At 59.7% G+C, this 56,729-nt stretch carries 55 protein-coding genes (2 of these 55 running past the window's edge); 21 read left to right on the plus strand and 34 right to left on the minus strand.

Annotated features, from left to right (window positions below; all coding sequences use genetic code 11):
* From QA646_RS11575 to QA646_RS11595, 5 genes are all read left to right on the plus strand, one after another.
* On the plus strand, window positions 1-139 hold the final stretch of the coding sequence (locus tag QA646_RS11575; protein ID WP_283055601.1) for an ABC transporter permease. 749 nt of this gene lie to the left of the window's left edge; only the last 139 of its 888 coding nucleotides appear in the window; its start codon lies off the left edge, out of view; the stop codon is at window positions 137-139.
* A complete protein-coding gene (locus tag QA646_RS11580; RefSeq protein ID WP_283055602.1) occupies window positions 136-1,269 on the plus strand; it encodes an ABC transporter permease in 1,134 nt (377 codons plus the stop codon). The genes QA646_RS11575 and QA646_RS11580 overlap by 4 nt, the downstream gene beginning before the upstream one ends.
* Window positions 1,270-1,325: 56 nt before the next feature.
* Window positions 1,326-2,294, plus strand: a complete 969-nt coding sequence (locus QA646_RS11585; RefSeq protein ID WP_283055603.1) for an ABC transporter substrate-binding protein — start codon at window positions 1,326-1,328, stop codon at window positions 2,292-2,294.
* Window positions 2,295-2,734: 440 nt separating this feature from the next.
* Window positions 2,735-3,886 carry an efflux RND transporter periplasmic adaptor subunit gene (locus QA646_RS11590; RefSeq protein WP_283055604.1) on the plus strand — a complete coding sequence of 384 codons (1,152 nt, stop codon included), beginning with the start codon at window positions 2,735-2,737 and terminating at the stop codon, window positions 3,884-3,886.
* 14 nt (window positions 3,887-3,900) lie between these two features.
* Complete coding sequence (locus QA646_RS11595; RefSeq protein WP_283055605.1) at window positions 3,901-7,227, plus strand: efflux RND transporter permease subunit; 3,327 nt, start codon at window positions 3,901-3,903, stop codon at window positions 7,225-7,227.
* A 164-nt stretch (window positions 7,228-7,391) separates the two neighbouring features.
* Here QA646_RS11595 and ureG read toward each other — a convergent pair whose 3' ends face one another.
* From ureG to QA646_RS11650, 11 genes are all read right to left on the minus strand, one after another.
* Window positions 7,392-8,003 carry an urease accessory protein UreG gene (ureG, locus tag QA646_RS11600; protein ID WP_283055606.1) on the minus strand — a complete coding sequence of 204 codons (612 nt, stop codon included), beginning with the start codon at window positions 8,001-8,003 and terminating at the stop codon, window positions 7,392-7,394.
* Window positions 8,004-8,109: 106 nt separating this feature from the next.
* The gene (locus QA646_RS11605) at window positions 8,110-8,796 is read right to left on the minus strand and encodes an urease accessory protein UreF (RefSeq protein ID WP_283055607.1); all 687 of its coding nucleotides are present in this window, start codon (window positions 8,794-8,796) and stop codon (window positions 8,110-8,112) included.
* 5 nt (window positions 8,797-8,801) lie between these two features.
* Window positions 8,802-9,335, minus strand: coding sequence for an urease accessory protein UreE (gene ureE / locus QA646_RS11610; protein WP_283055608.1), 534 nt, complete (start codon window positions 9,333-9,335; stop codon window positions 8,802-8,804).
* 175 nt (window positions 9,336-9,510) lie between these two features.
* Window positions 9,511-10,371, minus strand: coding sequence for a GGDEF domain-containing protein (locus QA646_RS11615; protein ID WP_283055609.1), 861 nt, complete (start codon window positions 10,369-10,371; stop codon window positions 9,511-9,513).
* Window positions 10,372-10,689: 318 nt separating this feature from the next.
* A complete protein-coding gene (locus QA646_RS11620; RefSeq protein WP_283055610.1) occupies window positions 10,690-11,460 on the minus strand; it encodes a hypothetical protein in 771 nt (256 codons plus the stop codon).
* Between the two features lie 2 nt (window positions 11,461-11,462).
* On the minus strand, window positions 11,463-13,175 hold the full coding sequence (gene ureC, locus QA646_RS11625) for an urease subunit alpha (RefSeq protein WP_283055611.1): 1,713 nt from the start codon (window positions 13,173-13,175) through the stop codon (window positions 11,463-11,465).
* 3 nt (window positions 13,176-13,178) lie between these two features.
* On the minus strand, window positions 13,179-13,802 hold the full coding sequence (locus tag QA646_RS11630; protein WP_283058851.1) for a glycosyltransferase family 29 protein: 624 nt from the start codon (window positions 13,800-13,802) through the stop codon (window positions 13,179-13,181).
* 17 nt (window positions 13,803-13,819) lie between these two features.
* Window positions 13,820-14,209, minus strand: coding sequence for a lysozyme inhibitor LprI family protein (locus tag QA646_RS11635; protein ID WP_283058852.1), 390 nt, complete (start codon window positions 14,207-14,209; stop codon window positions 13,820-13,822).
* Between the two features lie 68 nt (window positions 14,210-14,277).
* Window positions 14,278-14,583: an urease subunit beta gene (locus tag QA646_RS11640; RefSeq protein ID WP_283055612.1), complete on the minus strand. Its 306-nt coding sequence runs from the start codon at window positions 14,581-14,583 to the stop codon at window positions 14,278-14,280.
* A gap of 22 nt (window positions 14,584-14,605) precedes the next feature.
* On the minus strand, window positions 14,606-14,908 hold the full coding sequence (locus tag QA646_RS11645; protein ID WP_283055613.1) for an urease subunit gamma: 303 nt from the start codon (window positions 14,906-14,908) through the stop codon (window positions 14,606-14,608).
* Window positions 14,909-14,938: 30 nt separating this feature from the next.
* Window positions 14,939-15,760 (minus strand): urease accessory protein UreD, encoded by an 822-nt coding sequence (locus QA646_RS11650; protein ID WP_283055614.1) that lies wholly within the window; start codon window positions 15,758-15,760, stop codon window positions 14,939-14,941.
* Window positions 15,761-15,783: 23 nt separating this feature from the next.
* Between QA646_RS11650 and QA646_RS11655 the strand changes: the two genes are divergently transcribed.
* Window positions 15,784-16,038 carry a hypothetical protein gene (locus QA646_RS11655; protein ID WP_283055615.1) on the plus strand — a complete coding sequence of 85 codons (255 nt, stop codon included), beginning with the start codon at window positions 15,784-15,786 and terminating at the stop codon, window positions 16,036-16,038.
* Window positions 16,039-16,110: 72 nt separating this feature from the next.
* Here the strand turns inward: QA646_RS11655 and QA646_RS11660 are convergent, their stop codons facing one another.
* The 11 genes from QA646_RS11660 to QA646_RS11710 all read right to left on the minus strand — a co-directional run bounded on the left by QA646_RS11660 (window position 16,111) and on the right by QA646_RS11710 (window position 29,697).
* Window positions 16,111-17,232 (minus strand): branched-chain amino acid ABC transporter substrate-binding protein, encoded by a 1,122-nt coding sequence (locus tag QA646_RS11660; RefSeq protein ID WP_283055616.1) that lies wholly within the window; start codon window positions 17,230-17,232, stop codon window positions 16,111-16,113.
* Window positions 17,233-17,415: 183 nt separating this feature from the next.
* Window positions 17,416-17,769, minus strand: coding sequence for a DUF6867 family protein (locus QA646_RS11665; protein WP_283055617.1), 354 nt, complete (start codon window positions 17,767-17,769; stop codon window positions 17,416-17,418).
* 24 nt (window positions 17,770-17,793) lie between these two features.
* Window positions 17,794-18,522, minus strand: a complete 729-nt coding sequence (locus QA646_RS11670; RefSeq protein WP_283055618.1) for an ABC transporter ATP-binding protein — start codon at window positions 18,520-18,522, stop codon at window positions 17,794-17,796.
* The gene (locus QA646_RS11675; RefSeq protein ID WP_283055619.1) at window positions 18,519-19,394 is read right to left on the minus strand and encodes an ABC transporter ATP-binding protein; all 876 of its coding nucleotides are present in this window, start codon (window positions 19,392-19,394) and stop codon (window positions 18,519-18,521) included. Before QA646_RS11675 ends, QA646_RS11670 begins: the two co-directional genes overlap by 4 nt.
* Window positions 19,394-20,785: a high-affinity branched-chain amino acid ABC transporter permease LivM gene (gene livM / locus QA646_RS11680; protein WP_283055620.1), complete on the minus strand. Its 1,392-nt coding sequence runs from the start codon at window positions 20,783-20,785 to the stop codon at window positions 19,394-19,396. The genes QA646_RS11675 and livM overlap by 1 nt, the downstream gene beginning before the upstream one ends.
* Before the next feature lie 4 nt (window positions 20,786-20,789).
* Window positions 20,790-21,692 carry a branched-chain amino acid ABC transporter permease gene (locus tag QA646_RS11685; RefSeq protein WP_283055621.1) on the minus strand — a complete coding sequence of 301 codons (903 nt, stop codon included), beginning with the start codon at window positions 21,690-21,692 and terminating at the stop codon, window positions 20,790-20,792.
* A gap of 304 nt (window positions 21,693-21,996) precedes the next feature.
* The gene (locus QA646_RS11690) at window positions 21,997-24,423 is read right to left on the minus strand and encodes an FAD-dependent oxidoreductase (protein WP_283055622.1); all 2,427 of its coding nucleotides are present in this window, start codon (window positions 24,421-24,423) and stop codon (window positions 21,997-21,999) included.
* A 215-nt stretch (window positions 24,424-24,638) separates the two neighbouring features.
* Window positions 24,639-25,193, minus strand: a complete 555-nt coding sequence (locus tag QA646_RS11695) for a sarcosine oxidase subunit gamma family protein (RefSeq protein ID WP_283055623.1) — start codon at window positions 25,191-25,193, stop codon at window positions 24,639-24,641.
* 7 nt (window positions 25,194-25,200) lie between these two features.
* Window positions 25,201-28,158: a sarcosine oxidase subunit alpha family protein gene (locus tag QA646_RS11700; RefSeq protein ID WP_283055624.1), complete on the minus strand. Its 2,958-nt coding sequence runs from the start codon at window positions 28,156-28,158 to the stop codon at window positions 25,201-25,203.
* On the minus strand, window positions 28,155-28,433 hold the full coding sequence (locus QA646_RS11705; protein WP_283055625.1) for a sarcosine oxidase subunit delta: 279 nt from the start codon (window positions 28,431-28,433) through the stop codon (window positions 28,155-28,157). Before QA646_RS11705 ends, QA646_RS11700 begins: the two co-directional genes overlap by 4 nt.
* A gap of 13 nt (window positions 28,434-28,446) precedes the next feature.
* Window positions 28,447-29,697 carry a sarcosine oxidase subunit beta family protein gene (locus QA646_RS11710; RefSeq protein ID WP_283055626.1) on the minus strand — a complete coding sequence of 417 codons (1,251 nt, stop codon included), beginning with the start codon at window positions 29,695-29,697 and terminating at the stop codon, window positions 28,447-28,449.
* A 328-nt stretch (window positions 29,698-30,025) separates the two neighbouring features.
* Between QA646_RS11710 and cysQ the strand changes: the two genes are divergently transcribed.
* A complete protein-coding gene (gene cysQ, locus QA646_RS11715; protein WP_283055627.1) occupies window positions 30,026-30,820 on the plus strand; it encodes a 3'(2'),5'-bisphosphate nucleotidase CysQ in 795 nt (264 codons plus the stop codon).
* A 230-nt stretch (window positions 30,821-31,050) separates the two neighbouring features.
* On the plus strand, window positions 31,051-31,326 hold the full coding sequence (locus QA646_RS11720) for a DUF1153 domain-containing protein (RefSeq protein WP_004107124.1): 276 nt from the start codon (window positions 31,051-31,053) through the stop codon (window positions 31,324-31,326).
* A gap of 34 nt (window positions 31,327-31,360) precedes the next feature.
* Here QA646_RS11720 and QA646_RS11725 read toward each other — a convergent pair whose 3' ends face one another.
* A complete protein-coding gene (locus QA646_RS11725; protein ID WP_283055628.1) occupies window positions 31,361-31,822 on the minus strand; it encodes a paraquat-inducible protein A in 462 nt (153 codons plus the stop codon).
* A 198-nt stretch (window positions 31,823-32,020) separates the two neighbouring features.
* On the opposite strand from QA646_RS11725, the gene QA646_RS11730 reads away from it, so the two are divergent.
* Window positions 32,021-32,302: a GNAT family N-acetyltransferase gene (locus QA646_RS11730; protein WP_283055629.1), complete on the plus strand. Its 282-nt coding sequence runs from the start codon at window positions 32,021-32,023 to the stop codon at window positions 32,300-32,302.
* Window positions 32,303-32,487: 185 nt separating this feature from the next.
* Here QA646_RS11730 and QA646_RS11735 read toward each other — a convergent pair whose 3' ends face one another.
* A complete protein-coding gene (locus tag QA646_RS11735; protein WP_283055630.1) occupies window positions 32,488-32,844 on the minus strand; it encodes a flagellar export protein FliJ in 357 nt (118 codons plus the stop codon).
* A 441-nt stretch (window positions 32,845-33,285) separates the two neighbouring features.
* Between QA646_RS11735 and ctrA the strand changes: the two genes are divergently transcribed.
* Window positions 33,286-33,987, plus strand: coding sequence for a response regulator transcription factor CtrA (ctrA, locus tag QA646_RS11740; protein WP_283055631.1), 702 nt, complete (start codon window positions 33,286-33,288; stop codon window positions 33,985-33,987).
* A 141-nt stretch (window positions 33,988-34,128) separates the two neighbouring features.
* Here ctrA and QA646_RS11745 read toward each other — a convergent pair whose 3' ends face one another.
* Window positions 34,129-34,491, minus strand: coding sequence for a response regulator (locus QA646_RS11745; RefSeq protein WP_283055632.1), 363 nt, complete (start codon window positions 34,489-34,491; stop codon window positions 34,129-34,131).
* Window positions 34,492-34,700: 209 nt separating this feature from the next.
* Window positions 34,701-35,348: a histidine phosphotransferase ChpT gene (locus QA646_RS11750; RefSeq protein ID WP_283055633.1), complete on the minus strand. Its 648-nt coding sequence runs from the start codon at window positions 35,346-35,348 to the stop codon at window positions 34,701-34,703.
* Between the two features lie 305 nt (window positions 35,349-35,653).
* Between QA646_RS11750 and QA646_RS11755 the strand changes: the two genes are divergently transcribed.
* Together QA646_RS11755 and QA646_RS11760 are read left to right on the plus strand one after the other, a co-directional pair.
* Window positions 35,654-36,265, plus strand: a complete 612-nt coding sequence (locus QA646_RS11755; RefSeq protein ID WP_283055634.1) for an EipA family protein — start codon at window positions 35,654-35,656, stop codon at window positions 36,263-36,265.
* Window positions 36,266-36,457: 192 nt separating this feature from the next.
* Complete coding sequence (locus QA646_RS11760) at window positions 36,458-37,648, plus strand: hypothetical protein (RefSeq protein WP_283055635.1); 1,191 nt, start codon at window positions 36,458-36,460, stop codon at window positions 37,646-37,648.
* A 26-nt stretch (window positions 37,649-37,674) separates the two neighbouring features.
* On the opposite strand, the gene QA646_RS11765 is transcribed toward QA646_RS11760, so the two are convergent.
* Both QA646_RS11765 and QA646_RS11770 read right to left on the minus strand, forming a co-directional pair.
* Window positions 37,675-38,505 carry an RNA methyltransferase gene (locus QA646_RS11765; protein WP_283055636.1) on the minus strand — a complete coding sequence of 277 codons (831 nt, stop codon included), beginning with the start codon at window positions 38,503-38,505 and terminating at the stop codon, window positions 37,675-37,677.
* 10 nt (window positions 38,506-38,515) lie between these two features.
* Window positions 38,516-38,893 carry a hypothetical protein gene (locus tag QA646_RS11770; protein ID WP_283055637.1) on the minus strand — a complete coding sequence of 126 codons (378 nt, stop codon included), beginning with the start codon at window positions 38,891-38,893 and terminating at the stop codon, window positions 38,516-38,518.
* 50 nt (window positions 38,894-38,943) lie between these two features.
* Here QA646_RS11770 and QA646_RS11775 point away from each other — a divergent pair, with 50 nt between their 5' ends.
* The 3 genes from QA646_RS11775 to rpoH all read left to right on the plus strand — a co-directional run bounded on the left by QA646_RS11775 (window position 38,944) and on the right by rpoH (window position 42,382).
* Window positions 38,944-39,969 (plus strand): RluA family pseudouridine synthase, encoded by a 1,026-nt coding sequence (locus QA646_RS11775; RefSeq protein WP_283055638.1) that lies wholly within the window; start codon window positions 38,944-38,946, stop codon window positions 39,967-39,969.
* Window positions 39,970-40,116: 147 nt separating this feature from the next.
* A complete protein-coding gene (locus QA646_RS11780; protein WP_283055639.1) occupies window positions 40,117-41,157 on the plus strand; it encodes a hypothetical protein in 1,041 nt (346 codons plus the stop codon).
* A gap of 316 nt (window positions 41,158-41,473) precedes the next feature.
* Window positions 41,474-42,382, plus strand: a complete 909-nt coding sequence (rpoH, locus tag QA646_RS11785; RefSeq protein WP_283055640.1) for an RNA polymerase sigma factor RpoH — start codon at window positions 41,474-41,476, stop codon at window positions 42,380-42,382.
* Between the two features lie 83 nt (window positions 42,383-42,465).
* Here rpoH and QA646_RS11790 read toward each other — a convergent pair whose 3' ends face one another.
* The 4 genes from QA646_RS11790 to QA646_RS11805 form a co-directional block, all read right to left on the minus strand.
* Window positions 42,466-44,811 carry a hypothetical protein gene (locus QA646_RS11790; RefSeq protein ID WP_283055641.1) on the minus strand — a complete coding sequence of 782 codons (2,346 nt, stop codon included), beginning with the start codon at window positions 44,809-44,811 and terminating at the stop codon, window positions 42,466-42,468.
* Between the two features lie 61 nt (window positions 44,812-44,872).
* The gene (locus QA646_RS11795) at window positions 44,873-46,168 is read right to left on the minus strand and encodes an adenylosuccinate synthase (RefSeq protein WP_283055642.1); all 1,296 of its coding nucleotides are present in this window, start codon (window positions 46,166-46,168) and stop codon (window positions 44,873-44,875) included.
* Window positions 46,169-46,400: 232 nt separating this feature from the next.
* A complete protein-coding gene (locus QA646_RS11800; RefSeq protein ID WP_283055643.1) occupies window positions 46,401-47,255 on the minus strand; it encodes a GNAT family N-acetyltransferase in 855 nt (284 codons plus the stop codon).
* Window positions 47,256-47,370: 115 nt separating this feature from the next.
* On the minus strand, window positions 47,371-48,669 hold the full coding sequence (locus QA646_RS11805) for an amidohydrolase family protein (protein WP_283055644.1): 1,299 nt from the start codon (window positions 48,667-48,669) through the stop codon (window positions 47,371-47,373).
* Between the two features lie 249 nt (window positions 48,670-48,918).
* On the opposite strand from QA646_RS11805, the gene QA646_RS11810 reads away from it, so the two are divergent.
* Together QA646_RS11810 and QA646_RS11815 are read left to right on the plus strand one after the other, a co-directional pair.
* Window positions 48,919-50,241, plus strand: a complete 1,323-nt coding sequence (locus tag QA646_RS11810) for a UDP-glucose/GDP-mannose dehydrogenase family protein (RefSeq protein WP_283055645.1) — start codon at window positions 48,919-48,921, stop codon at window positions 50,239-50,241.
* A 14-nt stretch (window positions 50,242-50,255) separates the two neighbouring features.
* A complete protein-coding gene (locus QA646_RS11815; RefSeq protein WP_283055646.1) occupies window positions 50,256-51,260 on the plus strand; it encodes an NAD-dependent epimerase in 1,005 nt (334 codons plus the stop codon).
* An 8-nt stretch (window positions 51,261-51,268) separates the two neighbouring features.
* Here the strand turns inward: QA646_RS11815 and QA646_RS11820 are convergent, their stop codons facing one another.
* Entirely contained in the window at window positions 51,269-51,784 is a 516-nt protein-coding gene (locus QA646_RS11820) for a flavin reductase (RefSeq protein ID WP_283058853.1), read from the minus strand.
* Between the two features lie 348 nt (window positions 51,785-52,132).
* Between QA646_RS11820 and QA646_RS11825 the strand changes: the two genes are divergently transcribed.
* The gene (locus tag QA646_RS11825) at window positions 52,133-52,930 is read left to right on the plus strand and encodes a creatininase family protein (protein ID WP_283055647.1); all 798 of its coding nucleotides are present in this window, start codon (window positions 52,133-52,135) and stop codon (window positions 52,928-52,930) included.
* On the opposite strand, the gene QA646_RS11830 is transcribed toward QA646_RS11825, so the two are convergent.
* Window positions 52,918-53,886, minus strand: a complete 969-nt coding sequence (locus QA646_RS11830) for a LysR substrate-binding domain-containing protein (protein ID WP_283055648.1) — start codon at window positions 53,884-53,886, stop codon at window positions 52,918-52,920. The genes QA646_RS11825 and QA646_RS11830 overlap by 13 nt on opposite strands.
* 184 nt (window positions 53,887-54,070) lie before the next feature.
* On the opposite strand from QA646_RS11830, the gene QA646_RS11835 reads away from it, so the two are divergent.
* The 3 genes from QA646_RS11835 to QA646_RS11845 all read left to right on the plus strand — a co-directional run.
* Entirely contained in the window at window positions 54,071-55,087 is a 1,017-nt protein-coding gene (locus tag QA646_RS11835) for an ABC transporter substrate-binding protein (RefSeq protein WP_283055649.1), read from the plus strand.
* 199 nt (window positions 55,088-55,286) lie between these two features.
* Window positions 55,287-56,111, plus strand: a complete 825-nt coding sequence (locus QA646_RS11840; protein WP_283055650.1) for an ABC transporter ATP-binding protein — start codon at window positions 55,287-55,289, stop codon at window positions 56,109-56,111.
* Window positions 56,111-56,729, plus strand: partial view of an ABC transporter permease gene (locus tag QA646_RS11845; protein ID WP_283055651.1) — the 5' portion only. It continues 248 nt past the right edge of the window; only the first 619 of its 867 coding nucleotides appear in the window; the start codon lies at window positions 56,111-56,113; the stop codon falls past the right edge of the window. The genes QA646_RS11840 and QA646_RS11845 overlap by 1 nt, the downstream gene beginning before the upstream one ends.

A 56,729-nucleotide genomic window follows, 5' to 3' on the forward strand; every position in this document is an offset into this window, starting at 1 on the left:
CGCCGGGTCCTATCAAAGCCTGACGATCGATATATGGGCAGCCCTCGTCGCCGGCTCGATACTGGCCGCGGCACTGATTGCTGTTGTCAGCATCGCAGCACGTATCGTCGACCGTGCAATGGGAGGTCGGGCGGCATGAAGAATTCTCATGTGTCGTGGCAAGGCACCCTCTCCTTTCTTCTCTGTCTTGCGGCGCTCCCGGCGCTGCCGCTACTCGCCGCTGATGCCGCCACCCCCATCAGCAGCGGGACCACGTTCGTCATTTTCATCCTTATTGGTGCCGCGGCCCTTGCTTCCTTCATGAACCTGTCCGCAATCCTCTGTGCGTCGATCCTCTTCTTTGCCGCACATGCAGCCGCTTTGCTTCTGCTTGCTGGAATCTCGGGCAACGAAGGCAACGCGCTCGCGTCGTTTTTTATCCTGCTTGCCGCGGCGTGGCTGCTGGCCTGGCGCTGCGTCGCCATCCTGTCGGTCACCCCGGCGAATTCGACCGCCGGCGGCTATACGTTGCGGTTGCTCATTCCCGCGATTTTCGGCGTCTGGATCATCATCATCTGGGAAGCCGTAACGCGCGGGTTCGGCATCCCTTTCATCCTGCTGCCGCCACCAAGCGCCATTGGCGCCCGGATTGCCGGCTCCGCCTCGATTCTTTGGATGGATGTTCAGCAGACGATCTTCCGATCGGTTCTCATCGGCTACATTATCGGTTGCACCAGCGGCTTCATCGTCGCCATCCTCGCCGACCGCTTTGCCTTCTTGCGCCGCGGCCTGCTGCCGATCGGCAATCTGGTCTCCGCTCTGCCGATCATCGGTGTGGCGCCGATCATGGTCATGTGGTTCGGCTTCGATTGGGAATCCAAAGCGGGCGTCGTCGTCATAATGACCTTCTTCCCGATGCTGGTGAACACGGTCGCCGGTCTCGCCGCCGCCGGCAATATGGAGCGCGACCTGATGCGCACCTATGCGTCGAGCTATTGGCAGACTTTGTTCAAGCTTCGCCTACCGGCCGCAGCTCCGTTTATTTTCAATGCACTAAAGATCAACTCGACCTTGGCTCTAATCGGTGCCATCGTGGCAGAGTTCTTTGGCACACCCATGTCGGGCATGGGCTTCCGCATTTCAACCGAGAACGGTCGGTTGAATCTCGATATGGTCTGGGCTGAGATCGCGGTCGCCGCGGTCGCCGGCTCCGTCTTCTACGGTATCGTCGCCGTTCTCGAGCGGATGACGACGTTCTGGCATCCGTCTATCCGTGGTGGACAGACGTAATACAGGATCCTGCCAAAGGATCAGGGCATAACTTCAGAGGGAAAAGGACAAAAAATATGAGAAAACTGATGGTCGCATTGATGGCAAGCGCGATGGCTTTGGCCGCAGCGCAGGCGGCAATGGCTGCCGACAAGGTGACGCTGCAGTTGAAATGGGTGGCGCAGGGTCAGTTCGGCGGCTATTTCGTCGCCAAGGACAAGGGCTTCTACAAGGAGGAAGGCCTCGACGTCGACATCAAGCCGGGCGGCCCGGATATCGCGCCGGAGCAGGTGATCGCCGGCGGCGGTGCAGACGTCATCGTCGACTGGATGGGTGGCGCTCTGGTCGCCCGCGAAAAGGGCGTGCCGCTGATCAACATCGCCCAGCCCTACGACAAGTCCGGCCTGGAACTGATCTGCCCTAAGGACGGCCCGGTAAAGACCGAAGCCGATTTCAAAGGCCATACGCTCGGCGTCTGGTTCTTCGGCAACGAATATCCCTTCTTCGCCTGGATGCATAAGATCGGCCTGAAGACCGACGGCGGCAAGGATGGCGTCACCGTTCTGAAGCAGAGCTTTGACGTTCAGCCGCTCGTGCAAAAGCAGGCCGACTGCATCTCGGTCATGACCTATAACGAATACTGGCAGGCAATCGATGCCGGCTTCAAGCCGGAAGATTTGATCGTCTTCAACTATTCCAAACTCGGCAACGACCTTCTGGAAGACGGGCTTTACGTCAACGAGACCAAGCTGAAGGACGCGAAGTTCAAGGCCGATATGGTCAAGTTCGTCCGCGCTTCGATGAAGGGCTGGAAATACGCCGTCGAACATCCGGATGAAGCCGCCGAAATCGTCATGGATAATGGCGGCCAGGACGAAAACCACCAGAAGCGGATGATGGGCGAAGTCGCCAAGCTGATCGGCACCGGCAAGCTCGATGAGAAACTCTACGATCGCACCGTAGCGGCCTTGCTCGACCAGAAAATCATCAGCAAGAAGCCGACCGGCGCTTACACGCATGAGATCACCGACGCCGCGCTGAAATAGGCTGGACGACAAAAAATCTGAAGAAACGCGCGAGGTTCACGCTTCGCGCGTTTTTTTCATTTTGTAACAGCGGTGATAAAAGACTGGCTTTGTCGTCGCGTTTGCCTGAAAAGCCAGGCGTCGATCAAGTATCTTAATGCAAAGATCACGAGCGCGTAATTGATTTGCAATGCAACGCCCGTTAGAATTGCGCGCGAGGCAGAAATCATTTTCTCGTGATCTTGTAGGATTTGGAAATCGTTCCCACCTAATGGGGCAAATTGAGGATGAGGGACTTGCAGGCATGACAGACGGATATTGATCCGCCGGAAAGAGCCGGCCCGCATGCATTGATCCCCCGTGCTCGCGACGGAAAACAGCGAGATCCCGTTTACACAAAATACCGAACTGGAACTGAACGCATGGCCTTCACGCCGCATAGATTTTTGAGCACGACTGCAATGTTGCTTGTTCTCCTGACGGCGCCGGCGGCCCTTGCAGAAGAGCCAACGGTCACTGCGCCGAAGCAGAACCTGCCGGCGATCGTCGTCACGCAGGCCGCTACACGCAAACTGACCGACAAGGTGGTCGCCACCGGCACGGTAAAAGCAGTGGACGAGGTCTATATCCAGCCGCAGGTGGACGGCCTGTCGATTCGCACGCTCAACGCCGATGTCGGCGACAAGGTCGAGGCGAACAGCACGCTTGCCACGCTGAACGATGATGCGCTGGTCCTTCAGAAGAGCCAGATGATGGCAACGAAGGCCAAGGGCGAAGCAAGCCTTGCCCAGCTTCACGCGCAGCTCACCGAAGCCCGCGCCAATGCGGAGGAGGCGGAATTGCAGCGCGTCCGCGCCGTCACCATGGGCGCCAAGGGCACCGTCTCGACCTCATCGGTCGAGCAGGCGAATGCGGCGGCTGCCGCCAACAAGGCGCGCGTGGCCTCGGCCGAACAGGCAATTGCGGTGGCTGAAGCCGATCTCAAGGTCATCGACAGCCAGATCGCCGATACGGATCTGAAGCTCGCGCGCACCGGCGTCAAAACGCCCGTCGCCGGGACTGTTGCCTCGCGCAACGCCCGCATGGGCGCTATCGCCAATGGCAACGGGGATCCGCTCTTTACCATTATCCGCGACAGCGATCTGGAGCTGGTGGTCGATGTCTCCGAGAGCGACATCATGAAAATTGCCGTCGGTCAGAAGGCGTTGATTTCCCTTTCCGGCAGCCGCGAAAAACTCACCGGCTCGGTCCGCCTGGTTGCGCCGATCGTCGATGCGGTTACTCGCCTCGGCGCGGTCCATATCTCCATAGATGACGACGAAAAGGCGCGCGCGGGCATGTATGGCAGCGCCGAGATCATCGTCCGGGAGACACAAGGCGTCTCCCTACCGCTAACGGCAGTCAACACCGACGAAAATGGCTCTTCGGCCCGCAAGGTCGAGGGTGGAGTCATCAAATTCGTCAATGTCCAGACCGGTATTCAGGACGGCGGTTATGTCGAGATCGTCAAGGGCCTGAAGGATGGTGACGAAGTCGTCGCCAAAGCCGGCGCCTATGTTCGCGACGGTGATCACATCACGCCCGTCAAAGAAGCTCCGCAAGCGTCCAACTGAGCGAGAACGGCAAGATGAACTTCTCCGCCTGGTCAATCCGAAATCCGGTCGCCCCGCTTCTGGCGTTTTTCCTGCTGATGGTGGTGGGCGCTCACGCCTTCTTCAATCTGCCGATCACCCGGTTCCCGAATATCGACGTGCCGGTCGTCAACGTGACCGTGACGCAGAGCGGCGCCTCGCCTGCCGAACTCGAAATGCAGGTGACGAAGGAGATAGAAGACGCCGTCGCCAGCATCAACGGCATCGACGAGATCCAATCGACGGTCACCGACGGCCAGTCGCAGACCGTCGTCATCTTCCGCCTGGAAGTGCCGACGCAACAGGCCGTTCAGGACACGAAGGATGCGATCGACCGTATCCGCGGCACTCTGCCGTCAACCATCGACGAGCCGATCGTCTCCAAGGTGGATGTCGAAGGCCAGGCGATCCAGAGCTTTGCCGTCTCTTCGCCGAATATGTCACTTGAAGAACTGTCCTGGTTCGTTGACGATACCGTCAAACGCGCACTGCAGGGCCAGGTCGGTATCGGCCGCGTCGACCGCTATGGCGGTGCCGACCGTGAAGTACGCATCGAACTCGATCCGAACAAGCTGAACGCCTACGGCATCACCGCCCTTTCGGTCAGCCAGCAGTTGCGCGGCACCAACATCGATCTCGGTTCCGGTCGCGGTCAGGTGGCCGGCAGCGAACAGGCGATCCGCGTCCTTGGCGACGCCCGTGATGTCGCCCAACTCGCGGACACCACGATCGCGCTGACCAACGGCCGCTTCGTCAAGCTTTCCGATCTCGGCGTCATCAAGGACACCTACCAGGAACCGAAGTCTTTCTCGCGATTTAACAGCACGCCCGTCGTGACCTTCGGCGTGTTCCGCGCGAAGGGTGCCAGCGAAGTCTCCGTCGCCAAGACCGTGGCCGACACTCTGGGCAAGGTGCGTGCCGAAAATCCGAACGTCTCGATCGAGATGATCGACGATGCGGTCTATTACACCTATGGCAACTACGAGGCGGCGATGCATACGCTGCTGGAAGGCGCGTTGCTTGCGGTCATCGTCGTCTTCCTGTTCCTGAAGAATTGGCGCGCGACGCTGATCTCGGCCGTTGCCCTGCCGCTTTCGGCAATCCCCACCTTCTGGATCATGAACCAGATCGGCTTCTCGCTGAACCTGGTCAGCTTCCTGGCGCTGACGCTGGCGACCGGTATTCTCGTCGACGACGCGATCGTCGAGATCGAGAACATTGCCCGCCATATCAAGATGGGCAAGACGCCCTATCGCGCTGCTATCGATGCCGCCGACGAAATCGGCCTTGCTGTCATCGCCACGACCTTCACCATCATCGCCGTCTTTGTGCCCGTCTCCTTCATGCCGGGCATTCCAGGCCAATATTTCATCCAGTTCGGCCTGACGGTCGCCTTCTCGGTGTTCTTCTCGCTGCTGGTCGCACGCCTGATCACACCGATGATGGCCGCCTACTTCATGCGCGCCGAGGATGCCGTCGACGACCATCATGACAATGACGGCCGGTTCATGCGCGGCTATAGCTGGCTGGTACGGATCACGACGAAGAGATGGTACACGCGCTATCCGACATTGCTTGCGGCGTTTGCATTTTCCGTCGCCTCCGTCTTCGCGCTGATCATGTTCGTGCCCGGCAGCTTCATCCCTCCGGACGATTCGTCGCGCATCGTGCTGTCGGCCGAACTGCCGCCAAATGCCCGGCTCGACGACACAGAACAGGCAACCAACGAGATTTACAGGCGCGTCAAGGATATCGACGGCGTCGAGAATGTCTTCGTCCTTGGCGGCGCCTCTCCCAAGGGCGACCTGGAACTGCGCCGCGCCACAGTAACGCTGACGCTCGGCAAGCTCGACCAATCGCTCGTCAAGAAACTGGTCAACGATGTGGCAGGTTCGCTGCCGGTCATCGGCCCCTACCTGCCGAAGGTTGCCGTCCATGGCCGCATCAAGCCGCAGTGGGAGGTCGAAAGGGAAGTCTTCGCCAAGCTGCGCTCGATCCCCGATGTTCGCATCACCAAGCTCAATGACCGCGGCGACCGTGACCTGACTTACAATTTCCTCTCCCGCAACGAGAAGGATCTGAACGAAGCGGTCGGTATCCTCGAAGCCAAGTTGCGCACCGATCCGGCGCTTGCCAATGTCAGCGCCGACGGCGCCCTGCCCCGGCCCGAGCTACAGATCTATCCGCGCAAGGACGAGGCCGCCCGCCTCGGCATCACGCCGCAGATGATTTCCGATACGGTGCGCGTCGCGACCATCGGCGATATCGACGCCTCGCTTGCCAAGATTTCGCTCGATGACCGCCAGATCCCCATCCGGGTGCAGGCTGCAATCGGCATGCGCCGCGACCTTGCAGCGATCCGGGCGTTGCGCATCAAGACCGCCACCGGCGCATCAGTGCCGATGTCGAGCGTGGCCGATATCGACTATTCGGAAGGCCTGTCTTCGATCAAGCGTAACAACCGTTACCGCGTCGTCGCGATCGGCGCCGACCTGCCGCAGGGCGTGGCGTTGGATACGGCTTCAAGCCATTTCCTCAGCATCGTCAACAGCGCCAAGATCCCGGCCACTGTCCATCTGGCTGAAAGCGGCGACACCAAGGTCCAGAAGGAAATGCAGCAGAGCTTCGGCAACGCCATGTTGCTGGGCCTGCTGCTGGTGCTGACCGTACTGGTGCTGCTGTTCAAGGATGTGATCCAACCTTTCACCATCCTCCTGTCGCTGCCTCTGGCGATCGGCGGCGTGGCCCTGGCGCTGATCGTGACCGGCAATGCCCTCTCCATGCCCGTCATGATCGGCATCCTGATGCTGATGGGCATCGTCACCAAGAACGCCATTCTGCTCGTCGATTTCGCCATCGAGATGATGCATCATGGCATGCCGCGGCTGGAGGCCGTGGTCGAGGCCGGCCGCAAGCGCGCGCGGCCGATCATCATGACCTCGATCGCCATGTCCGCCGGCATGCTGCCATCGGCGCTCGGCGTCGGCGAAGGCGGCACATTCCGCGCGCCGATGGCGATCGCGGTGATCGGCGGCATCATCGTGTCGACCGTCCTCAGCCTCGTGGTCGTGCCGTCCTTCTTCCTGATCATGGACGACCTGTCGCGCCTGCTTGCCTGGCTCTTCGGCCGTCTCGTCGGCAAGAAGGATGTGGACGACGAGGTTCTGACCAGGGAAACGCTGGCAGCCGCCGTCGACGAAAATCGCAAAACGCTCACTGCGCTGGAAGAACGTCTCGACGCCGTGGAAAACAGGGACGCCCTGCAGCGCGGAGCAAAGGCCAAGACGAATATCCTGAAGCTGCCGCCATTTGCCGCTGAATAAAGCGTCCCCTTCTCCCGCGCGAAAAGGGGCTTAAGGCGCTGATGAGAGGGCGATCGAAGCGACGGTTCGATCGCTCTCAGCAACAAACGAAGGCAAACCCTCCCCGGTAACGCCCCCTCAACCTGGGCAGCGCCCGACCTTCTCCCCGCTGGGGCGAAGGTAGCTTACAGCCCGCCCTGTTCCTTTAGGAAGTCGACGATTGTTGCAACACCATCGCCGCGTTTCATGTCGGAGAACACGAAGGGGCGGGCCTGGCGCATCCGGGTCGCGTCACGGTCCATGACATCGAGATCGACATCGACGAAGGGTGCGAGGTCCTTCTTGTTGATGACGAGAAGGTCGGATTTGGTGATACCTGGACCGCCTTTGCGCGGAATTTCCTCACCCTGGCAGACCGAAATCACATAGATGGTGATATCGGCGAGATCCGGCGAAAAAGTCGCTGCGAGATTATCGCCGCCGGATTCGATGAAGACGACATCGAGATCGGGAAGCCGCTCGTTGAGGCCGGCAATGGCCTGCAGGTTGATCGTCGCGTCTTCACGAATGGCGGTATGCGGGCAGCCGCCGGTTTCGACGCCGACGATGCGATCTGACGTCAGCGCCTGCATGCGCACCAGCGCCTCGGCATCCTCGGTCGTATAGATATCATTGGTCACCACCGCGACGGAATAATCGTCGCGCATTGCCTTGCAAAGCTTTTCGGTCAGCGCTGTCTTGCCCGAACCGACAGGCCCGCCGATACCGACGCGCAGAGGTCCATTTCTCGATTTCATGCTCGAAACTCCGATAAAAACATAGAATAGCGGGGCAGATGCATCTCGCACAGCGTCGAATGACGTAGGATCTGCCCCAACTGCAATATTTGCTTACGCCCTTCCCTCAGGATCGAAAGAGCCGGGTGCCCTGCGTCTCGTGGCGAAGGCTGGCAATATCGGCCTGCACCGTCGCAGCACCGAGATCGCCGAGGCTCGAACGCGCGGCCCGCTTTGCGACCTCGGCGATCACATCTTCCAGCGCCGCCAGGATCGCAACCCCGTCCTTCTGTCCAGTCACCCCGAGCCGAATACCAGCCGACAGCATCTGCGACGCCAGCGCATGCAGGAAGGCCGCGAGTGCCTTTTCCCGGGAGATGTCATGCGCGCCAGCCACCGCGCCGACCGCTATCGGATAGGCCACTTTCGCAGGCAGCTTGGAGAAGATCGGATGCGGCCAGGCATTGGCGGCGGAGAGAAAGGCTTCGCCGAGCAGCATGGTTTCCTGATGGCGCTCCTTCGAGCCGGCCAGCGCTTCGGCAAGCTCTGCCGCCTCAGCCAGCCGTGCCGCATCCTCGGCCGCGCCATGCGCCTCGGCAAGCAAGACGGCGTCGTTCCAAACCGAGCCATGTCGGATCAACGAGGCAATCCAATCCCGGAGGCTCGCCGTGTCCTGCACCAAGCCATCATGGACCGCACGCTCGAGGCCGCCCGAATAGGCGAAGGAGCCGACCGGAAAGGCTGGCGACAGCCAAGCCATCAGCCGCAGGAGCGCCTGCAGATCGCCATCCTCCGTCCCTGAAATCCCGCCCATCACGTTCAGTCGTGCGAATGATCGTGATGGCCGTGCCCATGATCATGCTCGTGATCGTGGCCATGGTCATGATGATGCCCGTGATCGTGACCATGCGAATGGCCGCCATGCGCATGATAGGCGCCACGCGCCGGCTGAAAAGCTTCGCTGACCTCCGTCACCGTCGCGCCGAGGCCTTCGAGCATGGAGCGGATGACATGATCGCGCAGGATGAGGATGCGGTCTTCCTCGATCTGTGCCGAAAGGTGCCGATTGCCGAGGTGCCAGGCAAGTTCGATGAGATGCCGGCGATCGCGCGGCTTGATCTCGAACAGCTTTTCCGCCGCTGCGACGATTTCGATCAATTCGCCGTCTTCGCGCACCAGCAGATCGCCATTGGCGAACAGAACCGGCTCCTTCAGATCGAGCATGACCATCTCGCCATTTTCGAGATGCAGCAGCTTGCGGCGCAGATGCCGGAGATCATGCGGCAGCACGACACGATCGATCGGATTGGAAGAAGGGGTGCCGGCCGGCAGATAGGAGGTGACGCGTAGCATGACATATCCAGTTCTAAACTTTCTCAGAGCATGCAAAATAGCCGCTTTCCGCGCAAGCGCCAGTACCGGTTTCGCAGAGCTAAAGCTCGGCGCGATCTTTCAGATACGCTCCCACGCTTTCGCGCTTTTGCATGTCGTTCTTGCAAAACCGCCGCACACTTTTGCGCGACATGCATTATATCCCGTGGCCGTATCGATGCTGCTCCACGCAGTCGGGCATCGCTTCCTGCTCCTCTTCGGCCGGAGGACGATGCCAGATATGATTCAGCCATTCGCTTTCATGAACGACGCGATTGCGGCCAAGCGCCTTGGCGAGATACAGCGCCTTGTCGGCGGCGGCATAGACCACTTCTTTCTTGCGCTCGCCCCAAATATCGGCGATCCCCGCAGAAATAGTGATCTTAACCGAGCCGCCTTCGATGGCGATGGCCTGATTGGCAATCTGCGCCTTCACGCCCTCGATGCGGGCGATGCGTTCGCCCATATCGCGGCCATGGACGATGGCGCCGAACTCCTCGCCACCGAGGCGAGCGATCACGTCCCTGCCCTCGAAAATGCAGGAAAAGATTTGCGACACGGCGATGATGACGGCATCACCCGAAGCGTGCCCATAGCGATCATTGATCGTCTTGAATCGATCGACATCGAAGATCACCAACGAGGCGTCGTCTTTCGCTTCTTCCAATGCCTCGGTAAACGCGCGGCGGTTCAGCAGTCCCGACAACATGTCGGTGCGGCTTAGTCGTTCGAATTCGGCGCGCGAGACGGCGAGCTTATGAATGGCGTAGCCGGCCAGCAATGCCAGTGCGCCGGAGACCGTACCGCCGATGAACCATGCGAGCAGAACACCGAGCCGGATCGCGTCGAGCATTGGCAACGGCAACAGGCCAAGCCAGTCCAGGACAGGCAGCATCGCAAGAATGATGGTGGCGGACAGGATCACTGCCAGAAAACTCATCTTTAGCGCGAAAATATATATCGTGCGGCGCTGCTGAAAATTACCAAGTTCGGCCTGTAGCGAAATCCACCGTTTCATGCGAATCACCTTCCTCAGCCCACGAAGTCGATGATGTGGGATAGGGGTGAAGGCTCTTCCAGGTCTTTAATGCGATCGTTAAAATGCCGGACATTTCTCAACTTATGAGCTGGTAAAAATGAGCGTGCAGACTCACGAGCGCGTGAGGGAAAACGACCGAGTTGCGGCGGTCGGGCGCAACCCTCTGATTACGTTGCATTAGCCCAACCGGCCAACGATTTTCCTTGAGAAACACCCCAAAATCAAAGCCCTTCATCAGAAAAATCTAACACTCAACTGATCGCATGGTGAATCGCCACAGCCGGCTGCCCGATCTACCTAGTGCCCGCCTCGGAGCTGCTCGATTTTGCTGTCATTCTTTTCGAGATAGCGGTGGTTTTTCGTGAAATTAGCGAGAAGGCCGCTGGTGGCATATTCCTTTATGGGCAACACGTCTTCGTTCGTTAGCAGGGCTCTTACGGCGAGCGCAAATCCCCATTCATTTTGTGTGAGATACCCCAGCCGCTGCGTGGACCAGCCTTGCGTGCCGCTGGCAGTATCCCGAAACTGACTGAACTGAAACGACTGGTTCCCGCCGAAGACGCCGAACCCAAAGAACACCGTGGCAAGGTCGGTGACGAACTCTTCATTCTGAGCCCAATCGGGTGGCCTTGTCGGAATCGAAAACAGCACCGAATGACAGAGCTCGTGGATGAGAACCGCGATCAATTGCTCGAGATTGCGTGCAACTGCGGGCTTATAGGTGATGATGTGGCGATTCTTCGCGGCGCGATATGTGCCACCCGGATCTTGCGGAACATTCTTAACAAGGGCGAGACCGCCAACATGGGGCTCAATCGCCTCCCTCTGCTTACGAAGTTCGAAGCTCTCGACATCAAGCTTGAGGAGTTGGCAAAGATAGGAAAGCACAAAAAACACGTGCTCGTGCCCTGACAGCCCCGATTTTGGAAAGTCGGCATGCCGCGGATATTTTGAAGGGAACGCCTTCAATGCGTCCACGCCACCGAGATTTTCGAGCAGCCACTCCCACGCCGAAAGCTGCCACTCCTCGTCATCGACGCTTATTGTGGGTTTGGAAGACCAGAACATACTCAAAACAGGAAATAGCGCTGCGCCATCGGCAGCACCGTTGCCGGTTCGCAGGTGAGAAGCTCGCCATCGGCGCGCACTTCGTAGGTCTCCGGATCGACTTCGATATGCGGCGTCAGGCTATTGTGGATCATAGACGCCTTGGAGATGCCGCCGCGGGTATTCCTGACGGCAACGAGGCTCTTGGCGACGCCTAGCCTGCCGGCGAGACCTGCATCAAGCGACGCCTGCGACACGAAGGTGACCGAGGAGTTTGTCAGGCTCTTGCCGAAAGAGGCAAACATCGGGCGATAATGGACCGGCTGCGGCGTGGGGATCGAGGCGTTCGGATCGCCCATGGGAGCGGCTGCAATCGAGCCGCCGAGCAGCACCATGTCCGGCTTCACGCCGAAGAAGGCCGGGTTCCAGATCACCAGGTCGGCGCGCTTGCCGACTTCGATCGAACCGATCTCATGGCTGAGGCCATGGGCGATCGCCGGGTTGATCGTATATTTGGCGATGTAGCGTTTGACGCGGAAATTGTCGTTGTCGCCGGTTTCCTGGGCAAGACGGCCGCGCTGGCGCTTCATCTTGTCGGCGGTCTGCCAGGTGCGGATCGCCACTTCGCCGACGCGGCCCATGGCCTGGCTGTCGGACGAAATGATCGAGAAGGCACCGATATCGTGCAGAATATCTTCCGCTGCAATCGTCTCCTTGCGAATGCGGCTTTCGGCGAAAGCGATGTCTTCCGGGATCGACGGCGACAGGTGATGGCAGACCATCAGCATGTCGAGATGCTCGGCGATCGTGTTAACCGTATAGGGCCGCGTCGGATTGGTCGAAGACGGGATCACATTCGACTGTCCGCAGATCTTGATGATGTCAGGCGCATGGCCGCCACCCGCCCCTTCGGTGTGGAAAGCATGGATGGTGCGGCCCTTGATGGCGCCGATCGTGTCCTCTACAAAGCCGCTTTCGTTCAACGTATCCGTGTGTATCATCACCTGCACGTCATACGCATCGGCGACCGTCAGGCAGCAGTCGATGGCGCCGGGCGTCGTCCCCCAATCCTCGTGTAGCTTCAAAGAGGTGGCACCGGCAAGCACCATCTCTTCGAGCGCGCCAGGCAGTGAAGCATTGCCCTTGCCGGCAAAAGCGAGGTTCATCGGAAAGGCATCGGCAGCCTCGATCATGCGGGCGATGTGCCAGGGGCCGGGCGTGCAGGTGGTGGCAAGCGTTCCGTGCGCCGGGCCTGTGCCGCCGCCGAGCATGGTCGTCAGCCCGCTCATCAGCGCCTCTTCGATCTGCTGCGGGCAGATGAAGTGGATATGGCTGTCCATGCCGCCGGCCGTGACGATCTTGCCCTCGCCCGCGATCGCCTCCGTGCCCGGACCGACGATGATATTGACGCCGGGCTGCATGTCCGGGTTGCCAGCCTTGCCGATCGCGACGATCCTGCCATCCTTGAGACCAATATCAGCCTTGACGATCCCCCAGGTGTCGACAATCAGTGCGTTGGTGATGACGGTATCGACGGCACCATCGGCCCGCGTAACCTGGCTCTGCCCCATCCCATCACGAATGACCTTGCCGCCGCCGAACTTCACCTCTTCGCCATAAGTGGTGAAATCCTTCTCCACTTCGATGAAAAGTTCCGTATCGGCAAGCCGTACCCTATCACCGGTGGTCGGCCCGAACATGTTGGCATAGGCGGCGCGGGAAATCTTATGGGGCATAAATCAAGCTCCTTGGGAGGAAATGACGGGGGTCTTGTCGGCGATACGCCTCAGGCGACCTAGCGAAATATAATGATCAACCAGCCGCTTCTCTGCAGCAAATGGATGGCCATCCCATCCAGTATGGCTGAAGCCAGTAATGGCGATGTCCTCGCCGGGATAGCGCAAAAGCAACTCGGCGATCGCGACCATGCCGCTGCTCGGCACGACGTAGGGACCAGGTTCGTAAGCCATGAGCGCTTCATCGACGCTCTCATGAACCGCCTGGTCGATGACCACATGACGTTTGTCTGTCGCCTTGCAGAAGGCGGTGAATTGATCCGTGTAGTCGTCACAGAAATCGTCGAGCTCCGGATGCGACAACGCTAGCGGCTCGCGCAGCGCCGCGAATTTGCGGGGATCGCGGACACTCCAGATTTCCGATGCGGCCGCAATCGGCGGACTGTTGCGCCATTCCGCGGAACCGAGCATGGCGCGCGCCGGCCGGCCGGTGTTGCAGACCGCGACGATATCCGTACGGCTGCCGCCCGTCTCTATGGAGCGGCAATCATTGAAACGCACGACCAGATCGGCGGCGTCGATCTCCTTCGCCGCCCCTTCGGCAATCTCGCCATTGCCGACGATCATGATCCTGCGGCTGGCGCTCACTGTGCACCCTCCGGCCCATCGGCCAGTGCCTTCAGCTCTTTGGTCCGCTGCTCTGTCAACGTCGCCTTGCATCCGGAAACGAGCATCGGCTCCATCGACCCGCCCCGCGCCCCAAATCCTTCCGCCTCGCATTGGCCATCGCGATAATCGACCCAGGCTCGCTGCGCCTTGACCAATGCCTTTTCGGCACCCTTTTGGTCGTCATCGAGATCCGCATCGGTGGCGACCATTGCCGCGCGCGTCTTTTTATATTGCTCGTTCAATGCCTTATCGGCCTTGTCATAGTCCCGCTGCGAGCAGATGTTCATATCCATCTGCGTCTGCGCATTGTTGCAATCGACCTCCGGCTCGTCCGCATCATTTTGCGCATGGGCCGAACCGCACATCAAAACCGTCGCGACAAACGCGCTGCATGCAAGCAATCTCAAGGACATGCCGTCTCTCCCTATAAGTTTTAAAGCTTGCCCATGATCTGCTGGCGGAAACCATAGATCTCGCGCTTGCCGGAGAGCGGGATCAGTGTCACCGAGCGCGTCTGTCCCGGCTCGAAACGCACGGCCGTCCCTGCAGGGATATCGAGACGCATGCCCTTGGCCTTTTCGCGATCGAAGGCGAGACCGCCATTCGTCTCTGCAAAATGATAGTGACTGCCGACCTGCACCGGGCGGTCGCCGGTATTGGAGACTTCCAGCGTCACCGTCGGCGCGCCGGCGTTCAGTTCGATGTCGCCGCTTGCGGCAATAATTTCACCTGGAATCATGATTTTTTCCTTTGCCGTCGTTTCAGCGGATCGGCTCGTGCACGGTCACGAGCTTCGTTCCATCCGGAAACGTCGCCTCGACCTGTACGTCGTGGATCATCTCGGCAATCCCTTCCATCACCTGGTCGCGGCTGATGACATGGGCGCCGGCCTCCATCAGTTCGGCGACCGAACGACCGTCACGGGCGCCTTCGACCACGAAATCGGTGATCAGCGCGATGGCTTCCGGATGGTTGAGCTTGACGCCGCGCTCCAGCCGCCGCCGCGCAACCATTGCCGCCATGGAGATCAACAGCTTGTCTTTTTCTCTCGGAGTGAGGTTCATCGCCTACCTATGTGATTGCTATTGCTCGAATTACAGATTCCAGACTTTCGGCACTGACGCTGCGTTGCGCAAGGCGGAAATGACCGGGATCAGGATTTTTCTCAGGGAGAAGCCATCGGCTGCCGCAAGCCGTACCACCAGCTTGTCGCGCCATTGGCTGACGCCGCCCATGTGCCCCTCGACAAGCGGCCGCAGCTTGGCGAGATAGGTTTCCGCCAGCGGCCCGGCATAGAGCAGGGTCGCGAAAGCGACTTGGCCGCTCAGAACGGCACGTTCGGCCGTCAACGCGGCGACATCGCCGTCGAGCCTCAGCTCCTCGGCATGGATCAATCGCCCAGCACGGCGGATGCGCCAGCGGTCGCGAAACATGCCCTGCGCCATCGCCTCCCCCATGGCTTTGCGGCCCAGCAGGATTGCCTCGACGGCCAGAAATTCGGCAGTTTCGTCGAGATCGACATCGAGCCTGCGCGACAGCGAGGCGCGATCGAACAGAATGGTTTCCTGCGGCAACCAATCGACGCGTGCGCCGGCACCGACCTTGATAGAAGTCATCACTTCGGCGGTGCCTGCGGATGCCTTGTAGATCTTCTCGCAGGCCTGGGTCGTCACATCGATGTGCGTGCCCGGCCCAGCGACGATGCTCCAATCCATCTCGTCGCCGCCCGTCAGCCCGCCGGCAGTATTGATGATAACGGCTTCCATGGAATTATCGAACGTATCGGGCAGGCGAATCTTCGCCGCACCTTCCTGGAAAAGTTCGGCAAGGCGCGTGCGCCCATCAAGCGCCTTGGCCACCAGACGGCCGCGCCCGCGCGCCCTCTGCGGTCTCGTGCCCGCCGCTGCCATCACCATCCCGTTACTCCACGCATCACGTCATGCCATCGCAGGTCATTGAAACCCACCAAGAAATGAAGGCAAGCAATTTCTGTGCCTTATGCAGCCGCCCGGAACGTCGGTTGTCTGTCGCAGGCATCCGCCGCATTTTTCGCCAAACGATGAAAAGTACGGCACCTCAATTTTCTTCCTTTGCCCAAAGCCTCTCGAGCAAACCTTCGGCCAGCACCGATCCTTCCACCAGTCAGGTCACCTTGATACGAAAAAGCGAAGGAAACGCCGTCATCACAGCTTGAACGCAAAGAAGCCCGGCCAATGACCGGGCTTCCAGATCGAACGTGCCGCCGGAAAGCCGGCGACGTGAATGATTACTTTTCGATTTCGGCGTAGTTGTACTTGCCGTCGGAGCCCTTGGACCACTTGTACATCACGTAGTCCGGACGGGTGATGTCGCCCTTTTCGTTGAAGCCGAGTTCGCCGATGGCGGTCTTGTAGGGACCCTTTGCCTTCAGCGCGTCGGCAACAGCCATCGGGTCGTTGGAGCCGGCAGCCTTTGCGGCGTCGGCGATGACCTGCATGGCAGCATACGCATAGAGCGTGTAGCCTTCGGGCTCATAACCGGCAGCGCGGAACTTGGCGACCAGATCCTTGGAAGCCGGGTTCTTGCGCGGATCGGGCGCGAAGGTCATCAGCGTGCCGTTGACAGCGTCGCCGGCGATCGAAGCAAGCTCGTTCGAGACGATACCGTCGCCCGACATGAAGTGAGCCTTGACGCCCTGGTCAGCCATCTGGCGCATGATCAGGCCGGCTTCGGTGTGCAGGCCGCCGTAGTAGACGAAATCGACGCCGGCTTCCTTCATCTTGGCGATGAGGGCCGAGTAGTCCTTGTCGCCGGGAGTGATGCCTTCGTAGAGAACTTCCTTCATGCCATCAGCATTGAGGTTCTTCTTGGTTTCGTCGGCAAGGCCCTGGCCGTAGGGGGTCTTGTCGTGAACGATGGCAACCTTGGCACCCTTGAAGTTGTCGGAAATGTACTTGCCGGCAACTGCGCCCTGCTGGTCGTCACGACCGCAGGTACGGAAGGTGTTCCACAGGCCGCGCTCGGTGAAAACCGGGTTGGTGGAAGCCGGGGTGATCTGAAGGATGCCATTTTCGGCATAAACTTCCGAAGCCGGGATGGAAACGCCCGAGTTGAAGTGACCGACAACGAACTTGACGCCGTCAGCGACGAATTTGTTGGCAACCGAAACGCCCTGCTTGGCGTCGGAAACGTCGTCGCCGAGTTCGAGCTTGATCTTTTCACCGTTGATGCCGCCGGCCGCGTTGATGTCGGTGACGGCCTGCTCGGCACCCTTCTGGAGCTGAGCGCCGAAGGCGGCATTTGCACCCGTCAGAGGGCCTGCAACGCCAATGATGATGTCAGCCTTTGCAACGCCGCCGAATGCGATCATCGCCGACAGAGCCACGGCCGACAGAAGATACTTCTTCATATTGTTACTCCCAATTTTTTGAGCGGGTTCCGTTTGATTTGCCCTGCGCAATACCCACCAATCATCGCGCCGGTAAACTTGCATTTCGAAGTCTGGAGGACGTGATCCCGAAAAATGTCGATCGGTTCTCGGATAGGATCAAGCCCACCTTGTATTCAGACTGAGCCTAGTTTCGGCGCACTGTCAATTCTTCTTCTTCCAAGAGAATGCGGAAGTTTTTTCGTACAGCCAATAGTAGTTGTTCACCATCTGATAGGTGCGGCGATAGCGATATCCGGCCGTCGAAAAGATCAGGAGAAGGACCACATCGACAATATAGTTGACGAGGTCGAATACTGGGCCGTTGAACAGCGCGTGATGCAGGAATTGCAGCCCGAGGCCGATCAGGCATGTATAGATGACGGCCAGCGGATAGGAGTTCCAGTTGCTCGCCACGGCGCGGCCGGCGCGCCATGCCGTCCAGAAACCCAAAAGAACGATAACCACTCGAATGACGAGGCGCCCGCCCGTATCGCTTTCGAAGAAAAGTCCCTGCATATCAAATTCTCCGCAGAACGAGGCTCAATGGTGACCGCCTTCGAGATAGGCTGAACGCACTTCCGGATTGGCGAGCAGTTCCTTGCCGGAGCCGCTCATCGTCACCCGGCCGTTGACCATGACATAGGCGCGGTCGGAGAGCTTCAGGGCCGCAAAAGCGTTCTGCTCGACCAGAAAGACAGTGAGGCCCTGGCTCTTGTTCAGAACCTTGATGGCTTCGAAAATGCCCTTGACGATCAGCGGCGCAAGGCCAAGCGACGGCTCGTCGAGCAGAAGCAGCTTCGGGCGCGCCATCAGCGCGCGACCGATCGACAGCATCTGCTGCTCGCCACCCGACAGCGTACCGCCGCGCTGCGATTGACGCTCCTTCAAGCGTGGAAACAGGGCGAAGATCTTTTCGACATCCTCATTGAAATATTTGAGCTTGTCGAGGCTCGCACCCATCTGCAGGTTCTCGTAGACCGTCATGCGCGGGAAGATGCGCCGCCCTTCTGGCGACTGCGCAATCCGCAGTCGGGCGATTTCATGCGTCGGCATGCGAGTGATGTCGCGGCCGTCGAAGGTCACCGAGCCGTTGCGGGCTTGCGGGCTGCCGCAGATCGTCATCATCAGTGTCGACTTGCCGGCGCCATTTGCGCCGATCAGGCTGACGATTTCGCCGCTGTTGACTTCGACATTGACGCCGGCAAGGGCGCGGATGTTGCCGTAATAGGTTTCGACGCCTTCAACTTTCAGAAGCGGTTGCCCCGTCATCGATGTTCGCCCTCTTGGAGGTGCTCGACTTCGGCAATCACCTCTTCCACTTCTTCATCTTCGACACCCAGATAGGCCGCGATCACTCTCGGATCGTTCTTGACCTCATCCGGCGTACCGTCGGCAATCTTCTGTCCGTATTCCAGCACGACGACGTGGTCGGAGATTTCCATCACCACCGACATGTCGTGTTCGATCAGAAGGATCGACGTGTCGGCATCCTTGCGAATGCTGCGCAGGAATTCGTTGAGCACCAGCGACTCGCGCGGGTTGAGGCCGGCGGCCGGCTCGTCCAGGCACAGAAGTTCGGGCCCGGTGCACATGGCACGGGCGATCTCGAGACGACGTTGCGCGCCGTACGGAAGATCACCGGCCGGATCGTCGGCCCGATCGACAAGATCGGCCTTCTCCAGCCAGAAGCGCGCCAGCTCGATGGCATTCTTGGCCTCGGCGTGATATTTGCCGATGCCGAGCAGACCAAGCACCGTATAACCGGACGCGCGCATCAGCTTGTTGTGTTGCGCGACCAGCAGGTTTTCAAGCACGGTCAACCCCGAGAACAAGCGGATATTCTGGAACGTGCGCGCCACCTTGGCTTCACGGGTGATCCGGAAATCCGGCAGCCGCTCCAGCAGGAATTGCTTGCCGCTCTTCTGGTTGAGCGTGATCATCCCCATCGTCGGCTTGTAGAAACCGGTAATGCAGTTGAACACGGTGGTCTTGCCGGCACCGTTCGGGCCGATCAGCGCGGTAATATCGCCGCGCTTGGCCTCGAAGGAGAAGTCGTTGATCGCCATCAGGCCACCGAACTTCATCGACAGGTGATCGACTTTCAGCAGAATGTCGTCGGGGATTGCGGTCACAGCGTTCATCAGCCGTGGCCCTCCTTTGTAAAGCTGCCGGAGACCGCTTTCCGCTCCTTGAGGAAGGCGGTCGGCTCGCGCGTGCCGACGAAGCCGCGCGGCTTGATGATCATCACGACCACCATGGCGAGCCCGAAAATCAGCATGCGATAGAGTTCCGGGGTAAAATCAGCACCGAAAATTATCTTCAGGAAGCCCATGTCGCGCAGCAATTCGGTGCCGCCGACCATGGCGATCGCGGCGATGGCGATGCCCTTCAACGAGCCCATGCCGCCAAGGACGACGATGGCGAGAATGACCGCGGACTCTAGGAAGACGAAGGATTCCGGCGAGACGAAGCCCTGACGCGCGGCAAAGAACGAGCCGGCGAAGCCGCCGAACATCGCGCCGGTGGCGAATGCCGTCAGCTTGGTCGTCACCGTGTTGATGCCGAGCGAGCGGCAGGCGATTTCATCTTCGCGCAAGGCTTCCCAGGCACGGCCGATCGGCATCCTGCGCAGCCGGATCGTCACATAGGCGGTCAGCATGCAGAGCGCGAGGATCACGTAGAACAAGAATATCTTGTACCAGGCCGACGAGAACGGCAGGCCGAAGGTCCGGATGAAATTGTGCGGATCCTTGATATCGAAAGTATAAAGTCCGAACAGCGAGGCCTTGGTGATGTTGGAAATGCCGAAGCTGCCGCGGGTAACGTCCGTCCAATTGGTGATGACGATGCGGATGATTTCGCCGAAAGCCAGCGTCACGATGGCCAGATAGTCGCCGCGCAGACGCAACACCGGAAAGCCGAGGATCATGCCCCACAGCCCGGCAAAAATGCCGGACAACGGCAGCAGTATCCAGAAGGACAGGCCGAAATGCGTCGACAGCAGCGCGTAGGAATAGGCTCCGACCGCATAGAAGGCGACATAGCCGAGATCGAGCAGGCCGGCCAGGCCGACGACGATGTTCAGGCCCCATGCAAGCATCACATAGATCAAGATCTGGATGCCGAAATTGTCGACATAGGTCAGCGATCCCTGCACGCCGAAAAGCGCCAGCGCCAGTAGCGGATAGATAAGCAGAAAGACCAGCGCAATCGCGTTGAAGTTCTTCGAGATGAAGCCGGGTTCGGCTTCGACGGGCGGAGCCTTCGCCTTGGCCGCTTTCATGGCCGCTAGTTTGGGCTGCACGAACACCGTCATGACGAAACGCCCGACGGCAGCGATGGCAACGATGGACGCCAGCAGGCCCCAGCGTTGAACGATGATCAGTTGGTTGTCGATATTCTGATCAGTCTTCAGACCGATATAGAGCACGAACATGCCAAATGCGATGACCGCTGTCCAAAGGGCGTCGGTAAGCCCTTTCTGGACAAGGCCGGGCGCGGTCTTGCCTGCAACGAAATTTGAACTTGCCATGGCGTTATACCTTCTCGACTTCCGGCCGCCCGAGAATACCCGTCGGCTTGAAGATCAACACGTAGGCCAAGATGCCGTAGGTCGCGACATCCTTATACGCGATAGCGAAATTGCCCGACCAGAACGACTCGATGAAGCCGATCATCAGTCCGCCGAGAACAGCGCCCGGCAACGAGCCGATGCCCCCGAGAACGGCGGCGGTGAACGCCTTGACGCCGGGAACGAAGCCATCGGTGAAGTTGGCGACGCCATAATACATCAGGTACATCGTGCCGGCGACGGCGGCGAGCGCCGCACCCATGATGAAGGTGACGGAAATGGTGCGGTCGACATTGATGCCGAGCAGCGCCGCCATCTTGCGATCCTGCTCCGTGGCACGCTGGGCGCGGCCAAGCGCGGTCTTGTTGACCAGATACCAGAAAGCGGCGAGCAGAACGACCGTGCTGATGAAGATGATGATCTGCTTCAGCGACAGCGATACGCCGCCGATATTGTAGACATCGCCCACCAACGTCGGGATCGGCTTGTTGCGCGGGCCCTGTGCGACCTGGATGAAGTTCGATAGCACGATCGACATGCCGATTGCGGTGATCAGCGGCGCCAGGCGGAACGAACCGCGCAGCGGCCGATAGGCGACACGCTCGATCACCCAATTCCACAGGCTCGTCATCAACATGGCGACGATGAGCATCACCAAAAGCATTATTGCCACCGGTAGTCCTGCAACGAGCGACACGAGAACCAGGTAAGTGATAAGAGCGGCGAATCCGCCAAGCATGAACACGTCGCCATGAGCAAAGTTGATCATGCCGATGATACCGTAAACCATGGTATAACCAATGGCGATCAGGCCGTAAATTGACCCGAGAGTCAGCCCGTTAAGGAGCTGCTGGATAAAATAATCCATATGTCATTTCCCCTGGACGCGGAGTTTGTCGACCGCATCTCTTATTGGTTAGGGTTTTCTTTCGAGAAGGCCCGTGGGGGCGATTCCATACTGTTTTCGAAGGAAATGTGAAGCCAAAAAGGCAGGAAATTGACAAAATCTTTTCAAAAGGTGGCGCAATGGCGCAATTCGAGCCAGAAAAGATAGAAAAACAGCATTGCCTGGCTCAAAAATAGCCGAAATAATTCGCGAATAGGCTTCGGTAAAAAAATCTCTTCAGAAATGCGTCTCTGAGAAGCCCGCCCTCTCCCTTCGGCATTCGCGGTCAGGAGCGCATGCGCGCGCCTCCAGCTTCGAACAACGGCTGCGGCTGCAATGTCGCCGGAAATAATTCGCCGAGCAGTTCGATCGACCATCCCTGCGTTTCGTCGGCAATCTCTTTCGGCACATAACCAATGGCGACCGAGGCGCCGGAGGCGTGCGCATAGCCACCCGAGGTCACCCAGCCACAGACGGCACCGTTGTGATAGATCGGCTCATCGCCGATGACATCGGCATCCCTGGCCGCGAGAATAAACGTGCGCAGCCGCATGGCGCCGCCCTCCGCCTTCTCCTTGGCCGCCGCCGATTTGCCGATGAAATCGGCCTCTTTGGATAGAGCCACGAATCGGCCGAGCCCCGCTTCCAGCGGCCCATAAAGCGGACGGTATTCGCGCGCCCAACTGCCGTAAGATTTATCGAGGCGAAGCGCGTTCAGGGCCCTAAGACCGAAGAGCCTGATACCGAATTCGGCACCCGCCTCGATCAGCAGATCGAAGAGGTAGCGCTGATATTCCGGCTTCATCCAGATCTCGTAGCCGAGATCGCCGGTGTAGGAAACCCGGCCGACGATGGCAGGCGCCATGCCGAGATCCATCCGACGAATGGACATGAAAGGGAAAGCGGCGGCGGAGACATCCTGATGCGTCAGCTTTTCCAGGAGCTTGCGCGCATTCGGCCCCGCGATCGAAAGTCCAAGCAGCGACAAGCCGAGCGCCTTCATCTCCACGGATCCATCCTTGGGCAATAGGCTCTCGAACCAGCGCATATGATAAGCCTCGGCAATACCGGAGCCGATGAGGAGGAAATCCCCCTCGCCCAATTTGGCGAGCGTGAAATCGCCGATCAGCTTGCCGTCATGCTTCAGCATCGGCGCCAGCGTCATGCGCCCGATTGCCGGAATGCGGCAGGCAAGCAGCCAATCGAGAAAGGCTTCCGCGCCCGGTCCTCTGACCGAATATTTGGCAAAGCCGGAGGTCTCCATCAGGCCGACGCTGTCGCGTACCGCCCTCGCCTCGGCGCCAACCACATCGAAATCGTTGGAGCGCCGCCAGGAGAACTCATCCGCCTCACCCGCGGGCGCGAACCACAGCGCCTGCTCCAGCCCATAGGACGCGCCGAAGATGCCGCCCGCCGCCTTAAGCTTGTCGTAGATCGGCGTCGTCAGCAGCGGCCGTGCCGCCGGCAATTCCTCGTTGGGATAGCGGATGGAGAAACGCCGCGCGTAGTTCTCGCGCACCTTGGCGTTGGTATAGGCCAGCGTCGCGTAGTCGCCATAACGGGAGACGTCCATGGCGAAGACGTCGAAGCCGGGATCGCCGTGGATCATCCAGTTGGCGAGCGCCAGCCCGACACCCCCGCCCTGGCTGAAACCGGCCATGACGGCGCAGGCGGACCAATAGTTCGTCAGCCCCCGCACCGGTCCAACCAGCGGATTGCCGTCGGGCGAGAAGGTGAAGGGACCGTTGATGATCTTCTTGATGCCGGCATTGTTGAAGGCAGGGAAATGGCGGAAGCCAACTTCGAGCTCCGGCGTGATGCGTTCGATATCCTCAGCCAGCAGCTCATGGCCGAAATCCCAGGGCGTCGTTACCGGCGACCAGGGGCGGCAGGCCTTCTCGTATGTGCCCATCAGCATGCCCTGCCGTTCCTGGCGCAGATAGATCTCGCCGTCGAAATCGACGCAATGCATCAGTTCCTTGCCGGTCGTCTTGTTGAAGTCGGCGACCTCCGGCATGTCCTCGGTGATCAGATACATGTGCTCCATCGCAAGCACCGGCAGCTCCAGTCCGACCATGCGCCCGACCTCGCGCGCCCAGAGGCCGGCGGCATTGACGACATGCTCGGCGACGATCTCGCCCTGATTGGTCATCACTCGCCAGGAACCATCCTCGCGCTGCACCAGCTCCTCGACCTTGGTGTGCAGGTAAATCTCAGCGCCGTTCTTCTTTGCCGAGCGGGCATAGGCATGTGTGGTGCCGTAGGGATCGAGATGGCCTTCGACGGGATCATAGAGAGCACCGACGAACTGGTCGGGATCAAGGAGCGGCATCATCGCATGCGCTTCTTTCGGCGTCAGCAATGTCGCCTCCAGGCCGTTGTAACGCCCCTTGGCGAGGATGGATTTCAGCCAGTCGAAACGCTGCGGCGTTGCCGCCAGCATAAGACCGGATGTCATGTGCAGGCCGATATCCTGGCCGGAATAGTCCTGGATCTCCTTATAGAGCTCGACCGTGTATTTCTGCAGCTTGGCGACATTGGGATCGCCATTGATCGTATGCATGCCGCCGGCCGCGTGCCAGGTCGAACCCGATGTCAGCTCGGAGCGCTCCAGCAGCACGACCTCCGTCCAGCCGAATTTCGTCAGGTGATAAAGCACCGAGCATCCGACGACTCCGCCGCCGATAACGACGACCTTGGCATGGCTTTTCATCCCGAAATCCCCTGTGTCCGGCGCGAAGTCGGCGGGAATTTTTCCGCCTGACCGACCCTGTTTGCAATGCAGCCTAGAGACTATCTGTGAGGCCAAATAGCCCGAACTGCGAAACCGATCTATCTGTTTGCGCCATCGCAATTGTTCGGATCGCGCCATTGCTTGCCAGCGCGCCTTTCGAAAGTCGCTTTGCACTTTTCCGAAGATTTAGGCGCTCAGTCGGCAAACCCTGCCGTCAAGGCGAACTCGCGCCCCATCTCCATCAGCTCCTCGAAGACGCTGCCGGCATAGGAACGGGGGACGATGATCTCGAAATGATCGGGGCCGGTGCGGGCCAGATTGGCGCCGACGTGGCAGATGAGCATATTGGCCGACCGCCCATCGGCGAAGACCTGCGGATGCAAGTCGATGGCCACGCATTTCGCCAGGATGCGCCGGACACTCGGACCCAAAAGGCGCAGCACCACGCGGCCGTCGCTCTGTTCGAAGAGGGAAACGCGAGCGGCATCCAATAAAGCGAGATCACGCGCCAGGCTCTCGGCCCCCAACACGTCCGATACCGCCAGCCACTCGCCCGGTCCCACATGGCGTACCGAAATATCCGACATGGCTTTCAATGCCGCCAGCGTCCAGGCTTCCTGACCGGTATGGGCGAGCACCGAGAATATGGCGGGACGGCGGGCGACGGCGAGATGGTTCGGATTGGATTCCGCTTCGAAGCCGGAGATGTGGTCTTCCAGCACGTGCCGATTCTGATATGCGACGCTCATCGATCCCTCATCCCAAAAGCTTCTTGTTGGCAGGATCGACGAAGACCGGATTGCACACCTCGGCAATCACCTCCTCGCCGCGCAGCCCATCCCAGACGATCACATGTTCACCGATCCGCTCGCGGCCGGATTTCAGGAAGGCCAATGCGATGAAATGGCCGAGAACCGGGGAGAAACAGGCGGATGAAACATGGCCCTGATCATTCGCCGTCGACGGCTTGGCGCCTTCCTTCAGAAGATGCGCACCAGCGCGAATTTCCTTGGTGACATCGACCGGCTTCAGTCCGACAAGCTGGACACGATCGGCGGCGGTCAGGCCGAAGCGGGTCGAGAGCCGCTTGCCGATGAAATCCGGCTTCTGCGTCGCCATCATCCGGCTGAGGCCGACATCATCCGGCGTGGCGCGGCCATCCAGTTCGTTATGGGTGACGTGGCCCTTCTCGATGCGGAGCACGTTCAGCGCCTCGACGCCGTAGGCACAGATACCATGCGCCTTGCCCGCCTCCATGATCGCATCCGCTACCGCCTCGCCATAGCCGGCGGGAACGGCGAGCTCATAGGCCAGTTCGCCGGAGAAGGAGATGCGGAAAAGTCTCCCCTTCAGACCGCCCTTCAGCATCACTTCCGCGGCGGCAAGGAACGGGAAGAACGCGTCGGAAATATCGTCCTGAACGATCTGTTCCAGAACCTGCCGCGCCTTCGGCCCGGCAATCGCCATCTGCGCCCATTGATCGGAGGAGGAGACGAAACGCACGTCGAGCTGCGGCCAAAGCGCCTGGGCACAGAATTCCATATGCGCCATCACCTCCCCGGCCATCGCGGTCGTTGTGGTGAGGAAAAAATGATTCGGCGAAAGGCGGCTGGTCGTGCCGTCGTCGAACACCATGCCATCCTCGCGCAGCATCAGTCCATAGCGTGCCTTGCCGATCGGTAGCTTCAGGAAGGCGTTGGAATAGAGCCGGTTGAGAAACTCCGCCGCATCCTTGCCGAACACTTCGATCTTGCCGAGCGTCGAGACATCGCAGAGGCCGACATTGTTGCGGACATTCAGCACCTCGCGGTCGACGCTGTCGCGCCAGCTCTTCTCGTCCGAGCGCGCAAACCAGGCCGAGCGATACCAAAGGCCGGCTTCGACGAAGGTCGCGCCATTCTTCTTCGCCCAGCCATGCAGAGGCGATTCCCGCACTGGCTGCGCATGCTTGTCGCGCGCCGTACCTGCCAGCGCACCGAAGGAGACAGGCGTATAGAAAGGCCGGAACGTCGTCGTGCCGACAGCCGCCGGGCTGACGCCGCGCATGCCGGCGATGAGGCCGGCGGCATTGACATTGCCGAGTTTGCCCTGATCGGTCGCCATACCGCTCGTCGTATATCGCTTGGCATGCTCCACATGACCAAAGCCTTCGCGCAGGGCCAAGCCCAAATCTTTCGCATGCACGTCGTTCTGGAAGTCGACGAAAGCCTTGTCCTTGGCGCCCGGCACATGCCAGATGGCCGCAAAGGACGGATCGTAATCGCCTTCGACATCCGGCATCTCAGCCTCATGCGCCCTGCGCCCGAGGCTCTCGACGATCAACCGCGCCTTCGCAGCGCCATCGGCGAGACAGCCGGAAACGTTGTCGATGCCCGCAGCCGATCCGGCAATCTCTATTTCGCCCCCGACCGTCGGCGCCATGAAGGCCTGTTTCTCCTCCGACCACACCGGCTTTGCGCCGCGCTGACAGGCAAGATGAATGATCGGCGACCAACCGCCGGACATGGCAAGTGCATCACAGGCGATAAGCTCGTCCAAGCCACCACGATCGGCAATCACACCGCTGATACGGTGCCTGCCCTTCGTGGCCAGCAGCGTGCCGCCATGGATAATGCGAACGCCCTGCGGCGCCATGTCGGACGAGGCACTGCGCGTATCGATGATAACGGATATTTCGACGCCTTCCGCCGCCAGATCAAGCGCCGTGCGATAGCCGGACCCGCCATTGGTGAAGACTGCTACCTTCTGCCCCGCCACGACACCATAGCGATTGAGATAGCTGCGCATCGCGCCCGCCATCATCACACCCGGTCTGTCATTGCCGCCGAACACCAGGGGCCGCTCTTCCCCACCGGTTGCCAGGATGGCGCGTTTGGCGGCGATGCGCCAGAGACGCTCGACCGGCAGATCGGGCGACGGCGTTGCCACATGCTTCTGCACTTTTTCGACTGCGCCGAAGACATTGTCGTCGTACCAGCCGAACACCGTCGTGCGCGGCATCAACGTAACATTCTCGAAGCTCTGGAGTTCGCCGAGCGCCGCATGCACGAAGATATTCGCGGGGACGCTGCCGATCGACAATCTCTCAGACAGCAGCGATCCGCCCAGACGAAATCCTTCGTCGGCAAGGATGATGCGAAGTCCGGCGCGTGCAGCCGTCAGCGCCGCCATCAGCCCGGCCGGGCCGGAGCCGATCACCAGCAGATCGCAATGCGCCCAGGCCTTTTCATAGCGATCGGGATCGGCCCGCATTGCCGCCTTGCCGAGACCCGCCGCACGGCGGATCAGAGGCTCATAAACCTTCTCCCAGAAAGCCGCCGGCCACATGAAGGTCTTGTAGTAGAAGCCAGCGCCGAGGAAAGGCGAGAACAGACCATTGAGCGAGGCAACATCATATTTGAGCGACGGCCAGCGGTTCTGGCTGACGGCGGTCATGCCTTGATAGAGTTCGGCGACTGTGGCGCGCGTGTTCGGCTCCGCACGCCCATCCCTGCCGATCGTCACCAGCGCATTCGGCTCCGAAGAGCCCGCCGTTAGAATGCCGCGCGGGCGGTGATATTTGAAGCTGCGGCCGACGAGCAATTGGTCATTGGCAAGAAGGGCTGCGGCGAGCGTATCGCCCTCCATTCCCTTCATATCCCTGCCGTCGAACTTGAACGTAAGCGGCCGGCTTCGGTTGACGAGACCGCCGGAGGAAAGGCGATAGGCCGTCATTGCGCCGCCTCCCGCGCCTTGTCCGCGGCATCGGTGACGGAGAAAACCTGATGGGTGACATTGCTGCGGTCGACGATCAGCCAACGGCGGCAACCGGCCGCATGGTGCCAGTATTCTAGAATGCGCCCGCGCTCGTTGTCGCGGATATAGACATAACGATGCCAGTCTTCATCCGGCGCGGATGGAGCCGGACGGACAGCGGATGCTGAGCCGCGAATGGTGAACTCTTCTTTCGGGCGCGTGCCGCAATGCGGGCAGGTGATCAGGCTTGCCATTTGTTTCGTGCCCTCAATGCAGATTCGGTTGCGGACCCTTGCCGCCTTCGTCGATCGCAAAACCGCGTTCGAAACGGTCCAGGCGCATGAGGCGGCTGACCTCATGGCTTTCTCCCTTGGCGATCAGGTGCGCGAAGCAGAAGCCGGAGGCCGGCGTCGCTTTGAAGCCGCCATAATTCCAGCCGCAGTTCAGATAGAGATTGTCGACCGGTGTACGGTCGATGATCGGCGAGCCATCCATGCTCATATCCATGACGCCGCCCCAGCTACGCAGCACCCGGACGCGCGACAGGCCCGGGATCAGCGACACCCCCTCCTCCATCGTATGTTCGACGGTGGCGAGATTGCCCCGCTGAGCATAGGAGCTGTAATAATCGATATCGGCGCCAAAGACCAAACCGCCCTTGTCCGACTGCGAAATATAGAAGTGGCCGGCGCCATAGGTGATGACGTGATCGATCACCGGCTTCAGCCCCTCCGTGACGAACGCCTGCAGCACATGGGTTTCGATCGGCAACTCCAGATCCGCCATGCGCCCAAGAACAGAGGTATGGCCGGCCGCCGCCAGCGCCAGCTTGTTGCAGCCGATGAAGCCGCGCGTGGTCTCGACGCCGGTCACCACGCCTCCTTCGCGGCGGATGCCGATCACCTCGCATTGCTGGATGAGATCGACGCCACGGCTGTCGGCGCCGCGGGCATAGCCCCAGGCAACGGCATCGTGCCGCGCCGTGCCGCCCCTCGCCTGCAGCAACCCACCAAAGACCGGAAAGCGGGCGTGATCGAAATTGAGATAGGGCATCATCTTGCGGACCTGATCGCGGTTCAGCAGTTCCGCATCGACCCCGTGCATGCGCATAGCATTGCCGCGCCGGGCATAGGCGTCGCGTTGCCCATCGGAGTGGAAAAGGTTGATGACGCCGCGCTGGGAGATCATGGCATTGTAATTGAAATCCCGCTCCAGCCCTTCCCAGAGCTGCATCGAAAATTCATAGAACGGCTCATTGCCGGGCAGGAGATAGTTGGAGCGGATAATGGTGGTATTGCGGCCCACATTGCCGGAGCCGAGATAGCTCTTCTCCAGCACCGCGACATTGGTGATGCCGAACTCCTTGGCGAGATAATAGGCCGTCGCCAGTCCATGCCCGCCACCGCCGACGATGATGACGTCATAATGCGATTTCGGCTCCGGAGTTCGCCACACAGGCTGCCAATGACGGTTCCCTGAAAGCGCCTGCTTCAGAAGCTGATATGCCGAATAACGCATCTATCAATCCCGGTCTCTACGCGGCCACACATTTGCATATGCAGCAAAAACGACAAGTCCGGAAAGGACGGAAAACCTTCGCAAAAAGACCATGTTCTTTCCCGAATGCGTAGCAAAGCGGGGCACTGTATCTCAAAGAACACGCGGCAGCCGGAGATGCTGCCGACAACGGTGCATGGATGCGAAGCCCCGTTGCAGAAGCTTGCTCCAAGCGTTAGGCGGTTGAAACGCAATCGAAACGAAGTCTAAACTTTACAGCGAAGACCTCTCCAATATTATACCTTTAAGCTCGAAACGAAGACGAGCTGCGGAAAGACGACAAGGCGAAATGCTCGCGATATTTGAAAAAGCGGCCCTTGAGGCAGGTAAGGCCATATTGGAGGTCTACCGTTCCGGTTACGCCGTCGCCTTGAAGCAGGACATGAGTCCCGTCACCATTGCCGATGAGCGCGCCGAGCACATTATTCTCGAACATCTGACGCGCGACTTTCCGGACATCCCCGCAATTGCCGAGGAATCGGTGTCCGCCGGTAAGATTCCCGACATTCGCGGACGCTCTTTCTTTCTGGTCGATCCGCTCGACGGCACACGCGAATTCATAGAGCATCGCGACGAGTTCACCGTCAACATCGCCTATATCCAGAACGGCGCTCCTGTCACCGGGATCGTCTATGCACCCGCCCTCGGTATCGCCTTCACCGGCGAATCCGGCGAGGCGCGGAAGCTCACCATCACCGACCAGTTCACCGTTGCCGACCGTTCCATAATCGCGGTTCGTGCGCGCTCGGAACACTTGCTGGCGCTTGCCAGCCGCTGCCACAGCAGCCCTCAGACGGACAGCTTCCTGACGGAAAATGCCGTTTCCGCCTGCACCTCGATCGGCTCTTCCCTGAAATTCTGTCTCCTCGCTGAAGGCAAGGCCGACGTCTATCCGCGCTTCTCGCGCACGATGGAATGGGACACGGCCGCCGGCGATGCAGTTTTGCGCGCTGCAGGCGGCTCGACCCTGACACTCGACGGCCGCCCGCTTGCTTACGGCAAGACCGATCAGAGCGAGGACAGCGATTTCGCCAATCCCAGTTTCATCTGCTGGGGTGGCGGGAAGAGCCCGGCCGACGTCTAAGCGTCATTGCAGAAGCGTAAGTTTTCACTGACGAGAACTCGTAGAGAAATCGGCTTTTCCGCTGCGATAACAGCCGATTGCCGGATTTTCCGCGTCCCCGTCACTGCGCAAATCAGCTCGCCCGGGCTTTCCTTAAAATTCTTATCAAAGTGTTACTAAGCGCTTAGGCAATTTTTAAATGTGGCAAGTTAGAGTGGCTCTCGTGGTCTTGAGTATGTGTAGAGAGTCCAATGACCGAAATGATACGTCCCCGAGTAAAGTATGTCATCGGCCCCGATGGCAGCCCGCTTACGATTGCCGACCTACCGCCGCCGAATACGCGCCGCTGGGTTATCCGTCGTAAGGCCGAGGTTGTCGCCGCGGTGCGCGGTGGTTTGCTGAGCTTGGAAGAAGCTTGCGAGCGTTATACGCTCACTGTCGAAGAATTCCTCTCCTGGCAGTCGTCCATCAATACCCATGGCCTTGCCGGCCTGCGGACGACCCGCATACAGCAGTATCGTCACTGATGACTGCGATATAGACGCGATATTCGTTTGATCTTCATTTCGGGCCTTTTTCCTTCCTTAACAGGATATGAAGAAGGCCCGAAATCATGGTGGAACCCGCATAGAACCATAGGCCCGGCTGCGTAAACGCGGTGGCGAGCCCGCTGGTTTTGGCAGCGGCAATGACAATCGCGACCAGCAGCACGTCCGCCATCGACCAGCGCGCCAATTGCGGCACGATATGGTCGAAAAAGAACCCACCTTCGCTTTTTCTCCGCGTCCCCATCGCTTCAACGGCCAAGCTCACGGTCTTCAAGATCGGCAGCGCCACCGAAACCAATGCGACGATGGCGGCGAGAAGATAGTTTTCCGTCTGCCAGAGGGAGGCGATGATCCCGAGCAGCGAAGGCGTGTCGCTGAAGAAATAAAACTTTTCGAGGCGGACCAGCGGCAATACGAGACCGAAAGCCAGCAGGAACGGTACAGTGACCAGAAGCACGGCTTGCAGATTGCGCATCGGTGCCTGAAACCTCCAACTGGTTGCCTCGCCCACAGCTCGCATAACGCAGAAAACCGGAAATCAAAATCGTTTTTCCGAACGGTGGGATGGCCGTCTGCGACTGCTGCTTGCCACCCGCAACAGGTTTGTTAGCATCGACCTGAGACTGGACGTTAACCGGCGTCAAACCGAAACATTGCAAGTCAGAGGAAAATCATGGACATCCGCAACGAAGACAACGCATCGGGCGGACGCTATGTCGCTACAGTCGAAGGCCACGAAGCCGAGATGACCTTTTCGCGCGCCTCCCCCAAGCTGATCATCATCGACCATACCGGCGTTCCGGATGCGCTTCGCGGCAAGGGCGTCGGCCAGGCGCTCGCCCTTCACGCCGTCGAAGAGGCCCGCAATGGCGGCTGGAAGATCATTCCACTCTGCCCGTTTTTCAAGGCGCAGGCCCAGCGTCATGAGGATTGGCGCGATGTGGTGAATATGTAGCCGCGCACTGGAGATCGAGAATCTCCTTTTGAAAACACCAAAAGCCGTGCATGGCCGGCCACCCACCATGGCCAGTCATGCACGGCTTTCGAGCCACCTTCCGTCGCTTCTCGCATAATCCCAAAATCGTTCCGATTTCGGAACGGAACTATGCGATCTCAAGTAAGGGCGACGGAATGCTTAATTCAGGCGCGTGCCCTCACCGGACCCGAACCATCGCGCTCTTCGAGCGCTGCGGCCTTGGCATATTCGGCCTGCATTTCCTCGAGCGATGTTTCCAGCGCCTCTTCCTGCACCTGCAACTCCCGGATCGACACCTGCAGATTGTCCGCACGCTGACGTGCGGCCTTGGCAAAGGTCGGGTAGGCGAAGTGGTTCGGATCGGAAATGCCGGACTTTTTCTCTTCCAGCACGATCTGGCTCTCCAGATCCTGTGTCATACGGTCGAATTCCGCCATCATCATCTGCAGTTGCTGCAGTTGACGGCGCTTTTCGTTCACCTGAAACTCCTTCAGGCGCGTTAGGCTCTCACGTGACTTCATACGCATTACTCCCGTGATGCGAGACCCCGGCTCTCGATATGTTGACCCACCGCACCGCTTTGAAACGGCTTGGTTAAAAAAATTTCCAGCGATCTTAATAAAAACCTACCGCTGGTAACCTTTCGTTTACGGGCATCGTTAATGATAGGGACGATCATTTAAGGGTCAGTAAATGCCGCGATCGGAATTCGAGATGTCGGCATTGGTGAGTCGAATGAATCACTTAGCATGTCTTTTTAATGCAACACATTAGGAAAGATATTTGCTGATTATTATTGGAAAACAGTGGAATGGAAAAATTATTTAATAAATTCGATACGTCTTGCCAGAGTGAATCAGAATTTGTTAACCATTCCGTGGCAGCTTCCAAATCAGGCAGTGATTTGATCGGTATCGCGTAAGGGGGCTGACGACCTTTCGGCGGCGGTAAAGGGGATAATTATGCGGGTTCTACTCATTGAAGACGATAGCGCGACAGCGCAGAGCATCGAGCTGATGCTCAAATCCGAAAGTTTCAACGTCTACACTACCGATCTCGGTGAAGAAGGCGTCGATCTCGGAAAGCTCTACGACTACGATATCATTCTGCTCGATCTTAACCTTCCCGACATGTCCGGCTACGAAGTGCTTCGCACGCTGCGTCTGTCGAAGGTCAAGACACCGATCCTGATCCTCTCCGGCATGGCCGGCATCGAAGACAAGGTTCGCGGTCTCGGCTTCGGTGCCGACGACTATATGACCAAACCCTTTCACAAGGATGAATTGGTCGCCCGCATTCATGCCATCGTACGCCGTTCCAAGGGCCATGCCCAATCGGTGATCATGACGGGCGAACTGATCGTCAATCTCGACGCCAAGACCGTCGAAGTCGGTGGCCAGCGCGTACATCTGACCGGCAAGGAATACCAGATGCTGGAGCTGCTTTCGCTCCGCAAGGGCACAACCCTCACCAAGGAAATGTTCCTCAACCACCTGTACGGCGGCATGGACGAGCCGGAACTGAAGATCATCGACGTCTTCATCTGCAAGCTGCGCAAGAAGCTCGCTAATGCCGCCGGCGGCGCCAACTATATCGAAACGGTCTGGGGTCGTGGCTATGTGCTGCGCGAGCCCGACGGCAGCGAGTTCGCCGAAAGCGCCTGAGCCGCCCTCCCCGATCACCGCCGAAACATCGAAAATCCCGCTCTTCAGGCGGGATTTTTTGTTGCCCGTCTCATGGATTCAAAAATAAGGCCGCCCAAAGAGGCGGCCGTCGTCCATTCCATTAATATTTGGGGTCAGATATCAGGCTGCGATGGCCCGATTGCCGAAAACCGCTGTCAGTATCTTGCGGTCGAAAGGCTTCAGCAGGAAATCGGTGGCGCCGGCGCGTTTGCCGGCCATCAGCTTGCGCAAATCCGCCTCGACGACGCAGTAGTAGATCTTAACGTCTTTGCCATCCGGCATGGCGCGGATACTGGCGATGAGATCGAGGGCGCCTTCCATGCCGGCATCGACGATCAGATAGTCGGGGAGTTCAGCCTGGCATCGCGTCAGCGCTTCACGGGCATCGGCGGCTTCGCTGACGAGAAAATCGAGTTCGGAGAGAATCCGCTTGCCGACCTTACGCACGACATCCGACGCGTCCGTGATCATGAACCGCTGCATCATCAACTCCTTCGGGCCCGGCCGCCACCTGTCTGGCGTCATCCTCAAATTGGGACGATAGGCTTACGAGGCTAAGGAATCGTTACCGTTGTATTCATAATTGCACGAACAACCGAAAGAACGCGCGGAGGACGACGATACACCTAAAGATATTCCCGCTGCCGGACATCCGGCGGCGGGATCACGAGATAAATCGTGCAAAATGGCATTTATTCGCTGCGCATGGAGGCGATGAAAGTCAGCTCCTCCGGCGTGGCATTGTAGGCGAGTTCCATGCCGCTCTCTTCTGCCAGAAGCACCGTGTAATAGGGCTGGATGGAATGGGCATCGACCGCCTCTTCCAATGCGCCCGAGCAGATCTCCGCGAATTTCGGCGGCACGCGCATCATCCGGCCCTTGGCGGTGATCGTGAACTTGGCCTCGAGATCGGGATTTTCCAGCGTGACCTCGATGTTGCCGCCGCGCGGAATCGAGCCGTAGGCGACCAGGAAGAGATTGAGCAGCAGCTTCACGCGGTTCTTCGCGACGATGGCGCGCGGACCGTTCCAACTGACCTCGGTCTTCTTTTCGGCGGCCGCGAAATCCTTGGCAGCGCGTTCTGCTTCGCCCGTATCGATCGAGGCGCCGACCGAGCCGGACGCGCCGAAGGCAAGGCGTGCGAATTTGAGACGGACGGAAGCATTGAGCGCGCTGGTGCGGATCAGCTCCATCGCATCGGCATCGGCACCGCCCTCGTCGAGCAACTCCAGGCCGTTGTTGATTGCACCGACCGGAGAGATCACATCATGGCAGACGCGGCTGCATAGCAGCGCGGCCAGATCAGGTCCGGTCAAGGTGAGGTTCGGATTCTTCGACATTCATTGTCTCCTGAATGCTGACAAGGCGGAACGCAGTATGATTCTACGTTGCCACGGCAAGATTGCCCGAGGATTGCCGCAGGCGGCGTACCGCACGCCATAAAGACACCATATTTGGTAAACCGATTGTTAAGATGATCGCCGCAAAATGCATTCATCACCACCAGACCCTTGCGCACGCGATTCGCCGTGCGGAACATGGGCGGAACGGTCTGGACTGAGGGGCGAGGTACACCCGGCGCGTTCGTGCGAATGCGCCGAGCCTCCGCTCCCATTGCACCGACCATGATGAACGGATGAATGTCATGCGCTATCAACTCCTGAAGAGAATGCCTAGCCTCGGCACGAGAACGGTCGGCCTTGGCCTGATCTTAGCCCTCGTTGCGTTCGTAAGCTTCGCGCTCCCGGTTCGTCCGGCAGCCGCTGCGGCCAGCAATCAATATTCGATGCAGGAAATCGTCGACGCCGGCCATTCCTTCTTCGGCTCGACCAGCGGCGGCCTTGCAAAGGTGGTCGAGCGGGCCTTTCAGCAATATGGCCTGCCGAATGGCTATATTCTCGGCCAGGAGGGCTCCGGCGCCTTCATCGCCGGGTTGACCTATGGCGAAGGCCAGCTCAACACCAAAAACGCCGGCGAGCACCCGCTCTATTGGCAGGGCCCGTCGCTCGGCCTCGACTACGGCGGCCAGGGCACCCGCGTCATGATGCTCGTCTACGACCTGCCGAGCATCAACAGCGTCTACACCCGCTTCGGCGGCGTCAGCGGCCAGGCCTTCGTCGTCGCCGGCGTCGGCATGACCGTGCTGAAGAACAATGACATCGTGCTGGTACCGATCCGCACCGGCCTCGGCGCCCGTCTCGGCGTCAACCTGGGCTACCTCAAGGTCACCCCGAACCCGACCTGGAATCCTTTCTGAGACTTCAACGATATTCCCCCATATTTCATCGCCTGGCCCGCGGAGATCGCGGGCCTTTTCTTGTCGCAAACTCCGCGCGCGCCGGTAAACCATATCCGATTTAAATGCTTGCCCACGCGGCCACCTCATGCTTAATCATTTGCTTAATCACTGTATTGAGATTGAAAACAACTCCTAGATACTGGCTGCGCCGTGATTGAATTCGCTCTACTGTTTGGATTGGGCTTTCTGACCGCCGCCTTTCTGGTCTTCCTTATCGCGCCCGCAGTGCACCGCCGCATCGTTTGGTTCACCGAAAAGCGGCTGAAAGCGACCATGCCGCTGAGCCCGCAAGAAGTACGCGCACAGAAGGACATGGCGCGCGCCCTCTTTGCAGCAGAGAATGCTAAGACCGAGCAGGCGCTGACACGGGAGCGCGAAAAGAGCGTCGCGCTGCAGATTCACAACGGCAAACTCCAGCAGGAGGCCGGTCGCTTCGCCGCCGAAAATACCGAATTGCGGACCCGGATCGATGATCTCGAGGTCGAAGCCGGTGAACTGCGCTCGCGCCTGCGCCGTGAGGAAAGCTATATCAGCCAGCTCAAATCCGGCATTCACACTGCTGAACAGGTCGGAGCAGAGAAGGATGCCGACATCGACGGCTTGCGCAAGCGGATGACCAAGATGGGCGCCGATGCGGACAATCTGAAGATCGATCTGGCGACCCGCGAGACCGAAATCGAGAGCCTGAAGCTTCGCCTCAAGACCCTGCGGGACGAGCGGGACACGCTGCGCCACGACCTGAACCTTGCAAGCCTCCGGGCCAAGGATGCAGAATTGCGGCTGGGCCAAGAAAGCGACAAGGCCCAGCAGCTCGAAGAGCGGCTGGACCGCGAGATCGCCGACAAGGCCGACAAGGAAACTGCAATCGAACGCCATGTTCATGAGGTGGCGCGCCTGAAGGAAAAACTGGAAACGGCCAATGTCGAGGCGGAGGAAGCCGGCCGCGCGCTGCGGGCCGCCGGTCTTGTTCCGTCAGCGAAACAGACCAACGGCTCGAAGCCCTCGGTTGGACCCAGAATCGTAGAAATTGCCGATCATGATGCCAACGCAGCAGAACCGGAGCGCAACGTGGAAGACGATATCGCTCAAATGACGGAGGAGGTGCGCAACCGCGCTGCAGCCATTTCCGACCGCCTGCTCAAATCGCGCTCGCCCTCGCATGATCAGGCCATGCGGGAAGAGATCGCCAATATCGCCGCCAACATGGTGGCGCTGACCGCCCTCAAAGAAGGCGATAAATCGCCGATCCTCGATCTCCTGCCGAAGGAGACGAATGCCGCTGGGCAAGGCGCACGCATCAGCCTTGCCGATCGCGCGGCGGCGCTGCTACCCAAGCAGTAATGAACGCTCGATACAAAGGCGGAAATTCAGACCCGTTTGATCAACGATGCCATCGCGAAAAGTGCGATGCCGCTTGCCGTTGCCACGTTCAGGCTGTCGAGGCCCGGCGCCTGCGGTATCCGCAGGCTGCCGAAGGCCGATAGAATCTCCTGCGGCAATCCCGCCCCTTCGGTGCCGACCACCAGCGCCATCCGATCGGCCGGCGGAACGGCGCGAATATCGGCGCTGCCGCGCGGGGACAGGCTCCAGATGGCAAAGCCTCGCTCTGCAAGCGCAGTCAGCAGATGGACATCGCCCAATTGGCGGCAATAGGGCACAGTCAGCACCGAGCCGACCGAGACGCGCAGCGCCTTGCGATACAACGGATCGCAGCAGGTCTCGTCGAGCAGCACTGCATCGGCCCCGAAGGCGGCGGCATTGCGGAACATCGAGCCGATATTGTCATGATTGGAAATGCCGCAGCCCGCTAGAACGAGAGCCTGCTCCGGCAAGCGGTCGAGAAAGGCGCCGATGTCCGGTTCCGCCTTACGCCGGCCGAGCGCCAGCACGCCGCGGTGCAGATGAAAGCCGACGATACCGTCCAGTACCGAGGCCTCGGCGACATAGACCGGCACGTCAGGCGGAAAGGCCGCGATGATCTCTTCCAATCCCGCAGCGCGGTTGCGCAGCAACAGCACTTTTTCGGCGACGAAGTCTCCACCGGCCGCATGCGCCTCCGCAAGAAGCCGCAGCACTACCGTACCTTCGGCAATGAAGCGGTTGTCACGGCCCACGAGATCGCGCTCGCGGATATTGCGGAATTCGGCGATACGCGGATCGTCGGAATGCGTGATCTCGATCAGCCGGTCGCCAGTCATCCCCAAGCCGTCAGTTGGAAAGCGATATGGTCGCGACAATACGGCCGATCGCATAATCGAAGACAACGGCCTGACGCTGGCCGCTGGCGAGCGCGCCGTAGAACAGCACCTGACTTCCGGAGAGCGCCGTGGACTGCACGGTAAAACCCTGCGGCAGCGCTGCGGTCGCTGCCACCGGCGCATCGGAGGGAATATTCGAGGCAGCAGAGCCCGCCGCTTTCGGCGCGGGACGCATCGTCTTATAGACAACGGCGCCGAACACCGCCATAAGGCTCACCACCATGATGGCGGCCGAGACGATTTGCAGGCGTACCATCTTGCGTCGGACATTCTCCAGGGCCGGATCGAGTGGCTTTTCCTCTTGATCGTCTAGCTCGAGATTCGTCATCGATGCGTCCTATTTCCTAGAGAGCGCCCTGTGCGCCGGAGAAAATGCGTTTGAGCGACCCCTTTAAAGAAGCCGCGGGCATTAGAAAAGTCCTAACCGCCGATGAAACAGCCGAAGGCCGGCTCGATGCCTGGCTGACAGCGCAGGTTGGCGAGGAATTTTCCCGCAGCCGCATCCAGGCCCTGATCAAGGATAGCGCCGTCCTGCTCAACGGAACCCCGGTGACCGACGCCAAACGCAAGGTGCGCCCTGGCGATACCTACCAGATCACCCTGCCTGAGCCTGAAGACCCGACGCCGCAGGGCGAAGATATTCCGCTTGATGTGCTCTTCGAGGATGACGACGTCATCGTCATCGCAAAGCCCGCCGGCCTCGTCGTTCACCCCGCCGCCGGCAACTGGACGGGCACATTGGTCAACGCGCTGATCCATCATTGCGGCGACAGCCTTTCCGGCATTGGCGGCGTGCGCCGGCCGGGCATCGTGCACCGGCTGGACAAGGACACCACCGGCGTCATGGTCGTCGCCAAGAATGATGTCGCCCACCGTCATCTCTCCCTGCAATTTGCCGACCATGGCCGCACGAGGTCGCTCGAACGCGCCTATCAGGCGATCGTCTGGGGCCGTCCCCGCCAATTGATCGGGACCATCGACGCGCCGCTTGGCCGCGCCACCGGCGACCGTACCCGACGCGCCGTCAAGCGTCCGGACAGTCAGGATGCCGACGAGGCGATCACGCATTATGAGGTGATTGAGCGTTTTCACGAGGCTCCGGACGCCACCGCGCTCGCCTCCTTGGTCGACTGCCATCTCGAAACCGGCCGCACCCACCAGATCCGCGTCCACATGGCTCATATCGGCCATCCCCTGCTCGGCGACGCCGTCTATGGCGGCGGCTTCAAGACCAAGGCCAACCTGCTGCCGGACGCTGCCAAGCAAGTGGTCAACCGCTTCCCCCGCCAGGCGCTCCATGCCTATCTCCTGCAATTCGAACACCCTCGCACTGGTGAAGTCATGCACTTCGAAGCGCCTCTGCCGGACGACATGGAAGAACTGGCTGAGGCCCTCAGACGGTAACCTCTGATCTGACGGCGCAGCCGAATGGATTTCCCCAGCCATGCGAGGCCATCTCAATTGCAGGTACTCTAAGAATCCTGCAATGCTTCCATCGCAGACTGTCGGCGCGAGTCTCTATGATCAATCAGGCGCTGTGGAGCATAGAGAATGCTGCGGCTCGTCGTGACGCTTTTCCTATCCGTAACGAGTGTAAATCTCGCCATTGCCGCGGAACGTCTGGATGAATTCCGAGAGGCAAAGGCAAGATTGGCGATACCCGACGAGCCGGCCATCATACCGTCATTTATAGACAAGATGCATTTTGAGTTGCTGCTCGGATCATTGATCGGCGATCATTGGATAATCTTGGGCGGCATCGACAAGTCGTCCGACGATCAGCTAGCGAAAGCATGTGCCGACCAGAATACAACTTTTACCAGGTTGTCCGATTATTCGTTCGCAAAAGACTATAGCACCTGGTCGAACCAGCTTCATGACGTATACATTAGAAACTGGGGGCAACTCTACAGCGTTCGAGGGGACTACGAAAAGAAAATCGGTCAATATCCTTCACCGAATATGCCACAAGAGTCGAAGGCCCGGTGGGATTCCATTACATTGTCGCACGCCAACAGTGAATCGATATTGCTGAACAACAGTCAGAATGTCATTCTTGAAGTTCGCGACGGCATACCGATGCTTTATGGTCATTGCCGCCCCGCTGCCGCGACACCTCTCTTCGCCGAATTCAGGCAAGCAGAGAAATTCCTCGAGAGTGCCCGCTCAAAAGACTTTCAGCAGGCAAATCGTCAACTGCTGGATCAAATCGACGGGAAATGGATCATTCTGAACAGCATAGCGCTTTCCGAGGAAGGCCAAGTTGCCAAGGTCTGTGACAAGAATTTCCTGAAATTAGCGAAGACCGACGGCTATTCCTTTGTTCAGGTGAGGAAGTCATCAAACGGCGATGAAGTCCGAAACGTTTATCTCTGGCGTTCCGGACTTTCCTACAATGTTAGGCAGGATGTTGACGCTTTGATTCGCGGCAACCACAAGCAAGATAATTCGACGTTGAACGAACTTAACTCAGCTGATCAAGGCTATCTTGGCGTCGCCAACCTCGATGTCATTCTACTGCCTCTCAGCCCCAATGTCGTGTTGGAGATCGTCAACGGTAACGAACGCGTCTATGGGCGCTGCGAAAGCTAAACAGCTAGACGGATGACCCAATACGATTTAAACTTCTTCCCACTCGCGTTATCGCGACGAGCCTGCCGCTTTGGATGAAACCAATAGCTGCCGGAGGCGTTCGGGAGTGGAACCCCAAGAATAAAATCACGGCGGGCATGGCTGTCGCGCCGGGGTAACTCTTGCGTGACTACGTTCTTGAATCACCGTTTTGCCGTACTTATCTTTACATTGGTTCAGTGCGGGGTCTTCACGACCTGCACGCCTTGGTCTGCTTCGCAAAGGGCGCGCAATACGTCTCCAGAAGGGGCCAGATCTCGAATAGGAGGGTGCATTCATGACCCGTAATACCTTGCCGTCCATTACCGCCGGTGAAGCCGGCCTCAACCGCTATCTCGACGAGATTCGCAAGTTCCCGATGCTGGAGCCGCAGGAAGAGTACATGCTCGCCAAGCGCTACGCGGAACATGCCGACCGTCAGGCCGCGCATAAGCTCGTCACAAGCCATCTGCGCCTCGTGGCGAAGATTGCCATGGGATATCGCGGCTACGGCCTGCCGATCGGCGAAGTCGTGTCGGAAGGCAATGTCGGCCTGATGCAGGCCGTCAAGAAGTTTGACCCGGAACGTGGCTTCCGCCTGGCAACCTATGCCATGTGGTGGATCAAGGCCTCGATCCAGGAATACATCCTGCGCTCGTGGTCGCTGGTGAAGATGGGCACGACCGCCAATCAGAAGCGTCTGTTCTTCAACCTGCGCCGCCTGAAGGGCCGCATCCAGGCCATCGATGACGGCGACCTGAAGCCGGAGCATGTCTCTGAGATCGCCACCAAGCTGAACGTCTCCGAGGAAGAGGTCGTTTCGATGAACCGCCGCCTCTCGGGCGACGCTTCGCTGAATGCGCCGATCAAGGCCGCTGAGGGCGATTCCGGTCAGTGGCAGGACTGGCTGGTGGATGAGCACGACAGCCAGGAAGACGTGCTGATCGAGCAGGACGAGCTTGACACGCGTCGCCGCATGCTGGCCCGCGCCATGAGCGTCTTGAACGACCGTGAGCGCCGCATCTTCGAGGCTCGCCGCCTCGCGGAAGACCCGGTGACGCTGGAAGACCTCTCGGCCGAGTTCGATATCAGCCGCGAACGCGTCCGCCAGATCGAAGTCCGTGCCTTCGAGAAGGTGCAGGAAGCCGTGCAGAAGGATGCGCTGGAACGCGCCAAGGCATTGCGTGTGGTCGAAGCCACCGCATAATGCTTCCGGTTATTACCGAATGAATTCAAACAAAAAGGCGGACCGCAAGATCCGCCTTTTTTGATTCCGGTGATTGAGACCGCTTATTGGCCGCTCGAAGCGACGCCGCCAAGCGCCTGCCACTCGCCGATCGCCTTGTTGAAGGCGTCAGTGCCGCTCGGCCCCTTCTCCATGGTCAGCAAGGCGCGACGGCCATTGCGGTAGACCACAGGAATATCCATCCAATTGCGCGTTTTCAGGAGATCGAGATTGGTCTTGCGCGCATCCGGAAAATCGTTGAGCGCGACCATATAGACATCGTCGGTCACCTTGGCCGGCACGGCGATTAGGGCGTCGCCGCGATCCTGCTCGGTCGACTTGAGCGCAATACGCTGCACGCTGTCGATGGCGCCGCCTTCGAAATTCGGCGGAACCTGGAAGGCAAGCTCGACCAGATGGCTTGCCGGCAACGAGGCATCGGTATTGCGCGATACCGTGATCGTCGCCGTCAGGCCGCGCTCAGGCACATTGATGAGGCCCTGGACGGAAGGTTCCGGCCGGCCATCCTCACCCTTGCCTTCTTGCAGAGACCAAGTAACCGTGCCTTCGAAAGCCGTGGGGGATGTCTGGCCGAGACGCTCCTCATAGAGGAACACCTTTTGCCCATCCGTTACCGGCGCCGTCTGCTGTTTGGTAGCTTGTGGCTGCTGCTGGGTGGCAGGAGCTTGCTGGTCGGCGGAAGGCGGCGTGGTCGGCGAGGTCGCGGCAGGCGCCTGCGCGGCATTCGCATTGTTGGCGGGCGCGGTTGCTGGCTTTGCCGGAGCGGCAGAGGCCACATTCTGCTCGGCCACGGACTTGCCTTCAGCCACACCTGGCTGTCCGCCCGCTGCCGGACCTTCATCCTCTTCCGTGCCGTTCGCCAGCAAGCGCTGCGTGAACTTGCTGTTGACCGTGTTGGCGTCGTTGTCGAGCGAGGCGACATTGGTGTTGCCCGCCGCCGGCGACTGTGTGGTGGAATTATTATTTTGCGCCGGAGCAGTCGCGCCCGGCGTGGAAGCGGCAGGCGCATTCGCGGTCGGAGAGGCCGCACCATTGTTTTTGGCTGTCTCGGTGGCGGGAGCGGTCGCGGTCTTCGGCGCCGAACTGATGAGGTCGGCGACCATCTTGTTGAGCGCTTCGCGGTTCAGCCACGCGGCATAGCCACCGCCAGCGACGATCGCGAGACCAACAAGCGCCAGGACAATACCGGTCACGCTGAAGCGGCGGCGCTTCGGCTCCATGCGGAAGCTCTTGCCCTGCAGCTTCGATGCCATGGTCCGGCTGATATCCGGCGGATTGCCAGGGCCGCCGCCGCGTTCCCCCTCGGCGAATTTGTCAAAGCCGGCAAGTTCCTTGAGCTCGCGCCAGCCGTCTTCGGCAACATCGTTCTTCGACGTCGTCTTGGCCGAAGAATGCACATCGGCGAAGAGATCGACATCGTCAAAGGCATTGTCCGGCATCTGCCGGCCGGGCTGCGCCGGCTTGGTGGCTGGTGCCGGCACCGATTGCAGCTCTTCGAAAACATCTGCATCCCAGGCAAAAGCCTTGTCGCTCGCCGGTGCTTTCGCAGCGGGAGGCTGCTCCACGGGATGGCCGAAGACCGCGGGGGCAAAGGCAGCGGCAGGCATGACGGGTGCAGCCGGCTCGGATTCAGCCCGCTTTGCAGGCGCATCGACCTCGGCCCAAATCTCTTCGACCTGGCTCATGACATCATCGGCCGGTGCCTGACGAGCAGCATGCGTTTGCGGAGCGACATACTCAGGCTCGGCAGCAACGACCGGCGCCTCCTCCGCGTAGTGCTCCGGTTCCTCCAGATGCGCCTGCTCTTCGACAGGCTCCGCATAGGCATCGACGTGATGAACAGTCGGCGCCTGCTCCTGCGGCGCATCGACCCATTCCTCTACCGGCTGATGTTCCTCCGCGGCCTGATGCTGAGCATGCGCGGGCTCCTCATAGACAGGCTCCTCGTAAGCAGGCTCCTCATCGACTGGCTCCTGGTAGGCTGGCTCTTCTGGGGCCGGCTCTTCGTGCACCGGCTCATAAGCGGCGGGCTCTTCGTGCGCGTGAGCCTCCTGATAGGCCGGCTCCGGCTCTTCGACATGGTGTTCCTGCGCGACATGATGCTCTTCAGCAGGCTCATGTTGCGGCTCCTCCTGCACCAAAGGCGCTTCCGCTACAGGCTCTTCAGCCAGTGGCAACGCCTCCGCATGCTCGGCTTCCACCTCGACGATCGCGGCTTCCAGCTTGTCGAGTTGACGGCGCAGCATCTCCTCGGGCGGGCGCGGCTTCATGCTCTCAAGCTGCCGCTGAACGGCACCACGAGCTCGCTCGTAAACCTTGACCCGCATCTCGGGAGTGTTATCGGCCAGGCCGTCCACGGCCCGGCGAATGACTGCTACAAAATCCGCCATCAGTACTTTCTCAGGATGCCCGGCCCGTGGCCGAACCGGGATTCGTCATTGATCCGCGACATTAGCCCTCAAAGGGATCGGTCACAAGTATAGTGTCTTCGCGCTCCGGGCTGGTCGAAAGCAACGCCACCGGCGCGCCAATCAGCTCTTCTACCTGCCGGACATATTTGATCGCCTGTGCCGGCAGATCGGCCCATTTGCGCGCGCCGACGGTCGATTCCTTCCAGCCTTCGAGCGTGATGTAGACCGGCTCCACACGGGCCTGCGCAGCCTGGCTCGCCGGCAGGTAGTCGATCTCCTTACCGTCCAGCTTATAGCCGACGCAGATCTTCAGCTCGTCGAGACCGTCGAGCACGTCGAGCTTGGTCAGCGCGATACCGGTAATGCCGGAGGTCTTCACGGTCTGGCGAACCAGCACGGCATCGAACCAGCCGCAGCGGCGCGGACGACCGGTGTTGACGCCGACCTCGCGGCCGACCGTCGCCAGATGCCGGCCGATCTCGTCATGCAGTTCGCATGGGAAAGGCCCTTCGCCGACGCGCGTCGTATAGGCTTTGGTGATGCCCAGCACATAGCCGAGCGCTGTCGGCCCCAGGCCGGAACCGGCCGCCGCCTGCCCTGCCACGGTATTTGACGAGGTCACGAAAGGATAGGTGCCGTGGTCGTTGTCGAGCAGTGCGCCCTGAGCCCCTTCGAAGAGGATGCGCGCACCTGCCTTGCGCTGCTCATCGAGCAGCCGCCAGACCTGGTCGATATAAGGAAGAATGTGTTCGGCGACGGAGGTCAGTTCCTCGTGCAGCGCATCGAAGGAAATTTCGTCCAGGCCCATGCCGCGGCGCAGTGCGTTGTGATGCGTCAGCAGCCGGTCGATCTTGGCCGGCAGCGTTTCCGGTTCGGCGAGATCGATGACGCGGATGGCGCGGCGGCCAACCTTGTCTTCGTAGGCCGGGCCGATGCCGCGCCGCGTCGTACCGATCTTCGTGCCGCTGTTGGAGGCCGCGTCTTCACGCAGAGCATCGAGGTCACGATGCAGCGACAGAATCAGCGGAGCGTTTTCGGCTATACGCAGCACATCGGGCGTCACCGCAATCCCCTGGGCACGCAGCTTTTCGACTTCCGCGACGAAATGATGGGGATCGACCACGACGCCATTGCCGATAACGCTCAGCTTGCCGCGAACGAGTCCCGAGGGCAGCAGCGCCAGCTTATAGCTGATGCCGTCGACAACCAGCGTATGACCGGCATTGTGCCCGCCCTGAAAGCGCACAATCACATCGGCACGTTCCGAAAGCCAGTCGACAATCTTGCCCTTGCCTTCGTCACCCCATTGCGAACCGATCACAACTACGTTCGTCATTTCTCCATTCCCGCTTCCTGCGCACAAAGGCGCGCCTTGCTCAAACCCGCGCATCTATAAAACTTTGTTTTTGGGAAAGCGACCCTGTTGTCTCAGGAGATTCGGCTTTTTACGTGACGAATCAGCGCGCCCAACAGGATTTTTCCCATCGGTGCGCGTTCAGGTGCAAAATATTGCTGCTTTGCCAGGGCGATAGAACCAATCGTCCAGTCGCTTGGATCAAAGAGCGGTGTTAGCCGAGTTCAAGCGTGGTCACGGCAAAGACCCTGTCGAGGGTCGCTTTCGGCGGCTCGCCACGATACATACGCGCCGTCTCGAACACCGGCGACAGTCCGAAAGCTTCGGCAAGCCTTATCGCTTCGGTATTGTCTGCAGGCACATCCAAATAGACAGGCCGGCCCTTGGCCTCAGGCACCAGCTTGGCCAAGAGGGCCGATGCCACGTCGGGATCGTTGGCAAACAGCGGACCGACCTTGTATCCCTCGAAGCAGCGCCGGATCGTGCCGTAGCCGCGGATTTTGCTGCCGCTGCCGACCATGACGGATTTTCGCTTCTCCGGCGCACCGCACCAGGCCGCGATGAAGGAATAACGCAGCCCCGGGAAAATGGCGGCGTCATATCTGAGCAAGCCTTCGAGCTTGTCCTGCGTGACCGGACCAACCTCCGCACTCGCTCCGCCCATATCAGCCATTTTTGGGATGCCGCCATAGCGCAGGGTGCGGTAGGCCATCTCAAAGCCATGGCGACGGTAGTTTTCCTGCTCGGCTACGACGCCATCTAGACCGATCGTACGATTGCCCGCGAACGCCATGGCCTTCTTCCATAGCGCTTTACCATAGCCCTTGCCGCGAAATTCGGGATGGACGATGTAGAGGCCGAGAAAGGCGAAGCTTTCGCCATAACGCACGACGGAAATGCAGCCAACCGGCACTTCGCCGATCGCGCCGATAAAGAAGCCCGCAGGATCCGCCTCCCAAAAGGCCAGGGCATCATCGACACCGGGATTCCATCCCTCCTGCCGCGCCCATTCGAGAGCGAGCTCCAATTCCCCAGCCCGCATTGTACGCACGGCAAAAGTTGACTTCATAAACCTGCCCTGAATCGCCCCCTGGGCATCGTCCCCGCCGGAACGATTGCGCCCAATTCATCTTGCTGCAATGCGATAGCAATCACAAGCAATATGCGATGATATGCCTAATGGGTTAAATTCTTGGTGGCATTGGCGCGTAGCCAGCCGGATCGACCGATTGCGGCCGGCCCTCGAGCGATAGTCTTGCGATCCGCGCCGGCGTCTCGCTGATCACCCTGCCGCGCCGGACGACAAAGAGCCTCGTGGCGCGCATGCGAATGGCTTCGATCGGATCTCGAGCCTGCAGCACGACGAGATCGCCGCTGCAGCCGACTTCGAGGCCGTAACCGTCGATACCCATCACTTTCGCCGGATTGACGGTGACTGCCTCGAAACAGAACCGCATCGCTTCGCGCGACGTCAATTGACCGACATGCAGCCCCATATGGGCAACATCGAGCATGTCAGCGCCGCCGAGCGAATACCATGGATCCATGCAGCAATCCTGGCCGAGGGCGACGTTGATGCCGAATTCGCGCATCTCCTTGACCCGGGTCATCCCGCGCCGCTTTGGATAGGAGTCATGCCTGCCCTGCAGCACGATGTTGATCAGCGGATTGGGAATCGCATGCACGCCTGCCTCGGCGATCAGCGGCAGGAGTTTGGAGACATAATAATTGTCCATCGAATGCATCGAGGTCAGGTGCGAGCCGGCTACCCTGCCCTGAAGTCCGAGCCTTATCGTCTCGGCGGCCAGCGTCTCGATGTGACGCGACAGCGGATCGTCGGTCTCGTCGCAATGCATATCGACCATCAGACCGCGCTTTTCAGCGATCTCGCAGAGCGCACGCACGGAACGCCCGCCGTCCTCCATCGTCCGCTCGAAATGCGGAATGCCGCCGACGATATCGACGCCGAGATCGAGAGCGCGCTCCAGATTCGCCGCTGCCGTCGGCGAACGGTAGTAGCCGTCCTGCGGGAAGGCGACGAGCTGCAGATCGAGATAAGGCGCGACTTTTCTCTTCACGTCCAGCAACGCTTCGACGGCAAGCAGCCGATCGTCGCAGATATCGACATGGGTCCGCACGGCGAGCAGCCCTTGTGACACCGCAAGATCGCAATAGCGCAATGCCCGCTCGGCCACTGCCTCATGCGTCAATAGCGGCTTCAACTCTCCCCAAAGCGCGATACCCTCCAGCAGCGTGCCCGACGTGTTCAGCCGCGGCAGGCCGAGCGACAGCGTCGCATCCATGTGAAAATGGCAATCGATGAATGGCGGCGAAACCAGTTGCCCACCAGCATCGATTACGCGCTCCGCCTCGCCCTCCACGCTGGGGTGAACGACCACGATCTTGCCGCCGGCGATAGCGATGTCCTGGCCTTCGCGGCCATCGGGAAGACTGGCATTGCGGACGATGAGATCGAGCACCATGGGAATTGCCTTTGGATTGGAAGGTCTATCTGAAATGTCTAGCATGCCGCGGCGGGCAGGCAAGCCGCTCGCCCGGCTGAAACAACGCTGGCGAGCGATGCTGTCTCATGACACTTCTGTTGCAACTTCCTGGATAAGCACCATCGCGTATAGGCGGCACCGGCGATCCTGTGTATAAGCGCAGATGGCCGCAGAAGATGGGATCGCGTTCCGGCGCTGAGCCCTGCGCTAGCAAAGGATTAAAGTTTCATGCACATCACGATGATCGGTTCGGGTTATGTGGGTCTTGTGTCCGGCGTCTGCTTTGCCGATTTCGGTCATGACGTGATTTGCGTCGACAAGGACGCCGGCAAAATCGAGGCATTGCGCCAGGGTGATATCCCGATCTTCGAGCCTGGCCTCGAGCAGTTGGTCGCCGACAACGTCCGCGCCGGTCGCCTCTCCTTTTCCACCGAGGTCGAAAGCAGCGTTGCGGCGAGCGATGTCGTCTTCATCGCCGTCGGCACACCGTCGCGTCGCGGTGATGGTCACGCCGATCTCTCCTATGTCTATGCGGCTGCCCGCGAGATCGCTGAGCACGTTAAAGGCTTTACCGTCATCGTCACCAAATCGACCGTACCGGTCGGCACTGGCGACGAAGTCGAACGCATCGTCCGCGAAACCAATCCGGAGGCCGATGTCGCCGTCGTCTCCAATCCGGAATTCTTGCGCGAAGGCGCAGCGATAGAGGACTTCAAGCGCCCCGACCGCATCGTCATCGGCCTCAACGACGACCGCGCCCGCGGCGTCATGACCGAGGTCTACCGGCCGCTCTATCTCAACCAGGCGCCGCTGCTTTTCACCGCGCGTCGCACCTCGGAACTGATCAAATACGCAGCGAATGCCTTCCTTGCCATGAAGATCACCTTCATCAACGAGATGGCCGATCTCTGCGAAAAAGTCGGCGCCAATGTGCAGGAAGTCTCGCGCGGCATCGGCCTCGACGGCCGCATCGGCTCGAAATTCCTGCATGCTGGCCCAGGCTATGGCGGCTCCTGCTTTCCAAAGGACACGCTGGCGCTGGCCAAGACCGCGCAGGACTATGACAGCCCAGTACGCCTGATCGAGACGACAATCTCGATCAACGACAGCCGCAAGCGCGCCATGGGCCGCAAGGTGATCGCGGCCATGGGCGGTGATGTCAGAGGCAAGACCATTGCCGTGCTTGGCCTAACCTTCAAGCCGAACACCGACGACATGCGCGACAGCCCGTCGATCTCGATTATCCAGGCGCTGCAGGATGCCGGTGCCTCAGTGACCGGCTACGATCCGGAAGGCATGGACAATGCCCGCCAGCTCATCGACAACATCGCTTATGCCGAGGATGCCTACAGCGCGGCGCGCGGCGCCGATGCGCTCGTCATCATTACGGAATGGAACCAGTTCCGCGCGCTCGATTTCGGCCGGCTGAAATCCGTCATGAAAGCCCCTCTTCTCGTCGACCTCAGAAACATCTATCGCCATGACGAGGTCACAAAGCACGGGTTTGCCTATACAAGCGTCGGAAGACCCTCAAGCGACGCCACACTGTAAGCAAAGGCCGATCAATGCGTTATCTCATCACCGGAACCGCCGGGTTCATCGGGTTCCATCTCGCCAAGCGCCTGCTCGACGACGGGCATTTCGTCGTCGGTTTCGACGGCATGACGCCCTATTACGACGTCAAGCTCAAGGACAAGCGCACGGCGATCCTCGCGCGCTCCAATGGCTTCAAGGCCGTGACGGGTATGCTGGAGGATAAGGCGGCGCTGGATCATGCTGCTGAACTCGCCGAACCTGACGTCATCGTCCATCTCGCCGCTCAGGCCGGCGTCCGTTACAGTCTGGAAAATCCGCGCTCCTATGTGGATTCCAACGTAACCGGCTCGTTCAACGTGCTGGAACTGGCGAAAAGCCTGCAGCCGAAGCACCTGCTGCTGGCCTCCACCTCCTCCGTCTACGGCGCCAACGAGAAGATCCCCTTCGCGGAAAGCGACAAGGCCGACGAGCAGATGACGATCTATGCGGCAACGAAAAAGAGCATGGAGCTGATGGCGCATAGCTACGCCCATCTCTTTCGTATTCCGACCACCGCCTTCCGCTTCTTCACCGTCTACGGCCCCTGGGGCCGCCCCGACATGGCGCTGTTCAAATTCGTCGATGCCATCAGGAATGACCGGCCGATCGAAATCTACGGCGAAGGCAAGATGAGCCGCGATTTCACCTATATCGACGATCTCATAGAAGGCATCGTCCGGCTGATCGGTGTCGTGCCGTCGGAAGACAATCGCGTCGTCTCGGAAACCATCGGCGACACATTGTCGAAACACGCGCCGTTCCGCGTCGTTAACATCGGCGGCGGTCAGCCGGTCGGGCTGATGAGTTTCGTCGAGACCATCGAAAAGATGCTCGGCAAGAAGGCGATCCGGCACATGCTGCCGATGCAACCAGGCGATGTGCACAATACCTATGCCGTACCGGACCTGCTGGTGGCCTTGACCGGCTTCAAACCGCAAATCGAGGTCGAAGAAGGCGTGCGCCGCTTCGTCGAGTGGTATCAGGAAAACTATTGAGAAACCGACTATTCGGCCAGTCCGGCAGGATGATAGGCCCGGTCGAAATAGATGAGCCCCTGGCCGCTGTCGCGCAGGCGGATGGCATCGACTTCGCACATGAGGATATCGTGCGTGCCGCCATTGGCGCGATGCACGATGCGGCAGTCGAACGAGACGAGCGCATCCTCCAATGCCGGCGAGCCGGTCGATAGCTCCGACCATGCGGCGGCGGCGAAACGCTCAGCGACCGGCGTCTTGCCGCCGAAGAGGCGCGACAGGTCCTGATGACCCTCGGAGAGCACGTTGACGCAGAGCACGCCGTTTCCCGTGACGGCAGGGTGAACCGAAGCGGTGCGGTTGAGACAGACGAGCAGCGTCGGCGGACTGTCGGAGACACTGCAGACGGCAGTCGCGGCAAAACCGGCAAGCCCTGCCGGTCCGTTGGTCGTTACGATGCTGACCGCCGCCGCCATCCGCGCCATAGCATTGCGGAACTCGGATTTGACCAAATCGGGATCGGCGACGGGCACCGCCTTCTCCATCGCCACGGATGTTTTCATGTTCATTCCCATCATCCTTACCGCTTGCGCCGGACCCTGCCAAAACTAGTGGGTCGAGACTCTTGTCTCAAGCAACGATGTTTCTCGGAATCCGCGTGCAAAGAGCAATAAATTTGCTATAAAATCTATATACAAAAAGAAAAACAATTCCAGTCGACGTTTCGCGTCTACTCCATTCATGCGCAAACGACACGTCAAGAGCGGGGATTCGGGGCGGCCATCATCTGGGGTGCACACAAAAAGGCAGCGGCACGGCCACAAATTGATGCTTTCCCTAGCCATCGCCCTTGCCGTATCCGTTATAGGAGAAGCACATGAGAGGAAATGGCGATGGCGAAGCCCTTTTATTGGAACGAACTGACGACCTATGATTTCGCCGGCCTTTCGACCGACACCACGATCGCCGTCCTGCCGATCGCCTCGACCGAGCAGCACGGCCCGCACCTGCCGATCGCGACCGATGTGGCCATAGCCAACGGCATGCTGGCCGAGCTGAAAGCACAACGCCCCGACGATCTCGATTTCCTGGTATTGCCGACCCAGGAAATCGGCAAGGCCAACGAACATATCTACGGCCCCGGCACGCTCTCCCTCGGCGCCGAGCTGCTGATCCCGGTCTGGACAGCGATCGGCGCCAAGGTTGCCGAAGCCGGCATCCGCAAGATGGTCATCGTCAATTCCCATGGCGGCAATCTCGACATCATGGGCATTGTCGCGCGCGAGTTGCGGGTGCGCCACCAGATGGCGGTCGTCGCCACGCAATGGACGCGCTTCGGCACGCCGGACGGCATGATCGACGACCATGAGCAACGCTACGGCATCCATGGCGGCGACGTCGAAACCTCGCTGATGCTGCATTTCCACCCAGAGCTGGTGCGGATGGACAAGGCGGAGAATTTCGTCTCCAAGGCAGAATGGATGAAGGAGCGATCGAGCTATCTGCAGCCGCTGCCGCCCCATTCGCTCGCCTGGATCGCTCACGACCTCAATCCCAACGGCGTCGTCGGCAATGCTGCCAACGGCACGGCGGAAAAGGGCGCGCTCATCTGCCGGCATCAAGTGCAGGGCTTCATCGAACTGCTGCGCGATCTCAGGGACTATCCCCTGTCGAACCTCTATTCGAAATAGGCGTCAGGCCGGCGGCGTTCCGGCACCATGAGGATGTGTCCTTTCGCCTGCAGTTCCTCCACCAGGCCGGCGAGTTCGGCAAGCAGATATTCCACGAACAGGCTGGTCGCCGCGTCGAGCGGTGCCCGCGTGCGGGCAAAGAGCTTCATCGGTTGATGCCGCGAATGCGGCTCGGCGATTGGCCGGAACACCAGCTCGCCCCGCCGGCATTCGGCGATGACATCGAGCGGGTTCAACAGCGTCAGCCCTGCCCCGCATTTGACCAGTTGCTTCAGCATTTCCGAGGCATTGGTCTCCAGCACCGGCTCCACCTGCACCGATAACCGCGCCAGCGTCAGATTGATGATCTCGCGCAGGCTGGTGCCGGGTTGCGCCAGCAACAGCCGCTCCTCCACGACATCGGCGAGATTGATCGGCCCAGGCCCGATCAGCGGATGCCCCGGCGGCAGCACGACGCCGATCGGAATGTCGAAATTGCCGAGCGAACGAATGCCGGGCGTCGCCGGAATGTTGAAGCCGAGGCCGATATCGACTTCGCCTGACAGCACCGGCGCCATGGTCGTCGAGCCCGCATCGTTGCGCAATTGAACGAAGACGCGCGGATGTTCGGAAAGAAAACGCGCGACGATCTCCGGCAGGGGGCCGGAGGCGAGCCCGACCGTGGTGACGATCCTGACCTTGCCGGCCTGCTGCATCTTGAGACTGCGGATGCGCCCCTCCAGCCGCTCATAATTCTTCAGCACCTCGCGAATATGCTCGATGCAGAGCTCACCCGCAGCCGTCAGCCTGAGCCCGCGCGGCAGCCGCTCGAACAGCGGCGCTCCCATCTCTTCCTCCAGCGCCAGGATCTGCCGGTTGACTGCCGACGACGCCACATTGAGCCGCGCTGCCGCCTTGCGGATCGAACCGCAGCGGGCGATCTCGTTGATATAAAGAAGTCGCCTCGAGTGCAGCATGCGTATCCCCATTGCATAAATTTTGCCCAGGCCGCACAATTTAGGCACGGGCGCAGCCTGAGATGCCTAAAAGGCATCAATGCGCACGAATTTTGATGCTTTTCAAAGCGCAACGCAATCGCTCAAATGCGGAAAATGGGCGTCAATCGCGGCGTCCCATGGCAGATAAGGGGAACAACCGGCCATGTCCAATGCATTGAAGACCAAAGCATTTCTCGCCATCATGGGCTTGGTGGCCGCTGTCGCCGCCGCACAGCCGGCAAGCGCCCTCGACAAGGTAACATACGGAACCAACTGGCTGGCGGAGGCAGAACACGGCGGCTTTTACCAGGCGATCGCCGACGGTACTTACAAAAAATACGGCCTGGATGTTGAAATCGTCCAGGGCGGCCCGAATGCTGCCAATCAGGCACTGCTGATTTCCGGCAAGATCGATTTCTATATGGGTAGCCCGCAGCAGGAAATCGACGCGGTCAAACAGGGCATTCCGATCGTCGACGTGGCCGCGATCTTCCAGAAGGATCCGCAGGTGCTGATCGCCCATCCAGATGCCGGCGTCGATAAATTCGAGGATCTCGCCAAGCTGCCGACGATTTTCCTCGGCAAGGACGGCTACGTCACTTTCTTCGAATGGATGAAGGCCAATTTCCCGGGCTTCAAGGATGAGCAATATAAGCCTTACAATTTCAGTCCGGCGCCGTTCCTCGCCGATAAGCAGTCGGCACAACAGGGTTACCTGACCTCGGAACCCTATGAAATCCACAAGCAGACCGGTTGGGAACCGAAGGTCTTCCTGCTCGCCGACAATGGCTATTCACCCTATTCGACGATGATCACCACGCAGACATCGCTCGTTCAGAAGAACCCGGACCTCGTGCAGCGTTTCGTGAGCGCCTCGATCGAAGGCTGGTACAATTATCTCTATGGCGACAACAAAGCAGCCAACGACCTGATCAAGAAAGACAATCCCGATATGACGGATGGCCAGATCGCCTATTCCATCGCCAAGATGAAGGAATACGGCATCGTTGAATCCGGTGACGCCGTCGACAAGGGCATCGGCTGCATCACCGACGCGCACTACAAGAAATTCTTCGATGAAATGGTGCAGATCAAGATGTTCACCGCCGATACGGATTACAAGAAAGCATTCGACCCGCAGTTCGTCTGCAAGGGTGTCGGGATGACGCTGAAGAAGTGATGAATTTACCTTCTCCCCAGCGGGGAGAAGGTCGCGTGGAACACGCGGGTTGAGAGGGCGTTGCACCGTAAGGGATGCCTTATACTCAAGGCTCTCGTCGCTTTGCTCCTCGCCCCCTCATCCGCACCCCTGAGCTTGTCGAAGGGCGGGCACCTTCTCCCCGCTGGGGAGAGGGAGAATCGCGAGCAAGAGCCGAACGATGACCATACCCGATGTAACCAATGTCCCCTCGACAGAAGCACGCCAGCGGCCGCTGGTCGTCATGGACAAGGTATCGAAGATATTTTCCAACGGCACCCTGGCACTGTCCGACATGTCGCTGACGGTGGAGAGCGGTGAGTTCATCAGCCTGCTCGGTCCCTCCGGCTGCGGCAAGTCGACGGCACTGCGCATTATCGCAGGCCTCGGCGGCGCCTCCGGCGGCACAATCGATTGGCCAAGCTCCCGCGTCAACTCCAAGGGCCTGCCGGAGGGCGACATTGGTTTCGTCTTCCAGGAGCCGACGCTGCTGCCTTGGAAGACCGTCTTTGGCAATGTCCATCTGCCGTTGAAACTGCGCGGCGTTTCCAAAGTGGCGGCCTACGATCAGATCATGGGAACATTGGCGACCGTTGGGCTGCAGGATTTTGCCGATGCTTATCCGCGTGAATTATCCGGCGGCATGAAGATGCGCGTCTCCATCGCCCGCGCGCTGGTCACCAAGCCGAAGCTTCTGCTGATGGATGAGCCCTTTGCGGCGCTCGACGAGATCACCCGCCAAAAGCTCAACGATGATGTGCTGCGGCTGTGGAAGAACACTGGCATCACGGTGATCTTCGTCACCCATTCCGTTTACGAGTCCGCCTATCTCTCAAACCGCATCGTCGTGATGAAAGCGCGCCCCGGCCGCGTCCACGCCGATTTTCCACTCGACACCAGCGGCGAACGCGACCTCCTCTACCGGTCTTCCGAAGAATACCGGCAGGTTTGTGAAAAAGTATCCCGTTCCCTGATCGAAGCCATTGGTTGGCTGGAGGCCCATTGATGAGCGACAGCACCAGCTTCCCCGCCAATCTCTCTGCAGAAACGACCGAAAAGCCGGAAGAATTGGCGGTGCGCCCAAGAAATACCGAACGACTCCTCGGCGTTCTCGTACCGCTGCTAACCGTCTTCGTCCTGATCCTCCTCTGGCAGCTTCTCGTCGTCGGCGCCGGCATTCCGCAATATATTCTGCCAAGCCCGCTTGCCGTCGCGAAAGCACTGGTGTCCGACTGGGGCATCCTCTCGCCGGCGCTCTGGGTGACGACCGAGATTACCTTCATCTCGCTAGCACTGGCTCTGATCGGCGGCGTCGGCTTGGCGATCTTCCTCGTGCAATCGCGCTGGATCGAGCTCGCCTTCTATCCGCTCGCCGTCATCCTGCAGGTAACGCCGATCGTCGCAATCGCGCCGCTGATCCTGATCTACGCGCCGACCCGCGAATCCGCACTGCTGATCTGCGGTTTCCTCGTCGCCTTCTTCCCGATCCTCTCCAACATGGTGCAGGGGTTGAAGAGCGTTGATCATAATCTCCTCAATCTCTTCGATCTCTACGGCGCCTCGCGCTGGCAGACGCTGTTGCATCTGAAGCTGCCGGCCGCCCAGCCCTATTTCATGACAGGTC

It is taken from the genome of Rhizobium sp. CB3090 (assembly GCF_029714285.1).
In the GTDB taxonomy this organism is placed as follows: domain Bacteria; phylum Pseudomonadota; class Alphaproteobacteria; order Rhizobiales; family Rhizobiaceae; genus Rhizobium.

Coding starts and splice junctions, on each gene's coding strand:
- QA646_RS11800 (WP_283055643.1), bottom strand. CDS start 47,255: ATGAAGTCAACTTTTGCCGTGCGTACAATGCGGGCTGGGGAATTGGAG.
- QA646_RS11725 (WP_283055628.1), bottom strand. CDS start 31,822: ATGCGCAATCTGCAAGCCGTGCTTCTGGTCACTGTACCGTTCCTGCTG.
- livM (WP_283055620.1), bottom strand. CDS start 20,785: ATGGCAAGTTCAAATTTCGTTGCAGGCAAGACCGCGCCCGGCCTTGTC.
- QA646_RS11735 (WP_283055630.1), bottom strand. CDS start 32,844: ATGAAGTCACGTGAGAGCCTAACGCGCCTGAAGGAGTTTCAGGTGAAC.
- QA646_RS11620 (WP_283055610.1), bottom strand. CDS start 11,460: ATGTTCTGGTCTTCCAAACCCACAATAAGCGTCGATGACGAGGAGTGG.
- QA646_RS11675 (WP_283055619.1), bottom strand. CDS start 19,394: ATGAACGCTGTGACCGCAATCCCCGACGACATTCTGCTGAAAGTCGAT.
- QA646_RS11655 (WP_283055615.1), top strand. CDS start 15,784: ATGCCATCGCAGGTCATTGAAACCCACCAAGAAATGAAGGCAAGCAAT.
- QA646_RS11810 (WP_283055645.1), top strand. CDS start 48,919: ATGCACATCACGATGATCGGTTCGGGTTATGTGGGTCTTGTGTCCGGC.
- rpoH (WP_283055640.1), top strand. CDS start 41,474: ATGACCCGTAATACCTTGCCGTCCATTACCGCCGGTGAAGCCGGCCTC.
- QA646_RS11830 (WP_283055648.1), bottom strand. CDS start 53,886: ATGCTGCACTCGAGGCGACTTCTTTATATCAACGAGATCGCCCGCTGC.
- QA646_RS11645 (WP_283055613.1), bottom strand. CDS start 14,908: ATGAACCTCACTCCGAGAGAAAAAGACAAGCTGTTGATCTCCATGGCG.
- QA646_RS11815 (WP_283055646.1), top strand. CDS start 50,256: ATGCGTTATCTCATCACCGGAACCGCCGGGTTCATCGGGTTCCATCTC.
- QA646_RS11820 (WP_283058853.1), bottom strand. CDS start 51,784: ATGGAGAAGGCGGTGCCCGTCGCCGATCCCGATTTGGTCAAATCCGAG.
- QA646_RS11690 (WP_283055622.1), bottom strand. CDS start 24,423: ATGAAAAGCCATGCCAAGGTCGTCGTTATCGGCGGCGGAGTCGTCGGA.
- QA646_RS11710 (WP_283055626.1), bottom strand. CDS start 29,697: ATGCGTTATTCGGCATATCAGCTTCTGAAGCAGGCGCTTTCAGGGAAC.
- QA646_RS11590 (WP_283055604.1), top strand. CDS start 2,735: ATGTTGCTTGTTCTCCTGACGGCGCCGGCGGCCCTTGCAGAAGAGCCA.
- QA646_RS11615 (WP_283055609.1), bottom strand. CDS start 10,371: ATGAAACGGTGGATTTCGCTACAGGCCGAACTTGGTAATTTTCAGCAG.
- ureG (WP_283055606.1), bottom strand. CDS start 8,003: ATGAAATCGAGAAATGGACCTCTGCGCGTCGGTATCGGCGGGCCTGTC.
- QA646_RS11720 (WP_004107124.1), top strand. CDS start 31,051: ATGACCGAAATGATACGTCCCCGAGTAAAGTATGTCATCGGCCCCGAT.
- QA646_RS11755 (WP_283055634.1), top strand. CDS start 35,654: ATGCGCTATCAACTCCTGAAGAGAATGCCTAGCCTCGGCACGAGAACG.
- QA646_RS11745 (WP_283055632.1), bottom strand. CDS start 34,491: ATGCAGCGGTTCATGATCACGGACGCGTCGGATGTCGTGCGTAAGGTC.
- ctrA (WP_283055631.1), top strand. CDS start 33,286: ATGCGGGTTCTACTCATTGAAGACGATAGCGCGACAGCGCAGAGCATC.
- QA646_RS11705 (WP_283055625.1), bottom strand. CDS start 28,433: ATGGCAAGCCTGATCACCTGCCCGCATTGCGGCACGCGCCCGAAAGAA.
- QA646_RS11635 (WP_283058852.1), bottom strand. CDS start 14,209: ATGTGCGGTTCGGCCCATGCGCAAAATGATGCGGACGAGCCGGAGGTC.
- QA646_RS11805 (WP_283055644.1), bottom strand. CDS start 48,669: ATGGTGCTCGATCTCATCGTCCGCAATGCCAGTCTTCCCGATGGCCGC.
- QA646_RS11650 (WP_283055614.1), bottom strand. CDS start 15,760: ATGGTGATGGCAGCGGCGGGCACGAGACCGCAGAGGGCGCGCGGGCGC.
- QA646_RS11795 (WP_283055642.1), bottom strand. CDS start 46,168: ATGACGAACGTAGTTGTGATCGGTTCGCAATGGGGTGACGAAGGCAAG.
- QA646_RS11695 (WP_283055623.1), bottom strand. CDS start 25,193: ATGAGCGTCGCATATCAGAATCGGCACGTGCTGGAAGACCACATCTCC.
- ureC (WP_283055611.1), bottom strand. CDS start 13,175: ATGCCCCATAAGATTTCCCGCGCCGCCTATGCCAACATGTTCGGGCCG.
- QA646_RS11700 (WP_283055624.1), bottom strand. CDS start 28,158: ATGACGGCCTATCGCCTTTCCTCCGGCGGTCTCGTCAACCGAAGCCGG.
- QA646_RS11750 (WP_283055633.1), bottom strand. CDS start 35,348: ATGTCGAAGAATCCGAACCTCACCTTGACCGGACCTGATCTGGCCGCG.
- QA646_RS11605 (WP_283055607.1), bottom strand. CDS start 8,796: ATGGGCGGGATTTCAGGGACGGAGGATGGCGATCTGCAGGCGCTCCTG.
- QA646_RS11595 (WP_283055605.1), top strand. CDS start 3,901: ATGAACTTCTCCGCCTGGTCAATCCGAAATCCGGTCGCCCCGCTTCTG.
- QA646_RS11790 (WP_283055641.1), bottom strand. CDS start 44,811: ATGGCGGATTTTGTAGCAGTCATTCGCCGGGCCGTGGACGGCCTGGCC.
- QA646_RS11580 (WP_283055602.1), top strand. CDS start 136: ATGAAGAATTCTCATGTGTCGTGGCAAGGCACCCTCTCCTTTCTTCTC.
- ureE (WP_283055608.1), bottom strand. CDS start 9,335: ATGCTACGCGTCACCTCCTATCTGCCGGCCGGCACCCCTTCTTCCAAT.
- QA646_RS11670 (WP_283055618.1), bottom strand. CDS start 18,522: ATGACGGGGCAACCGCTTCTGAAAGTTGAAGGCGTCGAAACCTATTAC.
- QA646_RS11730 (WP_283055629.1), top strand. CDS start 32,021: ATGGACATCCGCAACGAAGACAACGCATCGGGCGGACGCTATGTCGCT.
- QA646_RS11665 (WP_283055617.1), bottom strand. CDS start 17,769: ATGCAGGGACTTTTCTTCGAAAGCGATACGGGCGGGCGCCTCGTCATT.
- QA646_RS11780 (WP_283055639.1), top strand. CDS start 40,117: ATGCTGCGGCTCGTCGTGACGCTTTTCCTATCCGTAACGAGTGTAAAT.
- QA646_RS11685 (WP_283055621.1), bottom strand. CDS start 21,692: ATGGATTATTTTATCCAGCAGCTCCTTAACGGGCTGACTCTCGGGTCA.
- QA646_RS11840 (WP_283055650.1), top strand. CDS start 55,287: ATGACCATACCCGATGTAACCAATGTCCCCTCGACAGAAGCACGCCAG.
- QA646_RS11640 (WP_283055612.1), bottom strand. CDS start 14,583: ATGATTCCAGGTGAAATTATTGCCGCAAGCGGCGACATCGAACTGAAC.
- QA646_RS11835 (WP_283055649.1), top strand. CDS start 54,071: ATGTCCAATGCATTGAAGACCAAAGCATTTCTCGCCATCATGGGCTTG.
- QA646_RS11770 (WP_283055637.1), bottom strand. CDS start 38,893: ATGACGAATCTCGAGCTAGACGATCAAGAGGAAAAGCCACTCGATCCG.
- QA646_RS11765 (WP_283055636.1), bottom strand. CDS start 38,505: ATGACTGGCGACCGGCTGATCGAGATCACGCATTCCGACGATCCGCGT.
- cysQ (WP_283055627.1), top strand. CDS start 30,026: ATGCTCGCGATATTTGAAAAAGCGGCCCTTGAGGCAGGTAAGGCCATA.
- QA646_RS11825 (WP_283055647.1), top strand. CDS start 52,133: ATGGCGAAGCCCTTTTATTGGAACGAACTGACGACCTATGATTTCGCC.
- QA646_RS11630 (WP_283058851.1), bottom strand. CDS start 13,802: ATGATCGTCGGCAATGGCGAGATTGCCGAAGGGGCGGCGAAGGAGATC.
- QA646_RS11660 (WP_283055616.1), bottom strand. CDS start 17,232: ATGAAGAAGTATCTTCTGTCGGCCGTGGCTCTGTCGGCGATGATCGCA.
- QA646_RS11585 (WP_283055603.1), top strand. CDS start 1,326: ATGAGAAAACTGATGGTCGCATTGATGGCAAGCGCGATGGCTTTGGCC.